The following is a 57,671-nucleotide window of genomic DNA, read 5'->3' as shown; positions in this document are numbered from 1 at the left end:
CTCCAGGGCGATGTGGTGCTCGTGGGTGTAGCGGCGGGCGTTGTCGAGGCTGGTGGCGGCGCGTCCGGCGAGGTCCTGCGCGGCGACGACGTCCTCGTCGGTGAAGCCGGGGGAGTCCCCGGCGCGGATCATGGTGGCGGTGCCGACCGGCTGGCCGCGGGCCGACAGCGGCACGACCAGGGCCGAGTGGATGCCTGCTGCCCGGTAGGCGGCGACCCGCTCCGGGTTGGGCGCGGCACGGCTGACGGACTCGTCGGTGAAGAGGTTCTCCTTGATCGGACGCCCGCTCGCCAGGCAGCGGGGGATGGCCGAGCCGGGCTGGTAGTCCACGTGCTCGCCGGGTCTGCCGAAGACCCGGACCCGGTCCCGCAGCTCCGGCCGGGCCTCCATCGCGGCGCGGCGCAGCCGCAGCACTCCTGGCGGCGCGGGGCGCATCCCGGCGGCGAGTTCGTGCGGGATCACCTCGACCGTGGCGACGTCGGCGAGGTCGGGGACCAGGAACCGGGCCAGTTCGACGCAGGTGGTATCCATGTCGAGGGTGGTGCCGATCATGGTCGTGGCCCGGTCCAGCATGGCCAGGCGCGCACGGGTCCGCTCAAGGGCCTGCCGCTGCTCCCACGCGTCGGTGATCTCGAGGACGATGCCGACGATGCCGAGGACGTGGCCGTCCTCCTCGAGCCGGTGGTAGGCGCCCTGCCAGTAGCGGCGCTCGTGGGAGGAGGTGGCCCGGGTGTGGCCGCTGGAGGTCACCTCGCGCGGGACGCCGTCGGCGAGGACCTGGCGGAGCACGTCCTCCCGGGCGTCGATTCCGGGCAGCATCTCGGCGATGGTGCGGCCGAGGTGTTCGGCGGCAGGGGCGCCGTTCATCCGGGCCAGGGTCGGGTTGACGTAGGTGTAGCGCAGGTCGCAGTCGAGGACGCCCACGCCGGCGGTGGTGCCGTCGAGTACCTGGTGCAGGATCTGACTGGCGCGCGGGGAAGAGGCGTCGCTGAACACCGGCGCCCTCCTCGCTCGTCACGTGTCGCGTTCGCAGGGCTGGCTCCCGGACCTGCCTCCATGATGTGGTCCGGAATCGGGCCCCGCACGCCGAGCTGCTCGCGCCGGGGAACCCACCCGTGGCCGCACGCGGGTGTGAGAAGCTGCGTGCAAAGACCCGGCTCTGGATGTGACGACGGCATATTCAGCAGCCCGGATCCCAACTACATTGAATTCTCAAGCAGTTGGGGAGGGGGCGGCGTGAGCGGTGACTTTCGCCTGGTGGTCCTCGTCCTCGGCCGGGGGAGTATGGCACAGATCCTGCTCGCGGGAGAGCTGGATCTGGACGCCGGCCCCGAGCTGGAGCTGAGCGTCGCGCAGCTGCTGGAGGACCCCCAGGTGCGGCGGATCGAGATCGATGTCGCCCTGGTCGAGTTCTGTGACGCAGGCGGGCTGAGCGCCCTGCTCACGGCGCGGAAGCAGGCGCACGACCGGCAGGTCCCCCTGTATCTGATCCAGATCCGCGCGGCGCTGCGGAAGGTGCTGGACGCGGCCGGGCTGGACCAGCTCCTGGGTCCACCGGACTGACCGCGCGCCGCTCCTGCCGCAGCGCGGGCGGATGCGTTGAGGGTGCTGGTGATTTGCACGTCAGGGCTTGGTACGGCCGCCGTGCTGGTGCTGTCGTTGCTGGGCGCGTGGGCAACCGAAAGCGGACCGTATCCACCGCTGCATGATGGCACCGCCGGTCGAAGCCCGACGGACCCGACAGACCCGACGGACCCGACGGATACGTGCGCCTGACAATCCGGACTCGGGATGCCGAGCTGCGCCGTTGCCGCCACCCTGAGAACATGAGCGACACGCAGCACCATCACGCGCATGTCGTCGTGCACCCCGTCGTCGACGCCAGCCCGCCGTTCCGGCGTGTGGAGATCCTGGGCACGCAGGTCGGCAAGGCGTACAGCCTGGTGGACGTGGTCGAGTTCTGCCGCCGCGCCGGCATAGAGGACCTCGACGTCGAAACGTCCGGCAACGTGCTGTGGATCGGCGGCGGCCCGCACCAGTGGGAAGCCGAGTAGCCCGTCCGGGCATGGCGAAGGCCCCGGCTCGCTGACCGGGGCCCTCTGCTGTCACGCCTTCGACGCGTGAACCGCAACCAGTCGATGAGCAACTGCTGCCACCACGGGCGGGTGCGCGCTTGTGATGTCACGGCGGTCATCGTGCACCATCCCTCCACCGCTGTGCCTGCATGCGTCGAGAGTTGCGGGGCATGAGTGTCGGGTCCGGGGCGGTCTGCGTTACTGGCGGCCACAGGCCGCCCCGGAAGAATCGTTACGGCTCGTGGCAGGGAGGGCGCCCGGCTTGGCCGAGTGCCCGATCTGGGGTATGCGAGGACCTTCTGCCGGTCGACGGTCAGCGCCCCGCTCGACTCGCGCGGCTCGACGCCGTTCAGAGCCCGGACCATTCCCCGGGCCGGTCAACCCAGTAGACCTGCGCGGGATCATGAAGGTCAGTGCCGGGCCGGTACTGCTCGACGAGTGCCTCGAACTGGGCCTGGGTGGCGCAGGGCTCGGTGAGCTCCACACCGTCATGCCGGACGATCCGGACCTGCCGGAACCGGCCCTCGGGGAAGAACTGCGAGATGTGGACGGGTGCTGCTGCGGCGTTCGGCGGTGAGGTCATGCCATCAGCCTCACTCCGGGATCGGTGCGCTGCACCTCCTGAGCCTGGGCGGGAGCAACCCAGCACCCGATGCCCTACGACACACCACGGTCAGCGCAAGATCCGCGGCACGCGTCAGGGCGGAACCTACCCTCGCTCTGACGTAGCCACGAAGGGGACCAACGTGAATCGCAGCATCAAGCGCGCGGCCGTTCTGCTCACCGTGCTCGGCATGTCCTGCCTGCCCGGAACTGCGATCGCAGACGCGCGCGGAGCCGGCACCACCGTCGTCGGCGACGGCAACCAGGTCGCCGGAGGGGACATCTTCAACGCCGGTCACGACAACATCGTCGGCTCGGGTGACGTGGGCGGCGGAGTCGGCGCAGGTGCCCCCTCGGCCGACAAGGTGGTGCTCATCCTGACCATTGAACCCAACTTCTTCGCCCGTCTGGTCAGTCACACGGGCGACGCCGTGTTCCCGGAACTTCTGGTCGGCGCGATCCCTGGCGTGGTCAGGTTCACCACCAGCGGCGCGGCGGCCATGTCGACCGCTGTCTATGACGGGGGCTCCGCCGCACCGCGCTATGCACTGACCCTGCTCGTTTCCGCAGACGGCACTCCCACAGTGTCGTGCACCCCCGTGGCCCGATGCCGAGTCAGTAACCAGGGTGACACGCCGATCGTGACCATGTCCTAGCCGAGAGAGCGGGGTTTGGTGCTAGGCAGGGCTGCTCGAGGATCCACGGGACGGGCGGTCACGGTGACCGGGACGCGCACCGTCGGGCGTGCCACGCGAGAACCGCAAGCAGGCCGAGGGATGACGACGGTCGAGGAGCGCGCTTCACAAGTTGAACACGGTACTGCATCTTGACGATCCATCAGACCGGATCGACACTGCCTTACGGATCCAGGAGCTCCTTGTTCTTGGAATGAGAGCGCTTCCAAAACGTTGATTCCCAGGCCGCGGTCAGCGCGAGCGCTTGTATTCCTCACTGAAGTGTCGTCAGACCCCTTGTCCTACCAACAAGGCGTTCACCTCACGAAGCAACACCAAGCAAAGGGAAGGGAACGACTCATGCGCAGATCCACCCGTCCGCGCCGACGCCTGCTCGCGTTGCTCACCGCCGTGATGCTGCTGCTGGCCGGAGTGATCGGACTGGCCGCCACCGCCAGCGCCGGGAGTGCCGCTGCGGCGGTGCCCCCCGCGCCCAGCGGCTGGACCACCGTCTTCAGCGACGACTTCAACGGTGCGGCCGGGACCGGCCTCAACACCGCGAACTGGCTCTACGACACCGGCACCAGCTACCCGGGAGGAGCCGGGAACTGGGGTACCGGCGAGGTGGAGACCGCCACCAACTCCACCGCGAACGTCTACCAGGACGGGGCGGGACATCTGATCATCAAGCCCATCCGTGACGCGGCGGGGAACTGGACCTCCGGACGCGTGGAGACGCAGCGGACCGACTTCGCTGCCCCCGCCGGAGGCGAGCTTGAGCTCAGCGCCTCCCTGCAGCAGCCCAACCCGGCTGCCGGCACCGGCTACTGGCCCGCGTTCTGGGCGCTGGGTGCGGCGGCCAGGCCGGTCGGGGCCACCAACTGGCCCGGGATCGGCGAGCTCGACATCATGGAGGACGTCAACGCCCTGAGCCAGCACTCCGCGACGCTGCACTGCGGGGTGGACCCGGGCGGGCCCTGCAACGAGACCACCGGCATCGGCAGCGGACTCCAGGCATGCGCGGGATGCCAGACCGGCTACCACACCTACTCGGTGATCCTCGACCGGACCAACACCGCGGCCGAGCAACTGCGCTTCTACCTCGACGGTGCGCAGACTTTCACGGTGAACGAGAGCCAGGTCCCCACGGCCACCTGGCAGGCGGCCGTGGACCACGGCTTCTTCGCCATCTTCAACGTGGCCATCGGCGGGGCGTACCCCAACGCCATCTGCGGATGCGGTTCGCCCACGGCGGCGACCAGTTCCGGCGCGGCGATGAGCGTGGACTGGTTCGCCGCGTACGAGAAGTCGCCCGGCGGCAGCACCGGCACGCCCACCCCGACGCCCACGCCGACCCCGACCCCGACGCCCACTCCCACGCCGACCCCGACCGGCACCGGCGGAGGTGGGGGCGCGTCCTGCACCACCACTGCTGTCGCCGACATATCCGCTGACTGCTTCAGCGCCGCGCACGGAACCGTGTCCGTGCAGGCGGCCACCGGAGACTCCAACCCGGCGGGCGTCGACGGCAACCAGGTGGCGCAGCTGTCCAACGGCACCTGGCTCAAGTACAGCGGTGTGAACTTCGACAGCGGCTCCAGCCAGTTCCACGCCAGGGTCGCGTCCGGGGCCGCGGGCGGGGTGAGCGGACTGGTCGAGGTGGTGCTCGACAATCCCGCGAACGCCCCGATCGGCAGCTTCGCCGTCGGCAACACCGGCGGCTGGTCGTCCTGGCAGACCGTTCCGGCCAACATCACGACCACCACGGGGACGCACGACGTGTATCTCGAGTTCGCCTCGCAGGCCGGAGGCAATCCGCCGTACGTGAGTCTGCACTACGTCAGCTTCCCCGCGCACTGAGCGAAGGCGCGGCGGTCTCTTAGACCGACCGGCGAATGGGGGGAGGCGTCGCGGGCAAGGGGGCACCTCCCGCCCGAAGGGTGGGGGAGGCTCTTGCCTGGCCGGGTTGTCGTCAGTCGCCAGTGCTCCGCAATGGCTCCCTCCTCCGCCCCGCCCAGACTCGGCCCTCGACCCGCTCCTCCCTCCACCCCCCATTTGCCGGTCGGTCTTAGCTGGAGGACCGGACGACGAGTTGGGCCGGGGTGACCACCGAGGTCAGCCCGGTCGAACCGGCGTCCGGGTCCAGCCGCCGCAGCAGCAGCCTGGCCATCAACCGGCCCATGTCCTCGATGTCCTGACGCACCGTCGTCAGCGGGGGAGCGGACCACGGGGCGACGCTCTCCTCGTCGTCGAAGCCCACCACGGCCACGTCCTCGGGCACCCGGAGGCCGCGCTCGGCCAGCGCGGCGAGTGCTCCCACGGCCATGAGGTCGGAGCCTGCGAACACGGCGTCGAGGTCCGGGCAGCGGGCGAGCAGTTCGTCCATCGCCCTTCGCCCTCCGGGCGCGGTGAAATCCCCCTCGGCGACCAGTCGGGGGTCGGTGTCCGGGAGGACGTCCCGGTACCCCTGGAGCCGGTCGGCCGCCGAGGTCTGGTCGAGCGGCCCGGTGATGACGGCGATCCGTCGGCGTCCCCGCTGCACCAGGTGCTCGACGGCCATCCGGGCGCCTCCGCGGTTGTCGGCGTCCACATAGAGCGGGTCCACGCAGAGCTGATCCACGTAGCGCGGGTCCACGTAGCGCGGGTCCACGTACGGTGGGTCCCCGTCCTGGGGCCCCGGCCCGGCCGGGTCCACCCAGCCGGGCCGGCCCCCGTAGACCGTGGGGAGGGCGAGACCGTCGACGATCGCGGGCAGCGGATCGTCGCGGTGCAGCGAGAAGATCAGCGCCCCGTCGACATGGCCGGCCGCGAGGTATCTGCCGACCTGGGCGTAGTCCCCGGCCTCGGTCACCAGTAGCAGAACCAACTGGACGGCGGAGGCTGACAGTTCGCGGCCGATGCCGCGCAACTGCCGCGCGAAGAAGGGGTCGGAGAAGATCCGGCTCTCCGGCTCCGCCACCACCACCGCGACGGCGTCGTGACGACGCGTCATCAGCGTCCGGGCCGCCGCATTGGGGATGTACCCGAGCTCGTCCACCGCCTGCCGCACCTTCACCTGCAGGCTCGCGCGGACCCCGGCCCCGCCGTTGACGACCCGGGACGCCGTCGCTCGCGACACCCCGGCCAGTGTCGCCACCTCCTGCAGGGTGGGACGTACGGCCGGGGGCGTCGCTCGCTGCCCGTTCGACAGAATGGACTCGCTCGATTGCGTCATCAGTGCACCAGGGTCTCCGCGCGCTGTGGTGCGCCACGACCGGGGTGGAACCGGCTCCGCCCCCGCTCACACCCTAGGTCAACTTCGGGCCTCAGCCCAGGGAGAAGGTGGCCTCGACCGGGTAGTGGTCGCTGGGCGCGTTGGTGTCCGTCTGGCCGGAGGCCCATCCCGCCTGCGGGTCGAAGTCGATCGCCACCGTGGGCAGCGCGAGCGGCACCGGACGGCCCGAGGCGTTGAGGTAGCCGATGTAGTCCAGGTCGTCGACGTAGGTGCTGGGGAAGCTCTCCACCCCGGCCATGTACTGGCACCAGGCGGAGACCGTGCAGTCCATGGTGCCGAGGGTCTGCGTGGGGTCGGTCGCCGGGGTGCCGAGGACGCCGCCGACAGCGGACTGGGCGTTGGCGTAGTCGCCGCGCGCAGCGCCGTGGCTGTACTCGACGTTGAGGTCGCCGCCGATCAGCACCGGTGCGCTGCTGCCGACGATGCCGTTCACCCAGCCCTGGATCTCTCCGAGCTGGGCCAGCCGGGTGGCCTGCGTGGTGTTGGTGGAGGTGTTGGACTGGTCGGCCTGCAGGTGCGTGCCCACCACCCAGGTCTTGCGGCCGTCCTTGTCGATCTCGGCCAGGGCGGCGCCCTTGTTGGAGTTGTAGTCCCAGGTCCCCGAGGTGGAGTTGGAGAAGATGTGCGCGTACTGGGCGTCGATCGGGTACTTGGAGAGGATCATCGTTCCGCCGTTGATCACGAACGGGGAGTTGGAGCAGTCCCCGCTGATCCCGTTCCAGCCGCCGCCCGAGCAGCTCTGCCCGACGACCGGGGTCCGGTACGGGTAGAGCGCGGCGAGCTTGCTGCTGATGTCGCTGGTGGAGCTGTGGTTGAAGAGCTCGTCCAGGATCACGACATCGGCGTTGTGGCTGCGGATGATCGCCTCCACGGTGGGCGTGCGCTGCGCGGCCTTCTCGTTCTCGACGCTGTCCACGACGGCCGTGCCGAGGTCCACGTTCCAGGCGAACACGGAGAGGGTCGCAGTCGACTGGGACGCGGCCGCCAGGGCCGAGGCGGACTGGGTGGCAGTGCCGGTGAGCAGCATGGCCGCGGTGGCGGCCAGTGCGACGGTCGTGGCGGAACGACGCGTGGTCAAGAGGGTCTCCTGGGGTGGCGGACGAACCTGGCCCGGGCCGGCAGAAGCTCGGCGGGGGCATGACAGACGCAGGTTAGCTACTCGTCGGTAAGAATGGGAGAACAGTGCATGATCAATGTCGATCGGGTTACTGAAGACCGAGCGGTTCTCGGCACCCCCTGGCGCCGCCGGGCCTGATTTCTGACCGTTCGCGATTTGTGCCGCTGTGCTAAACAGGCAGTAACCAAAGGGGCGCACGTGCACCAGCTCACACTCGGGGTCATAGCGCGGTCACGCAAAGAGAACGAGCGTCGACTGCCGATCCATCCGTCGCACTTCGAGCGCATCGACGCGGACCTCCGGGGGCGGATCTACCTCGAGCACGGCTACGCAGAGCGCTTCGGCGTCTCCGACGAGCAGCTCGCACCTCTCGTCGCGGGATTCCGCTCGCACGAGGAGCTCGTCGCCGAGTGCGATGTCATCCTGCTGGCCAAGCCCCTCGCGGAAGAGCTCGCGGAGCTGCGCGAGGGTCAGGTCCTGTGGGGCTGGCCGCACTGCGTCCAGGACGAGAACGTCACCCAGTTGGCGGTCGACCTGCGACTGACGCTGATCGCCTTCGAGGCGATGAACCACTGGACCAGCGACGGCTCCTTCAACCTGCACGTGTTCCACAAGAACAACGAGCTGGCGGGCTACTGCTCGGTGCTCCACGCCCTGCAGCTCGCCGGTTCGACGGGCGACTACGGCCGTCGGCTGCGCGCGGCGGTGTTGGGCTTCGGCGCGACCGCGCGCGGAGCGGTGACCGCCCTGAACGCCCATGGCGTGCACGACGTGGACGTCCTCACCCAGCGCGGTGTCACGGCGGTCAGCTCGCCGATCCACTCCGCGCGGATCGTGCAGTTCGACAACGACGACGCCGACCCCCGCCGCAGTACCGCACTCACCGACGACGGCCGGGTGCCGCTGGCCGAGTTCCTCGCCGACCACGACGTCATCGTCAACTGCGTCCTGCAGGACACGGCGGCGCCGCTGACGTTCCTGGTCGACGAGGATCTCGGCACGCTCGCGCCGGGCACCCTCGTCGTCGACGTCTCCTGTGACGAGGGCATGGGCTTCAGCTGGGCGCGACCCACCTCGTTCACGGAGCCGACGTTCGTCGTCGGCGACAACGTCGTCTACTACGGGGTGGACCACAGTCCGTCCTACCTCTGGAACTCTGCCACCTGGGAGAACAGCGAGGCCCTGCTGCCCTTCCTGCCGGCGGTGCTCGCCGGGCCCGACGGCTGGGAGTCCAACGAGACCATCCGGCGCGCCGTCGAGATCCGCGACGGGGTCGTTCAGAACCCCGCCATCCTCGCGTTCCAGCACCGTGCGAAGGAGTACCCGCACGCGCGGGAGTGAAGAGACCTGGTGCAGGGCCACCCGCCCGGGGTCTGCCGGTGGCACCCTGAGCCTTCCGCTTCTGCACCTTGTTGCAAAATGGGCTCGGTGCGCTCTACCTTGTGGCGACGACGTCGCCGCGAGGAGAAGCCCATGAGCGAGTACCCCCACCTGCTGAGCCCCCTCGACCTGGGCTTCACCACGCTGCCCAACCGGGTGCTGATGGGATCCATGCACGTCGGCCTGGAAGAGGCGGAGCGCGGCTTCGAGCGGATGGCCGAGTTCTACGCGACTCGGGCACGCGGCGGGGTGGGGCTCATGGTCACCGGCGGGATCGCGCCGAACGAGCAGGGCCGCCCGTGGTCCGGCGGCGCCAAGCTGACCACCGAGGCCGAGGCCGAGCAGCACGCCACGGTCACCGCCGCCGTGCACCGGGAGGGCGGCCGGATCGCGATGCAGATCCTGCACTTCGGCCGCTACGCGCACCACGCCGACCTGGTCGCCCCCAGCGCCCTGCAGGCTCCCATCAGCGGCTTCACCCCGCGCGCGCTGGAGGACGCGGAGGTCGAGCAGACCATCGAGGACTTCGTCCGGGCGGCGGCGCTGGCCCAGCTCGCCGGGTACGACGGTGTCGAGGTCATGGGCTCCGAGGGCTACCTGATCAACGAGTTCATCGCCGCGGCGACCAACCACCGCACCGACCGCTGGGGCGGTGACTACGGCAACCGGATCCGCCTCGCCGTGGAGATCGTCCGCCGGGTCCGCGAGCGCGTGGGCGCGAACTTCATCCTCATCTACCGCCTGTCCATGCTCGACCTGGTCGAGGGCGGCTCCACGCTCGACCAGGTGATCACCCTCGCCAAGGAGGTCGAGGCCGCGGGCGCGACCATCATCAACACCGGCATCGGTTGGCACGAGGCCCGCATTCCCACCATCGCGACCTCGGTGCCGCGCGGCGCGTACACCTGGGTCACCCGTGAGGTCATGGGTTCCGTCGGGATCCCGCTGATCACCACCAACCGCATCAACACCCCGGAACTGGCAGAGCAGTTGCTCGCGGACGGCGTCGCGGACATGGTCTCCATGGCCCGGCCCTTCCTGGCCGACCCCGACTTCGTCGTCAAGGCCGCCCGCGGGCGCGCCGACACCATCAACACCTGCATCGGCTGCAACCAGGCCTGCCTGGACCACGCCTTCAGCGGGAAGATCACCTCCTGCCTGGTCAACCCGCGGGCCTGCCACGAGACCGAGTTGGTGCTGACCCCGACCCGGCGGCGCAAGCGCGTCGCCGTGGTCGGCGCGGGGCCCGCCGGACTCGCGTTCTCCGTCGCGGCCGCCGAGCGCGGCCACTCGGTGACCCTGTTCGACTCCGCCGACCGGATCGGCGGTCAGCTCAACATCGCCCGCCAGGTCCCCGGCAAGGAGGAGTTCGACGAGACCCTGCGCTACTTCCGCGCGCAGCTCGCCCTGCACGGGGTCGAGGTCCGGCTCGGCACCACGGCCACCGTCGCCCTGCTCGACGGGTCCGACGGCTCCGACGGGTCCGGCGGCTTCGACGAGATCGTCGTCGCCGCCGGCGTCACCCCCAGGACCCCGGAGATCGAGGGGACGGATCACCCCAGCGTCCTCACCTACCTCGACGTGCTCCGCGACAAGGCCGAGGTCGGCGCGCGGGTCGCGATCCTCGGCGCGGGCGGCATCGGCTTCGACGTCGCGGAGTACCTGACCGACAACGGCGACGACTTCTACGAGCAGTGGGGCATTGACACCGACTACCGCAACCCCGGCGGCCTCCAGCCCTCCCGGCGCGGTCCCTCGCCCCGTACCGTCCACCTGCTCCAGCGCAAGACCGGCAAGGTCGGTGCGGGCTTGGGCAAGACCACCGGATGGATCCACCGCACCGAGCTGAAGCACCGCGGAGTCACCATGATCCCCGGCGTGACCTACCAGCGCATCGACGACCAGGGGCTGCACCTCCTCGTCGACGGCGAGCGGCGGCTCCTCGAAGTCGACACCGTGGTGCTGTGCACCGGCCAGGAACCGCGCCGCGACCTGTACCAGGAACTGTTGGCCGCCGGCCGCACCCCGCACCTCATCGGCGGCGCCGACGTCGCCGCCGAGCTCGACGCCAAGCGCGCCGTCCAGCAGGGCACCGAACTCGCGGCGGCCATCTGACACCGCCCAGGCGGGTGCTGGAGCACCCGCCTAGAATCTCCCTCCGACGGACCCTGGACGCCGACGAAACCTGAAGAGGCGCAGCACCACATGTCGCTACCGCATGCCATCCTCACCGCCCTGCTGGAGAAGCCGTCCTCGGGGCTGGAGTTGACGTGCCGGTTCGACAAGTCGATCGGCTTCTTCTGGTCCGCGACCCACCAGCAGATCTACCGCGAGCTCAGCAGACTCGAGCTGGGCGGACTGATCCGACCGGTGCCGCAGCCGCCCTCCCGAGGGCAGCGCAAGGAGTACGAGGTGCTGCAGGCGGGCCGGGACGAGCTGACCGCCTGGGTGGCCGAGGGCCAGGACCCGAAGCCGATCCGCGACGCGCTGCTGCTCCGCCTGCGGGCGGCAGCCGTCGTCGGCACGCACGGCCTGGATGCCGAACTGCGCCGCCACCTGGCGGTGCACCGGGGGCAGCTCGACGAGTACCTCGACATCGAGAAGCGGGACTTCCCTCCGGAGCGGTCGGCCGACGAGAACCGCCTGCACCATCTCGTACTCCGGGCCGGAATCAGCCTGGAGACGTTCTGGATCGAGTGGCTCGGTGAGGCCCTGCAGTCGTTCCCCGAGACGGATCCCCAGGTCAGCTGATCGTCTGCGGGATGGTTCCCGGCCAGACTCATCCCGTGCGCTTCCGGCAACCAGGACCATGCGCGGCAGGGCAGACTCAGGTCCATGCCGACTCTCCGGATGACCTCACGCAACGCACGCTTCCAGCAGTTGCAGGCGTTACTGACGAACCGCAACAAACGCCAGCGCGCACGGGAGTTCCTGGTGCACGGAGTGCGCCCGATCACGCTCGCGAACGAGCGCGGCTGGCCTGTGCGCACGCTCCTCTACGACGGTGAGCGCCCCCTTTCGCGCTGGGCGACCGAGCTACTCGGCAGCTCCCGCGCCGAGTGCGTCGCCACCGCCCCAGAACTGCTCGCCGAACTGGGCGAGAAGAACGACACCGCGCCCGAGATCATCGCCGTCATGGAGATCCCGGCTGACGACCTCGACCGGATCAGGGTCGCCGACGACTTCCTCGGTGTCCTGTTCGACCGGCCCACCAGTCCCGGCAACATCGGCTCGCTCATCCGCTCGGCCGACGCGTTCGGCGCCGACGGGCTGATCGTGACCGGCCACGCCGCCGATGTGTACGACCCCAGGTCGGTCCGCGCCAGCACCGGATCGCTGTTCGCCCTGCCCGCCGTCCGTGTCCCCTCCCAGCGTGAGGTGACCACATGGCTGGACGGCAAGCGGGCCAAGGGGCGTCCGGTGGTCGTCGTGGGTACGGACGAGCACGGTGAGGCCGACGTCTTCGACTTCGACCTCACCGGGCCGACCCTGCTGCTCGTCGGCAACGAGACCTCGGGTCTCAGCTCCGCCTGGCGCGAGCTGTGCGACCACACCGTGAGCATCCCGATGACCGGCAGCGCGAGCTCGCTGAACGCCGCCAACGCGGCGACGGCGGTGCTGTACGAAGCGTCCCGGCAGCGCATCGCCGCCGCGCGGCGGCCGCGCCGAACCGGTGTCTGAGCAGCAAGCGGTGACGCGACGTCAGTTCTTCTTCGCAGCCTTGCGCGGCTCGCCCCGGTAGGTGCCGAAGCTCCAGCGGTTGCCCTCGGGATCGCGGGCGGCGAAGTCGCGGGAGCCGTAGTCGGTCACATGGAGTTCGGTGGTGATCTCGGCTCCGGCGGCCTTGGCCCGGGCGCACACCGCGTCGGGGTCGTCGGTGACGACGTACGCGCCGAATTGGCCGGGGCGCAGCGCCCAGGTGTCGGCAGAATCCTCCGGGCGCACCGAGCCGAGCATGATCCCGCCGCCCGGCGGCCAGGCGAGCTGGGCGTGGTCCACGCGCTCGCCGTCGCCGTAGACGACGACCTCCTCGAAGCCGAAGGCGTCGACCAGGAAGCGGATCAGGGCTCTGGCGTCGTTGCTGCGCAGGGTGGGCCAGACCTGGGGTGCGGGTGTCATGTCGTCCATGGGGACCGGACCTCCTCAATGGCTGCCGGTTCGGGTGGTGCCGCCGGCGATGGGCCCAGTCTCGCCCGGTGGGGTGGCCGAAGGCTTGGACATTTCGGAACCGGGGTCGTCCGTGTCCCTCGGGTTCTCGGCCGCGAGCCAGTCGCTCGGGGAGCATCCGGCGAGGGCGTGGAACTCGCGGCTCAGATGTGCCTGGTCGTAGTAACCGCAGGTCGCGGCCACGTCGGCGAGACGCTGCCGTCCGGGCAGCATCCGCCGGGCGCGGTCGAAGCGGACCACCCGCGCGGCGGCCTTGGGCGTCAGCCCGATGTGCTCCTGGAAGCGGGCGGCCAGGTGCCGGCCGCTCCAGCCGACCTCGGCGGCCAGCGCGGCGGCCGGTGCGGTCCCGCCCGAGCTCAGCAGTACCCGCCAGGCCCGGGCCACCTCGGGGGTCGGCGTTCGCGCTGGCTCCCGCGCCAACTGGGCTTGACGGAGCAGCAGTTCGTCGAGGACTCGGAAGCGTCGATGCCAGGTCGGCGCGGCCTGGACGCGCTCCTGGATCTCCGCGGCGAGGCGGCCCAGCACGGCGTCGGCGGGGAGGTCGAGTCCCGCGAGCTCCCCGGCCGGCAATCCCAGCAGGGTACGGGCGCCCAGCGGGGCCAGCGCCACCTGGATGCCGGACTGGCTGCCCTCGTGGGCGATCAGTGCCGGTGTGGTGTGCAGCCCGCCGAGGAGGGTGGAGTAGTCGCCGGGGGCCTGCCGCGGGTCGGGGTGCCGCAGCAGGGTGAGCGGGTCGTCGAGAGTGAAGATCAGCGTCAGGTAGGGGGAGGGGAGCCCCCGATGCAGCGCCGGGGGCAGGCCCGCCTGCCGGTAGCCGGAGTACCAGGCGACGGACTCGCGCAGGGCCGGGCAGGCCCGCTGGTGGACGGACTCGTCGACGACGCCGGTGAGCCGTCCGGGGGCCGGTCCGGGGCCGTGCCCTTGCTGCTGCGGCGTACCGTCCACTCTGCCCAGTATGCCCCGGCTCGCTTCCGCCGGCGGGCCGTCGGGGCGATGGTACCGACCGGGCCGGTAGCAGCGTTCCCCGACGCTCGCCCCCGGTCAGCCAGTCCCCAGCGACCCACGATGAGCCGCGACCAGCTACCGGACGAGGGCGCCTGCGCTCAGCAACCCGAGAGCTCCCGAGTCACACCGCTGGAATACAGACCCGGTCCTGGCCCGGGTCAGGGCGTGCACCAAGTCCTCGGGCGGCGGCTCGGGTTCGGTCACCCGGCCGCCAGGTCTATCGTTGCCGAACCGTCGCGCCCCGGCGAGACGGGAACGCTGAACAGGTGCGTTGCCGGGTCGTAGGACACCGGGCCCACCGCTCCGTTGCGGGCGATCGCGGTCGGCGCGGACGGGGCATAGCCGTGCAGGGTCACCGCGCCCTCGCCGGGCGCGAAGGCCACGGTCGCGTGCACGGTGCCGTTGTCATCGAGCTGGGTGATGCGTTGCGCGCCCAGCGAGACGAACTTGCCGGCGTCACCGAGGAACGCGATGCCCGATCGGCCGACCGGCGCGATCACGTAGAAGAAGCCGGAGCCGACGGTGCCGGTGAAGCTGGTGCCGGCCGTCACCGGGGTGCCCTTCCCGGTGAAGTAGTCGTACACGTAGGCGTCACCCGAGACGCCGAACTCGGCCGGGCTGAACGTGACGGACTGACTCGGCTGCCCGTTGCGGGCATAGGCGAACACGTAGGCGTCGCGCAGTGCGCCGTGTTGGCTGTAGGTCCCGGCGACCATCGCGGGCTTGGTCCCTGCGGCCTCGCCCAGGTAGGTCTGGTCGTCCGGCACGATCGGCGCGTCCGGTTTGACGATCACGCCGTCCCGGCGGACCGACCGGGCCAGGTTGGCCCAGTTCTCCTTGCCGATCGGGTCGCCGACCCCGACCATGCCACCGGACAGTGTGGACAGCACCAGGTTGTCCGTCTCGGTGCTCATGAACACGTCCGACCACGGCGATTCACCCAGTGCGCTGGCCAGGCGCGAGTCGAACAGGTACTTGTCCCACGTCGCGCGCTTGAACCCGTCGTTACTGACTCGGGTGGTCACCAGATTCGGGTACAGCGTGCTCTGGAGGTAGTCGCGCGGGAGCGGCATGCAGTACTGGAGGGCGATGCCGTCGGCGGCGGCCGAACCGGCCATGCCGCTGAGGAAGGCGTTCGGATCGGTCAGGTTGTACTTCGGCTGCGCACCGTCCGACAGCCAGTCCTGCTCGTAGGCGACCACCCCCGCCGACTTCAGGTAGTCCATCGTGCTCGACCAGAAGCGCGGGTCGGTGATCACGTTGCCGGACATGCGGTACTGCTGACGGTACGGGCTGGCCGGGTCGATCCAGCGGGCGTGGGTGACCAGCGGCAGCCCGATCTGCTTCCCGAACGCGGCCAGCCCGTTGGGGAGCAGATCGGGAGCGGCTCGGTAGACGTATTCACCGCCCCGCAGGGTTCCGTTGCCCTGCCAGGTGTCCGAGGAGCCCTTCGGATACCACCAACTGTCCAGTTGTAGATAGCCGAGTGGTAAACCGTGCGCGGTGAAGTCGTCCTTGACCGCCTGGAGGGTTCCGGTGTAGCCCTTGCTCTTGTCGTAGTTGTAGTAGTAGGTCGCGAAGTTGTCGGTCCAGTAGCCGAGTTTGGCCATCGTCACGTCCGACGAGGTGCCGGCCGGGGTCTTCCCGGACTGCGCCAGTAGGGCCGCGCCCCAGACGCGATAGGTCGGATTGATCCCGTTGCCAAGCGCGAGCACAGTCCGCTGGGTGAACCCGGCGGGAAGCCGCGTGACACCGGGCATGATGCCGTCCGAGATTGAGCCGTCCGGGGCCGTGACCAGATCGGCGACCTGGAAGTTGTTGGCCGGGGACAGCAGGAAGCCGTGCGCGGCCTTGTCGAAGTACATCCGGGGGCTGTCCGGCGCGTCGGCGCCGTTGAACCGGTACGGGCTGAACGCGGAGTCCTGGTAGCTGAGGTGGTAGGGCAGCTTCGGGTAGCTGGTCAGGCTCGGGAAGGGCTCGGTGTTCGGCGATGCGGTCAGGTAGGTCGTGGTGAACAGCACGACCGGGCTGTCGGTGTAGGTGCGGATGCCGCCGCGCCGTTCGCCCGTGGCGCGGTAGCCGAAGTCGACCTCGCGGTAGGTGCCGAGCGAGTCGTGCCCGCTGGTGACCGTGACGTGGGTGAGCGGGTGCGCAAGGGTGCCCCCGAACCTCCAGGTCTGCAGTGGTGCCGCCGTGTTGATCAGGTACGAGCCGTCCGGATGGACCGCGACGGTCACGCCGGTCGGCTCGGTCACGGCGGCACCCGAGGTGTCGGCGTTCGCCGTTCCGGAACCAAGTCCGGCCGCCACCAGGCCGATCGCGAGCACGGTGGCGGCGAACGTTGATCGGCGAGGCCCGACCGGGCCTTCGGACCGGTCGGGCCCTTCCAGCGTGTGGGACATGGTTTCCTCCAAGGGGTAGTGGGGACTGCCTCGGTCCAGGGGTGCGGTGCCCGGCTCCGCGTCCTTGCGCGCCTCTTCACATGCCAGGGCCGGGTGGCCTGTCGGGGCGCGGGCCTGGGGTCGGCCGGACGTCACCCTCGGGCAGGACTGGCTGCCGGGTCAGCAGGCGCAGGTGCGTGGCGGTGGCGCGACCAGCGGATACACGGATAACAACGTTGGAATTTCAGCCAAGGGAATGACAGCACGACCCCACCGCACTGTCCACCCCTTGAGCGCGAACATTCACATCCCGTGCGCCGCACGCACCCTGCCGTACACCAGGCTCGGCCAGTCACCCGCGCCGTGCCTGCGAACCCAGGAGCGTCGGGAGCAGGCGAGGACCGTGAACGTCGGGCGACGGCCGGTATCGACGCCGGCGCGCAGAACTCCCAGCTGGAGGACATGATTGCGCAGAATGCGAGGCTCAGATCGCCGTCGGCGTCGTGGCGCCCGACCGGCGCCCTCGCAGGATCGAGAGACTCTGCCACGCCCTTGGCTCAGAATCCCGGCGACTGTGCCGCACGTAGAAAGCCACCGCGACGACGCATTCGCCGTCCACCGGGCTGTCGTCATCTGGCGTTGTCTGCCGGACTTATGGACAGCGGTCAGCGGGTGTGATGTCATGCCCATTGCCTACTTTACAACGATGTAACGGGCGGTATGGACGACCGGAACCCCCCCACCACGGGCCGACCAGGCCCGCTTCAGGACGGAGTCATCCGTGAGAAGAAGATCAACCTGGCGCGCGATGCGCTTCCCGCGACGACGCGCCCTCGCCCTCGCCCTCGCCGGCGGCGTGGCGGCCATGACGGTGGCCGGCGCCGGACAGGAGTCAGCGGGCGCGACGGCAGGCCACCGGATCGCGTCGGTGACCTCCGGCGACGCTCGCTTCCAAGTGCTGTCCCCGACCTTGATCCGCACGGAGTACGCGCAGGACGGGAAGTTCACCGACAGCGCGACGTTCAACGCGATCGGCCGCACCGCCTTCGCACCGACCGCGTACACCACGAGCACGTCCGCCGGCTGGCTGACCGTCAGGACGAGCGCGCTCACCCTGCGGTACCAGGTGGGTTCGGGAGCGTTCAACGCGCAGAACCTCACCGTGCAACTGCCGGCCGGTGGGGCGCCGGTGACCGCCACTCCATGGCAGCAGCTGACGTGCACCCTCGGCGCCCTCTGCGAGGCCGAGCACCTGTCGTACAGCGGGCTCAGCGTCGCCTCCGACCATTCCGGCTACACCGGCTCCGGCTTCCTGGCCGGCTTCCAGGGGACGGGCAACTCGCTGTCGGCCGACGTCGACGTCGCCACATCGGGGACCTACCAGTTCGACGCCCGCTACGCCAACTCCCTGGCGGGCGACGGCCAGTCCATCACGCGCACCCTGACCCTCTCGGTGGACGGCGGCGCGAACCGGACGGTGAGTCTGCCGGTCACCGCGAACTGGGACTCCTGGGGCCTGGTGGGCACCGCAGTGCAGCTCGGCGCGGGCCACCACACGATCACCCTGGCCAGGACCGCAGCGGACTCCGGCAACGTCAACATCGACAGCGTCGCCCTGGTGACCCCGGGCAGCGCCTATCCGCCGGCCTCCGCGACCGCGATCACCGACTGCCGGTTCGGCGTGAACTGCGAGGCGGAGGCCGACCGCATCGCGGGCTCGGCGATCGTGGCCACCAACCACGGCGACTACTCCGGCGGCGGCTTCGTCGCCGAGCTGAACCAGGGGGCGAGCGTATCGGCCCACGTCGTCGGCGTACCGGCCGACGGCACCTATGCGCTGCAGGTGCGCTACGCCAACGCCACCGGTGGTGACGGCCTCTACCAGACCCGCAGCGCCACGGTATCGTCCGGCGGAGCCGCACAGACTCTGTCCCTGCCCGTCACCGGCAGTTGGGATACCTGGCAGACCGCCTCGGTGCCGCTCGCGCTCAAGGCCGGTGCCGACGACGTCACCATCAGCTGCCCGGACGCCATGAGCTGCCATGTCAACCTCGACACGGTGGCCGTCACCGCAGCGGGCGCGTCCGCCCCGCAACCGCATCTGGCGCTCGGCGGCTACCGCCGCAGCCTCGACGGCGTCAACGGCGACAACGGAGCCCCGGCGACCACGCCCGGCCTGCTGTACAAGGACGGTTGGTACCTGCTCGACGACACCTCCTCCGCCCTGTACGACACCGGCACCCACCAGGTCACCCAACGCCCCGCCCACGGCGGCACGCCGTACCAGGACGGCTACGTCTTCGGCTACGGCCACGCCTACAAGCAAGGCCTGTCCGACCTGGCAACCCTGACCGGCCCGCCCGAACTGCTCCCCGAATGGGCGTACGGGGTGTGGTACTCGGAGTACATCGACCGCACCGCCGCCGACTACGAGAACACGATCCTGCCCGCCTTCCGGTCCGAGGGCGTGCCGTTGGACGTCCTGGTGACCGACACCGACTTCAAGTCCCCCAACACCTGGAGCGGCTGGGAGATCGACCCGGCCAAGTTCCCCGATCCGAAGGCCTTCTTCGACTGGGCCGCCTCCCAGGGCCTGCACAACACCCTCAACATCCACCCCAGCATCCTGAGTTCCGACCCTCAGTTCGCCCAGGCCCAAGCGACCGCCAAGGGCAAACTGCACAAGGGCGGCTGCGCACCGGCCGCAAGCAGCGGCGCCGGGGACTGCTACACCTTCGGCTTCGGCGACGCCGACCAGCTCAAGGCGTACCTGGACCTGCACCAGACCATGGAGCAGCAGGGCAACGACTTCTGGTGGCTGGACTGGTGCTGCGACGCCTCACAGTCCTCGCTGGCCGGCGTCACGCCCGACGCGTGGATCAACCAGCAGTACGCCACGGACGCCGACAAGACCATTGGCCGCGGATTCGTCATCTCCCGCGCCTACGGATCCCTGCAGTCCGGCGGCAACAGCCCCTTGCCCACCGGACCGTGGGCCGACAAGCGCACCACCATCCACTTCACCGGAGACACCTCCTCCACCTGGGGAACACTGAAGGCCGAGGTCGGCTACACGCCCGGCGAAGCGGCCGCGACCGGCATGTCGGCGATCAGCCACGACATCGGCGGCCACAACGACACCACGGGCCTGACCGGTTCGGAGACCTACACCTCCGGAGGGCAGACCCGCACCACCGCCAAACTCCCCGACGACATGTATGCCCGCTGGGTCCAACTCGGGACCTTCCAGCCGATCGACCGTCTGCACAGCAACCACAGCGACCGGCTGCCCTGGCAGTACGGGCCCGCCGCCCGTGCTTCGGCAGACAAGTTCCTCAACCTGCGCGAGAACCTCGTGCCCTACACCTACTCACTCGCCCAGCAGGCCAACACCACGGGTGTCCCGGTCACCCGCCCGACCTACCTGGAATACCCCGACGAGCCACAGGCATACGCCACGGCCGGCAGCGAGTACTTCTACGGCCCCGACATGCTGGTCGCGCCGGTCACCACGCCCGGCACCACGGCCACGACCTCGGTGTGGTTCCCCCCGGGCCAGTGGACCGACTACTTCACCGGACAGACCTACACCGGCGGCACCACCCAGAACATCACCGCCGGCCTCGACACCATGCCAGTGTTCGTCAGGGCCGGCGCCGTCATCCCCACCCGCTCCAACAATGTCACCAGCAACGACAAGGCCCCGCTGACCAAGGTCACGCTCACCGTCGCCGCAGGGGCCTCCGGCTCGTACACCCTCTACGAAGACGACGGAACCACCACCACACCCGGCCACAGCGCCACCACCAAGATCCGCTACCAGGAGACGGGATCCAGGCACACGGTGACGATCAGTCCGACAGTCGGGGCCTTCACCGGCCAGGTCAAGTCCCGGCAGTGGACCATCTCACTCATCGGCGTCACGGCACCGACCAGTGTCAGGGCCGACGGTTCCCGGCTGTCTCCCGACGACTACCACTTCGACAGCACGACCCACACACTCTCCATCACGCTCCCCCCGCGGAGCGTGCACACCCCTGTCACCGTCACCTACGGCTGACAGCCCCGCTGACAGCCCCGCGCGGCCAACAGGGCCCGCGCGCGTATCGCGCGCGGGCCCCCGAACCGTGCCCTCCACGCCGCCGCCGGGGAAGGGGAACGGAAGGCCCGGGCGCACAGTCCCGAAACTGCTTCTGAGCTGCGGGAGTTGTCAGTGCTGGGTGCCACAATCGAGGGTGTCAGGACAAGAAGCGACGCTGCTTGGCACACGCTGGGCGGCGCGAAGGTCCGTCCTGCCCGTAGGACCGGCACGCCGTCGTTCTCACTGCCCTCGGAGGCCATGATGAAGAGCTCCATCGGTACCGCCGTTACCTTCCTGCCCGCCGGTACTCCCGGGCCCGTCGCCATCGGATGGAACCGCAGCGCGCTCGCCGCGCAGATTGCTATCCGGGCCCGCGCACTGGGCCTGGACGCCAGCCTGACGGACGACCAGATGAACGGACTGGCCCAGGTGGTGCGCGACTCCGGCGACGGGCGGCCGCTGTCGGTCAGCACCCGGGCCGCCGTGCGGGCCGCCCTGCGGGAGCCCCTGACGACTGAGGATCCGGCCGCGTTCACAGCGGCGGTCTTCACCTCGCTGCCCGATACGCCCGTCCCAGTGCGCGCCACCGATGGCCGCCAGTACATGTTGGTCGCCGTCCCTGTCGCCTGAGCCCGCTCTCGTCCAACAGCCCTGCCCCGGTTCGGGGCAGGGCTGCTGGACGTCCCGGAGCGTGGTTCGGCAGGCTCAACAGGTGAAGTCGATGTCGTCGAAGCTGGCGTAGTGGTCCGGGGTGTAGTACTCCTCGCCGTCCGCGGCGGTGATGACCCGGCGGGCGCCACGGGTGCTCACGCCCGGGGTCTTGACCGTGTAGGAGTGGTAGTAGCCGGTGGACTCGGCCGGGAGCAGGGCCTCGTTGTTGTAGAAGACCTCGCCGTCCTTGCTGTAGGGGAAGGGACCGTCGGCGGCGATCAGGTCGATGGTGGTGATCGCCTGGCTGGGCAGGGTCGTCTCGCAGACCCAGGGGATCGTGGTGTCGGCCTGGGCTGCCGGCGCACTGAGGCCGACAGCTGCGCCGGACCCGAGGACGAGGGTGACGGCGACGAGGGAGCGGAAACCGAGGGCGCGCCTGGCGCGGGCGTGAGTTCGCATGCGCTCATCGTGACTTCTACGCGCGTCGCCGGAAATCCATGTCCATGACAATTCTTCGCCCGTTAACGTACGCGGCGATGCCTTCATCCCTGCTTCACCGCATCATTGACGGTTCGTCATCCGCGCGGCGCAGCAGGGTGCCCCTGAGGGCCCAACTGGCGGACCCAGGCGGCGCGGCCTGAGACGAAGACGCCGGCGGTCTCCGCCATGCGGGTCGTCCATGCGGAGATCGCCTGGGCCTGCCTCCCGGCGTGGGCCGTACCGTCATGTGGACGGACGCCCCGGGCCGGCCGTCGCCGACATCGACCTGGACCCCACCGACCCGGACATCGACGTCGCGGTCAGCACTCGCCGAACATCGACCGGAGGAACACCGACGGGAGGAACATCGACCGGAGGATCAGTGAGGACAGCCTGGCCGATCACCCGCCCGGCCCATCCGCGGTCGTGGTCGCGCACCTGATGGCGTTCGCTGGTGCGTATGGACCGGCGCTCCACGCCCGGCGGGTTCCGTGCGGCAGGCGTTGGGTGGCCCTCCTCGTCATCGCCTGGAGCCTGTTGAAGCTGGCAGTCGGCTGAACCGTGCGAGGAGGATTCCCTGATGGCGTACCAGACCATCGGCCGCGGGCAGGTACCCGTGACGCCGCGGGAGCGCGCCGACCGGGGGAGGGCCGCGCGACGGCACACGCCCCGCTCCGGCCAGGGCGATTTCGAGGCGCACTCCAGAGGGCAGGACCCGCTGGAGGTCATCGAACGCCAGTCGGCCTCCCGGGTGCCGGAGCTGGTGCCCCTGCGCTACGGCCGGATGGCCGAATCCCCCTTCCGTTTCTACCGCGGGGCAGCCGCCGTCATGGCCAGTGACCTCGCCGCCACCCCTGTCTCCGGCCTGCGCGTACAACTTTGCGGCGACGCACACCTGATGAACTTCCGGCTGCTCGGCTCACCGGAGCGCAACCTGCTCTTCGATATCAACGACTTCGACGAGACGCTGCCGGGCCCCTGGGAGTGGGACGTGAAGCGGCTCGCGGCCAGCTTCGTCATCGCCGGACGCGAGAACGGATTCACCGACCGCGAGAGCAGCGCCATCGTGCGCACCTGCGCGCGCTCCTACCGCGAGGCGATGCGTTCGTTCGCGGCGCTGAAGCACCTGGACGTCTGGTACACCAAAGCCGACGCCAGGCAGCTGGAGGCCACGATCGCGCCCAGCTTGACCCGGCCCGCCCGCAAGCGGCTGCACGCAGGCCTGTCCCGGGCCCGGACCCGGGACAGCCGCAAGGCATTCGACAAACTGACGCAACTGGTGGACGGCGAGCGCCGGATCACCTCCTCGCCCCCGCTCGTCACTCCCCTGGCCGAGCTGCTGCCACCGCCCGGGCGCGACCAGTTGCAGGACCAGCTCCGCGCCCTGATCACCGACTATGCACGCTCCCTGCCTTCCGAACGGCGGCATCTGCTCCAGCAGTTCACCGTGGTCGACATGGCCCGCAAAGTGGTGGGCGTCGGCAGCGTGGGCACCCGCTGCTGGATCATCCTGCTGCTGGGCCGCGACGGCGACGACCCGTTGTTCCTCCAGGCGAAGGAAGCCCAGCGGTCCGTGCTGGCCGACTTCGCCGGCGAGAGCGTGGACACCCATCAGGGCGAACGCGTCGTCGCAGGCCAGCGGCTCATGCAGGCCGCAAGCGACATCTTCCTCGGCTGGAAGCGGACCGAGGGCATCGACGGGAAGGAACGGGATTTCTACGTCCGGCAGCTGCGGGACTGGAAGGGCATCCCGCAGCCCTCCCTCATGGTCCCCCGCGACATGGACCTCTTCGCCCGCCTCTGCGGAGCGACCCTCGCCCGGGCACATGCGCGGTCCGGGGACCGCATCGCCATCGCGGCGTACCTGGGCCGCAGCGATGTCTTCGACCGAGCCGTGGCCCGCTTCGCCACGGCCTACGCCGACCAGAACGAGCGAGACCACCAAGCGCTCGTCAACGCCATCACCTCAGGCCACATCTCTGCCCGCACCGAGTGACGATCTGCCAGGAGATCGCGCGCCGGTGCTGCCGGTCTGCGAACTCACCGCCGGCGCGGGGATTTGACCAGATGCAGGGCGAGGCCTCGGGCCAGGGCCGTCACCGCCCACAGCGCCGCGCAAATCGGTGCCAGGGCGGTGAGGCCGCTCCGGGCCGTGGCCACGGTCATGGCCAGCGCGACGGCGGAGGTCACCGCGAGCGTCGTGTTGATCCGCCGTTTCCGAACCCGTGCACACCCCACCGGCCGCCGCCGTCGTGGTACATGCCGACAGGGTGCGGGCGTCGCCTGGTCCGCGGCAGCGGTGGGGGTAGGGCTATCCCCACTGTGGACAGGGTGACTGACCCCATGTCCCCCGATGCGTCCACTCCAGCAGGCTGAAGCTGCAAGGACGCACGCCCGTGTCGAGCTTCAGGAGAGCACAGTGACCATGTCCGTATCGAGTCCCCTGCCCCAGAGCAGTGGAGAACGCACAGCGGTTGCCGCCCGCGCGCGTGGACTCACCAAGGCGTACGGCAGCGGTGAGACCCGGGTGGTCGCACTCGACGCCGTGGATGTGGACATGCAGCGTGGCCGGTTCACCGCGATCATGGGTCCGTCCGGTTCCGGCAAGTCCACGCTGATGCACTGCCTGGCCGGTCTCGACACTGCCTCCAGCGGCCGGATCTGGGTCGGCGAGACCGAGATCACCAAGCTCAGGGACAAACGGCTCACCCGACTGCGTCGGGACAGCATCGGCTTCATCTTCCAGGCGTTCAACCTGCTGCCCACACTCACCGCGCTGGAGAACATCACGCTGCCGATGGACATCGCCGGCCGAACCCCCGACCGCGGGTGGCTGGAGCGCGTGGTGGAGACGGTGGGTCTGGCGGAACGCCTCAAGCACCGCCCGTCGCAGCTCTCCGGCGGTCAGCAGCAGCGTGTCGCCGTGGCCCGCGCCCTCGCCGCTCGCCCCGAGATCATCTTCGGCGACGAGCCGACCGGCAACCTCGACTCCCGCGCCGGAGCCGAGATCCTCGGCTTCCTGCGCCACTCGGTCGACGAACTCGGCCAGACCATCGTCATGGTGACGCACGATCCGGTGGCCGCGTCCTACGCCGACCGGGTGCTGTACCTCGCCGACGGCCGGATCGTCGACGAGATGCACGCCCCCACGGCCGACGCCGTCCTGGAACGGATGAAGTCCTTCGACTCCCGAGGCAGGACCTCATGACCGTGCTGCGGACCTCACTGCGCAACTTCCTCGCCCACAAGGGCCGGATGGCCCTGTCCGCGGTCGCCGTCCTGCTGTCCGTGGCATTCGTGTGCGGCACGCTCGTCTTCACCGACACGATGAACGCGACCTTCGACAAGCTCTTCGCAACCACATCCGCCGACGTCACCGTCAGCCCCCAGAAGGTCGACAACGCTCAGCAGACCGGGACGCCGGGCACCCTTCCGGCGTCGCTTCAGGCCCGACTGGCGCAGGTCCCCGGCGTGGCCGGTGTCGTCCCCGAGGTCAGCAGCCAGCAGGCCACCGTCGCCGACAGCCACAACCAGGACATCGGCTCCACCACCGGGGCGCCCACCATCGTCGCGAACTGGAACCCGACCCAGACCAAATCCGTCGCCATCACCTCGGGCCACACCCCGCGCGCGCCGGGCGAAGCCGTGCTCGACGCCGACACCGCGGCCAAGCACCACCTGGGCATCGGCGACACGCTCCGTGTCATCGCCGACCCCGGCGACGTCACCGTCACGATCAGGGGCATCGCCACGTTCAAGACCACCAACCCGGGCGCGGCCGTCGTCTACCTCGACACCCCCACCGCCCAGCGGGAACTTGTCGGTTCCCGCGACGCCTACACCGACTACGCCCTCGCCGCCGCGCCCGGCGTCAGCGACGACCAACTCAAGGCCCGGGTCGAGGCCGTCCTGGGCAGCGGGACGCACCAGGTGCAGACCGCCGCCGAGATGAAGGCCCAGAACCAGAAGGACATCGGCTCCTTCCTGGACCCGATGAAGTACGTGCTCCTCGGCTTCGCCGGAATCGCCGTCCTGGTGGGCATCTTCCTGATCGTCAACACCTTCTCCATGCTGGTCGCGCAGCGCACCCGCGAGATCGGGCTGATGCGGGCACTCGGCTCGAGCCGCGGACAGGTCAACCGCTCGGTACTGGTCGAGGCGGTGCTGCTCGGTGTCGTCGGCTCCCTCGCCGGCATCGGTGCGGGAATCGGCCTCGCCATCGGCCTGATCAAGATCATGGGCGTGCTGGGGATGCACCTGGACACCGCCAACCTGACGATCAAGGTCGCGACTCCGCTGATCGGCCTGGCAGTCGGGGTCGTGGTCACCGTCGTGTCGGCCATGCTGCCCGCCCGCCGCGCCGGCGCGATCTCCCCGATGGCCGCCATGCGCGACGCCGGAACTCCCGCCGACGCCCGCGCCGGACGCATCCGGGCGGCGATCGGTATCCTGCTCACCGCGGCAGGCGGGACCGCCCTCGCCCTGGCCGCCACCTCGGCTACGGCCTCGGCCGGCTCCGGCCCGCTCGCGATCGGCATCCTGCTGACGCTGGTCGGCTTCGTCGTCATCGGACCGCTGCTCGCGGGGCTGGTCGTGCGGGTTCTCGGCGCGGTCACCCTGCGGATCTTCGGCTCGGTGGGCCGCCTCGCGGAACGCAACGCGCTGCGCAACCCGCGCCGCACCGGTGCCACCGCCGCCGCACTCATGATCGGCCTGGCACTGGTCGCGGGCCTGTCGGTGGTCGGCGACTCCATGGTCGCCTCGGCCACCGCGCAGATGGACAAATCCGTCGGCGCCGACTTCATCATCCAGGCAGGCAACGGACGGCCGATCAGCCCCGCCGCAGCCAGGGCCATCCACGCCGTCGGCCACCTGGCCCACGTCACCGACCGCACGGACGTCGCCGCCACCGTTACCGCCCCCGACGGCAGGAAGGACAAGACGGTCATCGCGGCGGCCACCCCCTCCTACACCGACGACCTCCAGGCCGAAACCGTGCAGGGCCGACTCATCGACGCCTACGCACCCGGCGCGATGTCCGTCCCCGAAGGCTGGGCCAAGGACCACAAGATCACGCTCGGCGACCAGCTCGGCGTCACCTTCACCAACAGCGCCACGGCCCACCTCACGGTCAGGGCCGTCACCTCGGACAACACCGTCTTCGACAAGGGTGCGATGTACATGAACATCGCCGAGGCGCACAAGTACCTCCCGGCCGGCAGGTTCCCGCCCGACAACATGATGTTCGCCGCGGCGGCCCCCGGCCAACAGGCCCAGGCCGCAACGGCCCTCGACGCAGCCACGGCCGCGTACCCGCAGGTCAAGGTCCGCGACCAGGCCCAGTACAAGGACATGATCCAGCAACAGCTCGACCAGTTGCTGAACATGATCTACGCCCTGCTGGCCCTCGCCATCATCGTCGCCGTCCTCGGCGTGGTGAACACCCTCGCCCTCTCGGTCGTCGAACGCACCCGGGAGATCGGGCTCATCCGCGCCATCGGGATGTCCCGCCGCCAGCTGCGCCGGATGGTCCGCCTGGAGTCGGTGGTCATCGCCCTGTTCGGCGCGGTCCTGGGTGTGGCCCTGGGCATGAGCTGGGGCATCGCCGCCCAGAAGCTGCTGGCCCTGGCAGGACTGGGCGTGCTCAGCATCCCCTGGACCACGATCGGCGTCGTCTTCCTCGGCTCTGCGGCCGTGGGACTTCTGGCCGCTCTCTTCCCCGCCCTGCGAGCGGGACGGATGAACGTCCTGAAGGCCATCGCGACGGATTAGTGTCGGGTCGGCTTCGGGCGGAGCCCGAAGGCTCGTCAGTTTGGCCGGTACGGGATACTCAACGTCCGTTTACGGCAAGGCGAAGTGGGGCGGGCCACCGCGGCGCCGGAACATGCTGTCGGTGATGGACCGGGCCGTTGAGTCGGGCGCGCAAAGGTGGGGTCGGGCAGGCGGTGCGGTCGGCGAGTCAGCCCGACCCCACCTTTGCGCGGGAGTCAGCCCGGGGGTGGGCCGGATCGGCGGGTGAGGCGCTGAAGAAGGGCGGCGTGGCCCGATCGCGGTGGCGGCCGTGGCGGCCGTGGCGGCTCGTCAGGCGCGGCTCGGTGCCGGCTGCGGCTCGGAGGGAAGGGCTGCCGCGCGGCGGGGAAGCAGCAGCGGGGTCGCCAGCAGGAGCACGCCGGCCAGGCCGATGGCCGTGCGCGGGCCGAGCAGGGCGCCCAGGACGCCCCAGAGGGCCGTCAGGATCGCGGTCGAGGCCTTGGTCGTCACCGTCCAGGCGGACAGCGTGCGGGTGACCCGGTCGGTTGCGGTGCGCTCGAGGCGGTAGGTGGCGTAGACGGGGTTGAAGACCCCGCAGCAGAAGATGAGCCCGAGCTCGACGCCCATCACCAGGAGCAGCCCTCTGCTGCCCGGCCCCAGGAAGGCCAGGCCGACGGGCCAGAGCGCGCGCAGCGCCCCGACCGTGACCAGGACCTGGTGCTGCCCGAACCGGGTGACGAGTGGTCGCGCCAGCCGCGAACCGAGCAGCCCGCCGATCGAGGGCGCGGCGAAGGCGAGGCCGTACTGCCAGGGTGCGAACCCGAGTCGGCCGAGCATCAGGACGGCCAGCAGCGGCTCGGCGGCCATCACCAGGCCGTTGAACAAGGCGGTGTTGAAGAGCAGCGGACGCAGCGTCGCGTCGGCGAGGATGTACCGCCAACCCTCGAGCAGGTCCCCGGCCCGCATGCGCGCGGCCTCCCGGCGCTCGGGCCGCGGCTCGTGCCCGCCTGTTGCGTGGATGCCCAGGGCCGACAGCAGGTAGCTGGCCGCATCGGCCACCACCGTCGCCACGGGGCCGAGGAGCCCGATCGCCGCCCCGCCCAGCGGTGGTCCGATGATCGTGGTCGTCCAGGCGGTTGACTCGAATCGGGCGTTGGCGACGAGCAGGTCCTCGGCCGGCAGCAGCGCTTTCAGGTATGCGCCGGAGGCGGCGCGGAAGGTGATGTCGCCCGCCGCGACGACGACCGAGACAAGCAGGAGCTGAAGGAAGGTGAGCACGCCGAGCGCGAACGCGGTGGGGATCGTCAGCAGCGCCGCGAACCGAACCAGGTCCATCGCGATCAGCACCGGCCGCTTGCGGCGGAACTCCACCCACGGGCCGAGCGGTACCGCCACGGCCGCGCCCACCGCAGCCCCCACCGAGGAGAGCGCGGCGACCTCGGCCGGTCCGGCGTGCAGCACCCGGATGGCGATCAGCGGGAAGGCGCCGAAGGCGAGCCACGTGCCGAGCGCGCTGGTCCCGTACGCTCCCCACAGCCACCCGAACCGCCGCCCCAGCCGATGTCCCAGCAGATGTCTCAGCAGATGTCTCAGCCGGTGCCCGCTCCTCATGCCCGACGCCCTTCGCCACTCACCCGCACAACCGATCCGCGATCGGAAGCATCAAAGCGGGCGCCATACCGAGGGATCAAACAACCGCAGAGCCGCCGGCCACAACCAACGGTTGTTCCCCTAGGGTATCGGCATGGACCTCGACACCGTCCGGACCTTCGTCGCCGCCGCCGACGCGGGGCAGTTCCAGGAGGCCGCCGCCGAGCTGGCGGTCACCCAGCAGGCTGTCTCCAAGCGCATCGCCGCGCTGGAGCGCATCCTCGGCGTGCGACTGTTCACCCGCACCGCGCGCGGCGCCGAGCTCACCATCGATGGGCAGGCGTTCCTGCCCCACGCACGCGAGCTGCTGCGCGTCGCCGAGCGCGCGGTCGCGTCCGTGCGCACCGGCCGCCGTCCGCTGCGCGTCGACGTCATCGCCTCACGCACCGCGGCGTCGGGCCTGATGCGCGGCTTCCACCGCGCGCACCCCAAGATCGACCTCGACGTGGTGATGCTGTTCGACATCGAGACGGCCCTCGCCACCATCCGGTCCGGTGCGATCGACGCGTCTTTCCGCGCCGTCGCCGCGCCCGGCCGACCCCTGCCCGAGGACATCGAGTCCGTCCGGGTGCTCGACGAGCCGCTCCAGCTCCTCACCGGCCCCGCCCACGCGCTGGCGGGCGCCCGGTCGGTGACCCTCGCTCAGCTCACCGGGCACCGGATCTGGATGCCCGGCCTCGTCCCCGGAACCGAGTGGGCCGCCTACTACGACGACCTCGTCGCCGAGTTCGGCCTCACCATCGAGGCGACCGGCCCCAACTTCGGCTCCGACGCGCTCCTCGACACCATCGCCGACACCCCGGCCCTGGCCACCTTCATGGGCGAGCAGACCCGCCTCGTCTGGCCCACCGACCACGGACTGCGCCGCATCCCGGTGACCGACCCGACGCCCGTCTACCCGCACTCACTCCTCTGGCACCGCGACAACCCCCACCCAGCGCTGGCCACCCTCCGCGCCCACCTCGCCGCCACAGCAACCGGCCACGACGCCGCCGGGACCTGGACGCCGGGCTGGGTGGTTCCACGCTGAGTGAAAGCGTGCTGGTCAGCGGCGCGGAATGAGTTGGGTTCCTGTCTTGCTCGGGTGACGGGAAGGTGCCGGGTGGCGGTGAGGTGGTGAAAAGACTGGGGCCGCAGTGACAACCGGCACCCATCGCCGGCTCTCTATATGGGGTGAGGCCCCGTGTCGGGGCCAGACAGGGGGTGGCTGTAGTGGGTTACGACGATCGGCTGGCCGAATACATAGCCTGTCGACACGGGGCACTGCGACGGAGCGCGTATCTGCTGTGCGGAGATGTCCACCAGGCCGATGACCTGGTGCAGTCAACGCTGGTGAAGGTCATGCTCGCGCACCGTCGGCTCGAACGGATCGACAGTATCGATGCCTATGCGCGCCGCACGATGCACAGCACCTTCATCAGCTCCCGGCGTCGACTGTGGCACCGGGAGCGCCCGCATGCGCAGATGCCCGACACCAGCACACGGGTTCCGGACGTCGACCTGGGCCTGTCGGTACGGGCCGCGCTGCAACTGCTGCCAGCCCGTCAGCGGGCCGTGGTGGTCCTGCGCTTCTGGGAGGACCTGAGCGTCCAGGGCACCGCCGACGTACTGAGGATCAGTGAAGGAACCGTCAAGAGCCACACTTCGCGCGCCATGGCCACCCTGCGTACCGCGCTCGGCGAGGCGATCGTCGACCTGCCTGGCACCACAGAGCCGCAGATCGGAGCATTGACATGACACAGATCCAGCCGAGCATCTCCATCAGCCACGAACTGCTCGAGCGGGCCCTGGACGAGCTCCCGCCCCCGCAGGGAGACGTCGTCGCAGCCGTCCTGGCCGGGGTCCGGACACAACGGCGCCGACGCCGAAGCGGCTACACCCTGGCCTCCGCGGCCTGCGCCGCTGTCGCCGCGGGAGTGATCACCATCGCAGGGAGCACCGGCGCCGGACACGCGACCAGCGTCCCACAGCAGACCACGCAGGGCACCCGAAGCCAGATCCCCTACCCACTGGACAGGCTCCTGCCGGCCAACGTCACTGACGTCCGCAGGATCAGCGATTTCGCGCCGACCGGATCACCCACCGCGCCTGCGGTGAAGATGCCGGCTCTCCAAGGCGGCATCTTCAGCTTCACGCGTCACGGGCAGACGGGATACCTGCGTTTGATCTCCTACGACAAACCGCACGCCCCCGCCTCCGAGCCGCTGTTCGCGCTCGCCGGCGGTGCCTGCTCCAAGATCCTCCCGGTTGACTTCCAGCACGGCCTGACCTGCAGGATGACCGATCTCCCCCATGGGGCGACCCTTGAGGTCCTCACGCAGGGGCCGGTCGGCGACAAGGGCTGGACCACTCCGTCCTGGGAGGGTCCAAGCTATATCGCCTTCGTGATCTACCCCGACGGCAGGGAAGTGCTCGTGTCGGCCATGTCCTCCTTCGGCAGCTCGACCAAGGTCACACGCACGCCCCCGCTGACTGTCGCAGAAGTCGCCGCCATGGCCACTAGCCCCGATTGGTTCGCGCCCCTTCCCACACCTTCGGGCTGACCGGGAAGCCAGTTGATCACCCGGCACGCACCCGCCGCTGCCTTCTGGCTACCAGCCAACCGGTGTCCGGCAACGAACGACTCACCACCGTAGGTAGGAACCCGACGCTGCCATCGGCACCCCAAACCGCACCGAACCACCACAACCTGTAATCCGAGCAAGATGCGCACCCGAATGAGATCACTGGTGGTACAGGGCGAACAGGCCCGGCTCGGTCTCGGTGACCAGCCCGTGGCCGACCAGGCGCTTGAGCTTGGAGCGCAGCGTGGCCTCTAGCAGCTAGCAGCCTGTCCCCCGACAGGACCCAAACTGGCCCCAGAGCGGGGTGCGACCCCTGGCCAGGCTGCGAGGGCTAGCGGCACCTGTTACTGATCCAGCCGCGCAGGCTGATGACAGTCGGCGCGCCCTGGTGACTTGACCCAGTGATGATCGTTAAGGCGCGTGGCAGCAGGTCCCCGGGCCAGCCGAGGACCCGCGGTTCGGCCTCCGCGGTCAGGTCCCCGCGCGAACGCTGGTCAACGTGGCGACGATGCGGTCGATCCACGCGCAGATCTGAGCGTCGCTGTAGGTCGACAGGTGCAGGCGGGACATCGGGATGATGTTGACGACGCCGAAGACGGGATGCCCCGGACGCGCCCCGGGGCCCGCCCATGCGCACTCGTTGAGCCAGGACTCCTGCTGTCCGCACTCAAGGACGGCATGCTGTGCGCGCAGTGCCGGACCGGAGGGCTCGAGGCGGATGTTGGAGGAGTCGTCGGTCCAGGTCGATCCGTTGATGACGGCGTAGGCGAGTTGGTACCAGCAGTCGTCGGCCTTGGGTGTGCCGACGGCGATGAAGACGTCCGCCATCCCGCCCTGGTCGCCGAGTGCGAGATCGACGTACGAAGCGCTGGTGACATCGACGAGGGCTGGAGCCACCGTGTCGATAGCACTCACGTCGAAGTACGGCCCCATGACCACTTGGGACGACCGCAGAACGAGTTCGCCCTGCGATGGTGGGCCGGGATTGAGCTGCGCGGGAAGTTGCTGCACAGCCTGCGGTCCGGGCTGGGGCAGCGGCGGCCGCGCCAGGTACTTCTTGCTGCTCCTGACCGCCGCCGGTGCCGTACGGCAGCCGACTGCCTCGGTCGGGACGGGCATCAACGGGGCCGCGGGTGCGGACCTGGGCGTGGCAGTCGGCACCGGCGGCGCGGACGTGGCCGACGGATGCGCCTGCCGTGCGTCCGAGCTCGGGGCGTTGCTGTGGGCCGACAGGGCGAACACGAGCAGCATGATCCCCACCGCCCCCGCGACGAACGGGCCCACGAAGCGGCTGCGCCGAGTAAGCACGAGCATCGTGCTGGCAGCAGCGATGAGCAGCACGATTCCGGATGTGAGCAGAACGGTGTCCATGTGGGCCCCGGATTCCAGTGGATGCGCTCCAGGATGACCTGCCGAGGTCACGTCGCGGTCGCTGGGCCGTCTCGAACGATGACGATATGTCAGGACGGGTTCTCCGCACGCAGTGCGGCTCGACGGACTTCGGGATCGCGCGCAGGCCGTGCTCGATGCGCCGGCGCAGCACGACCTGCGCCGGGGTCCTGCCATAGGTCGCGGCGAGGGTGGTAGACGGCCGCTCGGGCAGCAGGGATCAGGCGAACAATGTCCGACGGCTGCTCAGGTCCGGTAGCCGCGGCGTCCGGAACAGGAGCGGCTGGCCGGGCTGTTGTGCGGGCGCAAGGCGGTGGAGGCCACTGTCCGCAAAACGGGCACTGAACGCCACCGCGTCTGCGATCATCGTGGCCGGATCGACGGACGGCGGCTCGGGGGCGCTGGGTGGCTGGGTGTATGCGGTCTGCGGACGGCGGTCAGCCGTCCAGGAACTCCACGTCGAACGCCGCGAGCCTGGCGGGATCGGCGTGGACGTCGATGCCGGTGATCCGGCCCTCCGCGATGGTGAACTGGAGCACGACGCGCAGCCTGCCGGCCTCGGCCCAGACGCCGGCGATGAAGTCGTCCACGAGCGCGGGCCGCACCGCCTGGGCCCGGCCGAGGTAGATACCCGCCACGGCCTTCGCGCCGCGCGCCTCGCCGTTCGCGCCCATCCGCACGGCTGTGCCGTCTGCCCGGAACACGACGTCAGGGTCCAGCACCGACAGCAGGGCCTCGAAGTCTCCACCGCGCGCGGCCGACAGGAAGGCCTCGACGACCTCCTTCTGCCGCCGCAGGTTCGCTTCGGGGTCGGGTTCGGCGCCTTGCACCCGGCGCCGTGCCCGGCTGGCCAGCTGCCGCGCCGCCGCTGTCGACCGGCCGACGATCGGAGCGATCTCGTCGAACGGCACGGCGAACATGTCGTGCAGAACGAAGGCGAGGCGCTCGGCCGGTTCCAGCGTGTCCAGCACCACCAGCAGAGCCAGCCCGATCGAGTCGGCGAGCAGCGCCTCGTCTTCAGGGTTGGCCCGGTCGGCGGCGCTCGGCTCGCCCCGTCCGAACGCCTCGATGCCCTCGATCGTGTCCGGGACGTGGACCTCCCAGGACTCCTCGCGCCGGGATCCACGTGAGCGCAGCATGTCCAGACAGACGCGGCCGACCACGGTCGTCAGCCAGCCGCCCAGGTTGTCGATCCCGGCGGCGTCCGAGCGGCTCAGCCGCAGCCACGCCTCCTGGACCGCGTCCTCGGCCTCGTTCGTCGACCCGAGCATGCGGTAGGCCACGGCCCTCAGTCGCGTCCGGTTCTCCTCGAAGCGCTCGGCCAAACCGTCGTTGACGTCCTCGTTCACGGAACCTGTCACATTCTCTCGTCGGGCTTCGTCACCACTATGACGACCGAGTCGCGGTCGCTGTGACAAGGAGATCAACGGACATGCAGTCTCGTATCAAGAACCCCGCCGTGATCCTGCCGGGCGCCATGCAGCCGATCCTGGAGCTCTTCAAGCAGACCCACAAGGGCGGCGTCCCGGAGCTGACGCTGGAGCTGGTCCACCTGCGGGTCAGCCAGATCAACGGGTGCAGCGCCTGTGTCGACGCTGGGGTGAAGGGCGCCCGCAAGGCCGGGGAGACCGAGGAGCGCCTGGGCACCGTCGCCGCCTGGCGCGAGACCCCGTACTTCACGGGCGCCGAGCGTGCGGCCCTGGAACTCGCGGAGCACGCGACGCGCCTTGCGGACAAGTCCGACCCGGTGCCGGACCGCATCTGGGATGCTGCCGCCGAGCACTACAACGAGGAGCAGCTCGCCGCCCTGGTGCTGATGATCGGGGTGACCAATTTGTTCAACCGGCTCAACGCGACCACCAAGCAGATCGCGGGCGAGTGGGGATGATCGGCATGAGTGCGGCGGCCGCCGCGCGCAGCCCGCGGCGGCCGCCGCCCCGTTCGTTGCGGGGTCGAGGAACCGCGTGACCACGGAGGAGACGAACGGTGCAGCAGACAACCTTCACAGTGCGGCCGGTCGCGACGATCGAGTCGCCGCTCGGCCCCGGGGCGCAGACGCCGCGCCAGGGTGACGAGGGCGCGCCACAAGCCTGGGTCGCCTTCAACGCGGAGGTGGCCGACGCGGTGCGGGACCTGCGGGCAGGCCAGGACGTCCTCCTGCTGACCTGGCTCGAAAGGGCAGACCGCACGGTCCTGACGGTCCATCCGCGCAGTGATCCCGAACGGCCGCTGACCGGCGTGTTCAGCACCCGCTCGCCGGCCCGGCCCAATCCCGTCGGCCTGCACCGGGTGACGATCCTGGAGATCGCCGACGGGCCGCGGATGCGGGTCAGTGGCCTGGAAGCATGGGACGGCACACCTGTGATCGACGTGAAGCCGGTCCTCGACCCCCACACGGAGCGTTAGCCCGACCGCCCACGTCGCCCTGGCCGGCGCGGTAGGCGGGTTCCTGCTCGGCGTCGTACGGGTTGCGCATGGCGCAGCTCCAGATGGGTCAGGAGTGACTGGGGCTCTGGCATCATCACCGGGCTACAGGGCGGGCGCTACGCGTCGTACCAACGCGCGGGAAGAGGGTCGTTCCACGTGCGGAAGTCGGGATATTCCTGGCGGAACCGGAGCTCGTGGGCCCGCCAGCCCTCGAACACCGGCGGGTCGGGAGCGGTGAAGCCGGGGAAATGCTCGACGCGCCCGGTCAGCACGGCCAGCAGGAAGTCGGCCATTCCCATCTCGTAGTCGCGGTAGGTCTCCTCGGTATCGTCCTCATCCAGTTTGCCCACCACGATGGTCCAGCTGTCCGGGTCGGGGGCTGCGCACCGCCAGTAGAACCGGCGGTCGTAGTCGTCGCCGCCCCATGGGTGAGGCCGTTGCCGGGCCGGCGCGGGGCGCGCCTGTCGACCCGGTGTGCGACGCCGATCGGATGTGGCGAGGTGACGTGCAAGCCCTGGCCCGGGAGGCATCCTTCGTCGGAGAAGGTCGTGTGCCGCACGCCGCAGATCTTGCCGCCCGCGCCGTAGGCCTCGATGAATTGGCGGTAGTCGGTCGGGTAGCGCCAGCTTGTGCTCTCGGCGATCTCGTCCCAGTCGAACCGGTCCGTGCCGGAGTCCGGCAGCGGCGGCGGAACCATGTCGCGATAGCGGCCGTCGATGTCGGGGGCCGGCGGCGGCATCAGGTCGATCAGGGCGGCAACACTTGCGTGGACCATGATCGGAGCGTAGTCGTGCAGGTGGTAACAGAGGGTTGTCCGAGGGCGCGCTCCCGGACGGTTCCGCCACGGTTCACGCTGTGTTCCGTGGAGCCTCGTGTCCCGCCCGGCCCCGAGGTTCACGACCTGCTGGCGGATGCGCTGGGGCCTGCGCGGATTCGAGGTCCGCCATCGTCGCGGCGGCTGCGACGAGGAGTTGGGGCTGGGTCAGCGCGAGCGGATCTCTGTGGACGTCCAAGGGTGAGATCCCCTCGGGCTACCCGACCGTCAGGAGCTGTAGGTCGTGGTCGGCTCGACGTAGGTGACGGGGTGGGTGGCGCCGCTCTGGTCCAGGACGGACTGGTAGCCCCAGGTCATGCTGTAGGAGTGGGTCTCGTTCGGCGGGGTGATCAGCATCGACTTGGCCTTGAACTCCATGCCGCTGCCGCTGGAGTAGGGCATGTAGTCGATCACGAAGGCCGCGGTGGCGCCGGGAGCCAGTGTCACCGTGGAGACGGAGGCCGTCTTGCGCTGCAGCGGCCAGCGGTTGCCGTTGCTCGCGACCAGATCCACCCCAGGGTAGCCGCGCAGATCGCAGGAGGCGGAGCCCTTGTTCGTGAGCACTATCGTGACGGCGCCAGGGCTTCCGACGACCTGGGCACCGCTGTCGTGGCCCGTCGAGAAGCCGAGATTGGCAGTGTGGCAGGCGTTGGTGAGGGCGACGGTGGTGCCCGTACCGCCGCTGCCCGTCGAGCCGCCTGTGCTTGCCGTACCGCCCGTGCTGCCAGAGGTCGTGGTCGTACCGGACGGCGTGCTACCGGAGCTGATGGTGGTGCTTGGGCTGCTGCCGGTGGCGCCGGTCGTGCTGGCGTTGGCGCCGCAGGCGGTCAGCGCGAGACCCGCCGCGAGGGCGGCGGCGGACATCATCGAGATCCGGGTGATATGCATGGGGTGCTCCTGGGTGAAGTGCTGCAGCCTGCTTTACAAATCAACATCACGCAGGATCACGCCGCCCAGTTCGCACACCTGTGTCACAGGCGTGTCACACGGGATCACACGGGATCCATGCCCTCGCGGCCCAGGAGGAGGACTTCCTGTCCGCCGCCGACGGAGGGGGCCGCTTGGTCGCTCTGGCGAGCCTGCAGCCACTCGACCAGCCCGACCAACCGCACAATCCCCTCACGTGCGGTCGTTGGCACATCCCCGGACTGATACCCCTTCATGAGTGCATTCTGGCTCCCACATTGAGTTGGAACGCGGGTCCCAGGACCAGCGCCAGGACCCAGCCGAGGCCGGCCTGGTCTCGATCAGCTGCCCCGAACTCCTCCGGTTGCTACGACAGTTGATCCTCCTGGCCCCGCGACGCGACCTTCCGCACCTCCTGTACCAGGGCCCGTCTGGAGTGGTGATCACGTGGCGGGGAAAAGGGTTGGGCGGGATGATGCTCGGGCTGGTAGCTTGCCGTTTGACCGTGACACCGCCCGAGGAGGTGAGACCCATGAACGCTGTATCGATGTGGGTGCTCCCCCTTCCCGTCACGGCCGGGCGGTTGACGTAGGTGTCGCCGGGAGCGCCTCGACAACAAGGCCCTCCCGAAAGGCAACACCTATGGACTCTCTACAGTTCACAGCCGAGTCGTCGTCGAACGGCATGGTCGAACGCGACTTCACCGTGGGCGACGTCCCCGGCGTACTCTGGTCGCCGGCTTCCGGCGCCGATCGCGCGCCCGTGGTCCTGCTGGGCCACGGCGGCGGCAACCACAAGAAGTCACCCGCGATGGCGGGCCGGGCACAGCGCCTCGTGACCGGATGTGGCTTCCACGTCGCCGTCATCGACGCGCCCGGTCACGGCGACCGGCCGCGCACGGCGCACGACGAGCAGGAAATCGCCGTGATGCAGCGGGCGATGGCGGCGGGCGAGCCGGTCGGCCCGATCGTCGTCCGTTACAACGCCCACCTGGCGGAGCTCGCCGTGCCCGAGTGGCAGGCGACGCTGGACGCCCTCCAGGAGCTTCCGGAGATCGGCGCCGATGGGCCGGTCGGCTACTTCGGCATCAATATGGGCACCGCAATCGGGGTTCCGCTTGTGGCGATCGAACCCCGGATCACGGCCGCGGTCTTCGGTCAGCACTGGCCCGATGTCCTGGCCGAGAAGGCGAAGCAGATCACCATCCCGATCGAGTTCGCCATGCAGTGGGACGACGAGCACATCCCGCGCGAGGCGGGTCTCGCGCTGTTCGACGCCTTCGCCTCGAAGGAGAAGACGTTGCATGCCAACGCGGGCAGGCACAAGGATCTGCCCAGGTTCGAGGCCGACAGCGCGGTCCGGTTCTTCGCCCGACACCTCGGCCGAGGGGTCACCTCGCCGGCCTGACGTGCGCGGTTGCGGCGTCCGGCCGGCCGGCCGGGCGCCGCGACCGCGGCTCCAATGGCCTGTGGTGGCGCCGGCTCCGTGGCGTCGGGGCATCCGGCACGCGATCCCGTAGGCTCGGCGGATGGCGAAGTACTTCGACGTGCACCCTGTGAATCCTCAGCGACGCACCATCGGCAACGTGGCTGACATCGTCCGGTCCGGCGCGCTCGTCGCGTATCCGACGGACTCGTGTTTCGCGCTGGGGTGCCAGCTGGGCAATCGTGACGGTATCGACCGGATCCGGTCGATCCGGAACCTCGATGATCGTCACCACTTCACCCTGGTGTGCCAGAACTTCGCGCAACTGGGTCAGTTCGTGCATGTTGACAACAGAGTGTTCCGCGCGATCAAGGCAGCAACGCCCGGCAGCTACACCTTCATCCTCCCTGCGACGACAGAGGTGCCGCGACAACTGCTGCACCCGAAGAAGAAGACGGTAGGGGTCCGAATTCCTGACCACGTTGTCACTCAGGCCCTGCTCGCCGAGCTCGGTGAGCCGCTGCTCTCCAGCACCCTGCTCATGCCCGGCGAGGACGAGCCGATGACGCACGGCTGGGAGATCAAGGAGCGGCTCGACCATGTGGTGGACGCAGTGCTCGACTCGGGTGACTGCGGCACCGAGCCGACGACGGTCATCGACTTCTCCAGTGGCGAAGCCGAAATCGTACGCCGAGGGGCGGGCGACACGGCGCGGTTCGAGTAGGGCCTGCCGGCCGATCAGGTGATCACTTCATGTCCCAGTCGTCAATGTGGGCAAGGAAGTGATCTGAGAGCTGCCGAAGGAGGACGGCCGTAGCCGTTCCTCCTACTCGGTCGGCACGACGACAGCGATGCGGTGCCTGCCGACAACCTCATCCTGTGCCCCGTGCAGGTTGCCGGCCCCGTATGCCGGATGATGGGAATCGGCTGGACAGCGGATGTGAGGGGCAGCGCAGTGACTGACAACGAATCCCACTGGTCGGAGCCGGTCGCGCGGTCGTCCCGCGTGGGCGGACCGGAAACCGTCGTGCTCGGACACTCGTCCGAGGCCGATCTTTCGGTCGACACCCAGGCCGGCATCCCGGTCGACGCCAGGTCGTCCTCGGTGACGAACGGCGGAGGCGCCGTGCGGGCCCTGCGCCGGTCGCTGGGCGGGTTCGTCGTCCTCGCCGTGCTCGTCTCCCTGTTCTTCCTGCCCTGGTGGACGCTGTTCTCCTCCAACACCGACTGGCCGTTCCCGGTGTCGCTGGTCGGCACGGTGCTCTTCGCCGCTGCCCTGCTCGCCTTCCCGGTGCTGATGGTCATGGGGCACGGGCGCAGGCGGCTGGACCGGGCGGCGCGCATCGCCGACACCACCCTCGGGGTGGCCTGGGTGTTGTTTGCCTGGTCGGCCCTGAGCGGCCTGCTGCGGCTGGTCCTGATCGCTCTCGGCGTCGGCGACCCGGCTCGGTCCAGGATCGTGGCGGTCGTGGTCGCGCTGGTCGCGGCCGGACTGCTGGCCTGGGGACACAGGGAGGCCATGCGCCTGCCCCGGGTGGCGCGGTTGGACGTCACCGTCCCGCGGCTCGGACGCGGCCTGGACGGGACGCGGGTCGTCGTGCTGGCCGACACCCACTACGGACCGATCGACCGGGCCGGATGGTCGGCGCGGGTCGCCGAGGCGGTCAACGAACTGGACGCCGACGTCGTCTGCCACGCGGGCGACATCGCCGACGGTACCCTGGACCAGCGCCGAGGGCAGGCCGCGCCGCTCGGGACGATGCGGTCACGGCTGGCGAAGGTGTACGTCACCGGGAACCACGAGTACTTCGGCGAAGCCCAGGGGTGGCTGGACCACATGGCGGAGCTGGGGTGGGAGCCGCTGCACAACCGTCACGTCGTGGTCGACCGGGGCGGGGACAGTCTCGTGCTCGCAGGTGTGGATGACGTGACGGCGGCGTCCTCCGGGCTGGCCGGACACCGTGCGAACCTGGTCGGCGCGCTGGCGGGGGCCGACCCGGATCTGCCGGTCCTGCTCGTCGCCCACCAGCCCAAGTACGTCGCACAGGCCGCGAGCGCCGGGATCGACCTGCAGATCTCCGGACACACCCACGGTGGGCAGATCTGGCCGTTCAACTACCTCGTCCGGATCGATCAGCCGGTGGTGCACGGCCTGAGCCGGCACGGAGAGCGGACCCAGCTCTACACGAGCCGGGGCACCGGCTTCTGGGGTCCTCCCTTCCGGATCTTCGCGCCGAGCGAGATCACGCTGCTCACCCTGCGGTCGGCGTAGCGGACGGCCGACCGTGTGTGTGTCGAGAACCGGCTGTTCCGGTGGGATGGCCGTGGTGGTGTCCAGGTCGGGTGGTGCGGGCTCGGTGCCGTCAACGACGCTCACCACAGTGCGGCGTGCCCTCGGCCACGAGCTATTTCACGGCGCCACCGGTGATGCCGGAGGCGATGAAGCGTTGGGCCAGGACGAGCAGGACGGTGGAGGGGAGGCAGGCCAGGACTGCGCTGGCCATGACCGGGCTCCACTGCTCGGTCTGGGAACCGAGGTACTGGTAGATGCCCAGCGTGATCGGGGTGACCGAGCCGGAGGACGTCAGCGTCAGGGCGAACAGGAAGTCGCTCCAGGCGAACAGGAAGCTGAACAGGGCAGCGGTGATGATGCCGTTGCGGCAGATCGGTATGACCACCGACCAGAAGGTGCGCAGTGTTCCTGCCCCGTCGACGCGTGCGGCCTCGATGATCTCGCTGGGGACGTTGGCCATGAAGGAGCGCATCAGCAGGATGGAGAAGGGAATGCCGAGGGATGCGTCGGCGAGGATCAGTCCGGGCAGCGAGTTGAGCAGGTGAAGGGTGTTGTAGGTGCCGTAGAGGGCGTTGGCGATGACGATGCCGGGGATCATCTGCGTGACCAGTGTCGCGATGATGATCCATCCCCGTCCCGGGAGCCGGAACTTCGCCAGCGCGTAGGCCGCAGGGGTGGCGACCGCGACGGCGACAGCGGTGGCGCCCAGCGCCAGGAGCAGGCTGACCAGCAGGTGCCCGCCCTGGTCCGTCAGCGCCTGACGGTAGCCGGACAGGCTCGGGCGCCAGGGGAACCAGGTGGTGGTGAACGACGTCGCGTCGCTCTGTAGGGACGCGTTGACCATCCAGTACACCGGGAACAGGAGCACGGCGAGGATCAGCAGCGCCAGGACCGTGGAGCACCGGCCACGCGTGGTCGACGGGGTGTTCATCACTCTCCCTCCGTGAGGATCGCCTGGCGGTTGAAGCGCAGGTAGACCAGTGCGAACACCAGGGAGACCAGGATCAGGACGTTGCCCATGGCCGCACCTTGGCCGAACAGGAATGTCTTGAACGACAGCTGGTAGGACTCCACGGCCAGGGTCTGGCTGGAGTTCGCAGGCCCGCCTCCGGTGACGACCAGGATGATGTCGATGACCTTGACGGTGTAGATGAATCCGAGGACCACCACCACGGTGACCACGGGCCGCAGCAGCGGCCAGGTGATGTAGCGGAAGCGGCTCCACGGGCCCACGCCGTCCAGGGCGGCGGCTTCGTAGAGTTCGGGCGGGATCTCCTTGAGGCCGCTGTAGAGGATCACCAGATTGAACGGGATGCCGACCCAGATGTTGACCAGGGTGACCGAGAACAGTGCGACGCTGACGCTGGACAACCAGGGCACCCCGCCTGCAGGGGCCACGTGCAGGCCCTCCAGGATCTTGTTGACGACGCCGGTGTCCTGACCGAGCATCCACCGCCATACGGTGGCGGAGGCGACCATCGGCAGCAACCAGGGCAACAGCAGCAGCGCGCGGACCAGGCCGTTCAGCGGGAAGCGGCGGTTGAAGAACAGCGCCAGTGCCATCCCGATCACGAACTGCCCCAGCATCGAGGCGACCGTGAACAGTGCGGTGTTGAGCACCAGCTTCCCGAACAGCCCGGAGGTGAAGATCGCCTGGTAGTTGGACCATCCGGCGAAGGGGGCCTGCCCGGTGAACAGGCTGGCGGTGCTGTAGTCCTGGAAGCCCATCACCAGGTTCTTGACGATCGGGAAGCCGAAGAACGCGACCAGGTACAGCATGGCGGGCGCCAGGAACAGCCACTGCGCCAGCCGCTCGCGGCGGCGGTGTCGGCGAGGACCGTCGGCCGGCCCTCTGGCCCGCGTGGACGCGGCCGGCTTGGCGCCGGGAATCGACGAGACCTGGGTCATCCTGCTGTTCCTCCGCCGTCGTGGGGTGCGCGAGCCGGGCCGGTGGCTTGTGCGCGCTGCGCGAAGCTCCCGGGCCGGCCCCGAGCCGGGTGGGGCGTCGAGCTGTGTCAGCCCTTGGTCGCCGAGGCCTGAGCGGTGGTCAGCGCTTGCTGCGGACTGGCCGCGCCGGTCAGCGCCGACTGCATCGCGGTCTCAAGCGCGGTAGCGATGGTCGGGTACTTCGTGCCCACCTCCGACGTACGCGACAGGGCGGTGGAGACCTCGGCCACGAACGGCGCCAGTGCTGGATTGTCCTTCGCGACCTGGGCAGCGGCCGACTGCAACGACGGCACGTAGCCGGCCGCCTTGGCGAGCGCGACCTGGTTGGCGCTGGTGTTCATGCACGCCAGCACCTTCGCGGCGGCCTTCTCCTTCGCCGAGGTGGTCACCGGTACGGTCCACACCTCCCCGCCCAGCGGCACCTTGACGCTGGTGCCCGTCGTGGGAACGGGGATCGAGGCGACTCCGTAGTGCAGAGTCTTCGCGGCGTCCAGGGTCGGGAACTGCCACGGCCCGTTGATCATCATGGCGGTCTTGCCGGCGATGAACTGGTCGTTCACATCGCTCTGCGCCCACGTCACCACCGACTTGGACATCGAACCGCTCTTGACCAGGCCACTGACCAGTTGCAGCGACTGGACCGAGGGCGCCGCGTCCAGGTGCTGCAGGTCCCCGCCGTTGGACCAGAAGAAGGGAAGGTACTGCCAGGCCCCCTCGCCGTCGTTGTCCGCCGACATCGCGAAGCCGTAGTGCCGAGGGGTCGTCAGCTTCGCCGCGTCCGCGGTCAGTTCGGCCCACGTGGCGGGAGGCGTGATGCCCGCTGCGCCCAGGATGTCCTTGTTGTAGAACAGGGCGATCGAGTTCACTCCCGGGGCCAGGCCGTACACCTTGCTCTGGTAGCTGCCGGCGGACAGGATCGAGGGGTAGAAGCCGGACAGGTCCACTCCCGCGGTGTCGAGCGGGACCAGCGCACCGGTCTGGGCGATCTGCTGCAGGTTCGGGTTGTCCAGCATCAACAGGTCCGACAGCGTGTGCGAGGACAACTGCTGGAGCACCTTGGGCATCAGCTGGGGGTTGGCCACGCTCACGTGCGTGACCTTCACCCCGCTGTCGGCCGCGCAGCTCGCCAGGATCGATCCCACCGCGCTGTGCATCGGCTCGGAGGTGTAGTAGTCCGTCGCGGTGAGCGTGAGCGGACCGGCGGGCGCGCTGCTGGTGGCCGGGCCGGAGCCGCAGGCACTGGCCGTCAGGGCCACGCCGGCGGCCATGGTCAGCGCCAGGCTTCGGCGCGGAGATCTTGTGGCACTCCTGGTGTTCATAACTGCCTTCCCTTGCATGTGGGGCACTGCTGGAGGGTTCGAACAGGTCGCGAGCGGTTCGCGCTGAGCCGGTGCCGATGGGGGATCCGGTTGCGCGCGGCCCTGGGGCGGCCGGTTCGGCTCCTGCCCTGGCGGTTCGGGGTTGCTCGCTCAACTCTTCGCGGAAACGTTTCGACGTATCGAAGCGCGAGCCGGGAGGGTTGTCAATGGGAGGTTTCGTTTCCGTGACTCGCTCGTAACCGCACTTCGTCTATCTCCACTTGCTGAAGAGCGCACTTGACGTGATGGCCGGCGGTGAGGGAGGGTCCGGTGCTCAGGCCCGACTAGCTCTAGCGATCATCGAAACAATTCGATTACCATCCGGGCGGGCGGAACTGTGGCATCTCGGTGCCCGGGTCCATGAACAGGGAGGACGGGGCATGAGTGCGTTTCGGGAAGTCGACGGCGGTCTCGAGTGGCGCAACAGCGAGCAGTTCGTTCGGATCGAGCCCTGGGGCGCCGACAGCGTGCGGGTCCGCTCGGGGGTCGGCGTCCTGCTGGAGGACCTGCCCGGTGCGCTGCTGGCACCGCCGCCCGGTGCGCGCCCGGTCGTCGAGCTGCCGCCCCCTGGTTCGGTGATCCGTTCGGCCGAGGCGTCCATCGGCGCCGCCGTCGGGATCCAGGGGCCGCCCGCGCTGCTGCGGCATGGCGACCTGCGGGTCGAGGTCACCCCGGCCGGTGTGATCCGGTTCCTGGACGCGCAGGGAGAGGAGCTCCTCGCCGAGCGCCCCGCTCACTTCTGGTGGCCGGGCGCACGCAACTTCAGCCCGCTGGGCGCCGGCCGCTACCGCATCGAGCAACTCTTCGCGGCCTACGAGGACGAGCGGATCTACGGACTGGGGCAACACCAGCACGGGCTGCTCGATCAGAAGGGCGCCGTGATCGACCTGGTCCAGCGCAACACCGAAGTCAGCATTCCGTTCCTGCTCTCCAGCCGTGGCTACGGCCTGCTGTGGAACAATCCCGCCGTAGGAGCCGTCGAACTGGCCACCAGCGGCACCCGCTGGATCGCGCACCAGGCCCGGCAGATCGACTACTGGTTCACCACCGCACCCACCCCGGCCCGGATCCTGGGCCACTACGCCGACGCGACCGGCCACAGTCCGGTCCTGCCCGAGTGGGCCACCGGATTCTGGCAGTCCAAACTGCGTTACCGCACCCAGGAGGAACTGCTCACCGTCGCCCGCGAGCACCACCGCCGCGGCCTCCCGCTGTCGGTGATCGTGGCCGACTTCTACCACTGGCCCAGCCTCGGGGACTGGCGCTTCGACGAAACAGACTGGCCCGACCCCAAGCAGATGGTCGCCGAACTCGACGCCATGGGCGTCAAACTGATGGTCTCGGTATGGCCCTCGGTCAACCCCGCCAGCGAGAACTGGGCGGAACTGAGCGAACGAGGGCTCCTCATAGGCACTGAGTCCGGGCTGCCCACCCACACCCGGTTCATCGACAAACCCTCACCGGCCCCCATCCCGGTGGCCTTCTACGACGCGACCAACCCGCAGGCACGCGAGTTCCTCTGGGACACGATCAAGCGCAACTACGCCGACCTGGGCATCAACGTCTTCTGGCTGGACGCCTGCGAACCCGAGATGGTGCCCCTGCACCACGCCAACCTGCGCTTCTGGGCCGGAAACGGCGCCGAGGTCGCCAACCTCTACCCCCGCGAGCACGCCCGTGCCTTCTGGGAGGGCCTGACCGCCGACGCGGACCCGGACCACGACGGAATGAGCTTCTCGCGATCGGCCTGGGCCGGCAGCCAGCGCTACGGCGCCGCACTGTGGTCCGGCGACATCGGCGTGGATTTCGCCACCCTGCGCCACCAGATCACCGCAGGACTCAACACCGCCCTGTCCGGACTGCCCTGGTGGTGTGCCGACATCGGCGGCTTCCACGGCGGCGACCCCGCGGACCCCGCCTACCAGGAGGTGATGATCCGCTGGTTCCAGTTCGGCGCGTTCAGCCCCCTGTTCCGCATGCACGGCGACCGCGCTCCGCGCACACCGCTCGGTCGCGACATCACCGGGGGGCCCAACGAGGTCTGGTCCTACGGCGAGCGCGCCTACGACATCATGACCAGCTACCTCGCCCTGCGCGAACGGCTGCGCCCCTACCTGCAGCAGCAGATGGAAACCGCCGCCCGCACCGGCCTCGCACCCATGCGCGCCCTGTTCCTGGAGTTCCCGCAGGACCCCCGGGCCTGGGAGATCACCGACCAGTTCCTGTTGGGACCCGACCTTCTGGTCGCCCCGGTGCTGGAGGCGGGCGCTGACAGCCGCCAGGTCTATCTGCCGGAGGGCGCCGGCTGGACCTGTGCCTGGACCGGCCGGCCTCTCGCCGGCGGCCGGACCCACCAGTGCCCGGCTCCGCTGGAGCGCATCCCGTTGTTCCTGCGCGACGACGCCAGGCTCCCGATCCTGGCCGCCGAACCCAGGTAGACGGGTAAAGTCAATGGTCACTCACACGATGGAGGCGCAGTGCCGGTAAGGCTGGTCGATGTGGCGCGGCGGGCCGGGGTCTCGCCCAGCACGGTGTCCTACGTGCTGAGCGGCAACCGGCCCATTTCCGCCGAGACACGCCGCCGAGTCGAGGAGAGCATCGCCGAACTCGGCTTCCGCCCGCACGCCGGTGCCCGCTCGATCCGACGGCAGAGCACCAACGTCGTCGCCATGGTGCTGCCGATGCTCGCCGACGGGCAGAGCAGCGTCCAGATGCAGTTCGTCTTCGCCGTCCTGCACGCGGCCCGTGCACAAGGGTTCAACCTGCTGCTGCTGACCGCCGAGGACGGCGTCGCCGAAATCAACAACGTCGTCAACAGCGCCATGGTCGACGGCGTCATCGTCATGGAGATCCAGGTCAACGACCCCCGGGTTCCGGTGCTACGGGCCCTGGACCGGCCCGCGGTCCTCATCGGCACGCCGGACGACGCCGAAGACCTGGTCCACGTCGACTTCGACTTCGCCGCCGCCGGTGCCATGTGCGTACAGCACCTTCACGACCTGGGCCACCGCCACATCGGCATGCTCGCCCAACCCGCCGACACCTTCACCCGTCAGGCCGGCTTCGCACTGCGCGCCCGCGACGGCGTCCTGCAGGAGCTGACGGAACGGGGGCTGAAGCCGACCTGGATCCCGGCGCAGCCCAACCCAGCCGGGGTGGCCGAGGCCATCGAGGAACTCTTCGGGCAGGACCCGGAGCTGTCGGCTCTGATCGTCTACAACGAGCTCGCCCTGCCCTTCGTCCTGGACCGCCTGCGCCAGCTCGGCCGACGCGTGCCCGGTGACATGTCCGTCGTCGCGATCTGCCCCGACGACCAGGCCCAACACCTGGTCCCTGCCGTCTCGGACGTCGCCCTGCCCACCACCGAGCTCGGACGCCTCGCCTTCGAACGTCTCGTCGGACTCATCACCGGTACGGACCAGCCCGTGTCCACCCTGCTGGAACCGCACCTCAACCGACGCGGCAGCGCAGGCCCGCCGCTGCGCCGCTAGGCTCTGTCCGGCTGTCGCCGGAGGCGTTGACGCCACAGCAAGGCGCTGGGCCGGTGAGTGTGCTGATCCGCACCCTGACCGGCCCTGCTCCGGGGCACGGTCTGGTATCAAGCAACCTTTGCCCGTTGTGATGTGACGGGCCGTCCGGGTGGTGCCCCAGTCCTCAGTCCGCGGTCTTGGTCTTGATGAGCGGCGCGTCCCGCGAGAGCTCCCGGAACCCGAGGCTGTAGTACAGCCCGCGCGCCTGGGGATGCCCCGGCGCACCCAGGCAGACGACCGTCGCATGAGTGGCCCCGGCCGCCCGCGCCAGATGCATCCCGTGCAGAAGCATCGCCCTTCCCAGCCCGAGCCGCCGGTAGTCCGGATGCGTTCCGACCGGCTCGAACTCGACGGTCTTGTTCGCTTCGTCGAGCCACATGATCGTCGAGGCTGCCATCGTTCCGTCCGGCGCCTCCACCAGGACGTGCAGGTCGCCGCGGTAGGCCGCCGTTTGTCGGACGCCCTGGTAGCTTTCGGCCGTGTACGCAGAGGGAGCCCAGGCGTCCACATGGGCCCGGACCGCGGCCTCCGGTCCGGCCTCGTCGGCGGTGCGGAACCGGAAACCGTCCGGCAGTACCGGCTGTTCCACATCGGTGAGGTCCCGCTGGTTGAGCTGGGTCCAGTCGCCGGTGTCGCCGAGTGACTCCACGTCGGTCTCATAGCCGTGGGCCGCCCATCGCTTCAGTGCGAACTCATCGGCGGCCGACGGCAACACAGTGCGCTCGAGGCCGGCCGCCACACCGTCGTACCAGTCGATCACTTCGTCGACCAGTTCGGCGCAGTCGGGATGGACCTGATACGCCAGAAAGGCGCCGGTGACGTCCTTCACCGACCCGTCACTGCGCCTCACCTGGCGCGGAAGACAGGCCCAGCCCCACGCCACCACATCGTCACCGGAGAACCACAGCCGACGCGGCCAGGCTGTGCCGTAGGCGGCGTGCCCATGGCCCCAGATCCAGGCCAGCTCCCCGTATGACGCGTCGGCGCTGACCAGGTCTGGGCGGGTGGCAGTGACGCGCTGTGCCAGACCCTGCATGAGCTCCACGTCCGCGGCGGTCACTAGCTCGAAGTCCGTCATGGTGCGCCACTGTGCCAGGACTCCGCAAAGCCGTCGAACCGTTTTCCGGCGCCGCCGATCGCGGTAACCAACAGCGCAACGAAGCGCGTGGTCGTGGCGGCGGAGCCGATGGCAGTCCGGGCAGCCAGGTCCGTCGACGACGCCGGCCGACTGCGGACATCGACCGACGCGTGTCACGATCTAGAGGGCGAACGACGCCTCCTGCGAAGCTAGTTGGTGGTGACGTCGGCGCTGTCGAGTGCGGCGTTGAAGCCGCTGCTGCTGGGGTTGTGGTTCCCGGTGACCCTGATGTGCAGGGTGTGCGTGCCCGAGGCAAGACTTGAGCTGGTCCAAACGGTGCCCGAGGCGTTGCGGGTGGGGCTGTAGTCGTCGACGACTGTCTCGGTACCGCCGTCCAGGGAGACTGCGATCATCTCCTGGTCGACGTCGCGCACGGCATGCAGCGCGACCTTGTTCCCGGTGAAGGTGAAGGTCGCGGTGGATCCGGCGGTCTGGCTCCAGTTGGCAGTGCCCGCGTACATGTCGGAGATGCCGGTGGCCAGGCCCCATCCCGTGCTGTAGGAGAACTGGTTGACTCCGGTGCCGGTGGTGTTGGCGTCGACGGTCACAGTCGTGCCCGAGGGCTGCGCCTGCAGAATGTCCGCGCTGTCGAGGGCAATGGTGCTGCCGCTGCTGTTCGCATTGCGGTTGCCGGTGGCGGTGACGGTCAGGGTGTGCGAGCCACTCGCCAGGACCGGGCTGGTCCACACGATCCCCGAGGCGTTGCGGGTGGCCGCGTAGTCGTCGAGGGTCACCGGGGCGGAGCCGTCCACCGAGACGGTCATCGTGCCCTGGTCGGTGTCGCGCACCGCGTGCAGTGCGACCTGGCTGCCCTGGAACTGGAACTGCGCGGTGGAACCGGCGGTCTGGGTCCAGTTAGCGGTGCCGGCGTACATGTCGCTGATGCCGTTGGCCACGCCCCAGCCCGAGCTGTAGGAGAACTGATCGGTGCCGGCGCCGGTGCTGTTGGCATCGACGGTGGTGGTGGCGACCGGGGGAGGGGTGGGGGCAACTCCGTTGGGCGACAGGGTGATGGTGTAGGCGTCGGTCCCGGAGACCACGTTCACCGGGACGCTGATGCTGCCGTTGCTCGGGGTCAGTGCCGTGTCCGTCACTGTGATGGGAGTGACCAGTTGGCTCTGGTCGGGGATGCGCTGGACCGTGACGTGCACGGTGCCGCCGGACAACAGCCAGGGCGTGGCGGACAGCCCGTTGACGGTGACAGTGGTCGTGCCGCTCTGCCCCGAGTTGTTGCCGAGCAGGGCAGCGGCCCGCCCCCTGCTTTGGTCCTTCGTCGCGAAGACGGCCATGGCGCCGCTGTTGGTGGCGGCCACCCGGTTACCGGTGAGCTGGGCATAGGCCTGGTAGACCCACCACTGCCCGGAGGGCTGCTGGCTGCTGCCGGTGCCGGTCAGCAGGGAGTCCAGCGTGCCGGCACCGCAGCAGTCGCTCCAGATGGCATGGGCGGCGGCGGAGACCCCGGAGACGGCGAGGCGGTCCAGGAACCAGGCGGAGTAGGCGGAGTTCTGCTGCTGGGAGAACAGGTACTCGTTGATCGTCAGCGGGATCGCCGGGATGCTGTGTGCGGCCATCAGGCTGTTCGCGTCTGCGGCGTCGGCGGCCGGGTCGGTGCCGAAGTGCCAGTTGAGGACATTGGGCAGGGTGCCGTCGGCCTTGGTCTGGGCGAGCCAGGAGTCCAGCCAGCTGTGGTTGTAGCCACTGTAGGAGGGGCCCACGACCGAGGCCGACGGAACCAGGCGGCGGATCTCACGCACCGCGGCGTCCCACATCTGGTAGTACTGCGCACTGTTGACGCCGCGTTGCCAGAAGCCGGTGCCATCGGGCTCGTTCCAGATGTCGTAGCTCACCTTGACGCCCGACACCTGGACGTCGCTGACGACCTGGTCGATGAAGGCGGTCCAGTTGGCGCAGTTCCCGTTGTCGCACGGGTAGGCGGTGTTGGCCGGCTGGGTCGTGTCCGCGCCGAACAGGTCCGACACCAGCAGGTGGTAGGACGCGCCGTACGGAGCCGCCGTCACCCTCTTCGCCTGGGACAGCGCCGCACTGATGCGGGCACGGTAGCCCGCACCCGCTGTGTAGCCGTCGCCGATCCACCCGCCACCGGAGATGCGGGCACCACCGCCCCGGAACAGGGCCGGCTGCAATGGCTGCAGCAGGGAGTCCGCCGGACCCGAACCATCCTGAGTCAGGCCGTACAGGAAACCGGCTCCGGCGTGCGTGGGAGCCGCGCCGGACTGGGACAGGTCGATGGCGACGGTGGTGTCCGCCGCGCTGGCGTGCGCCGGTGCGGCCAGGAAGGTGCACGCCAGCGCGGAGACGGCGAGCAAGGAGAGCACGGCGGAGCGAAGGCGTCCGGCACGGCGGCAGGGCTGCGTCGTGAGCGGGGGCGCGGGTGGGGCGCTGGAGCGATTCATCATTCCCTCCCAGGGGTGGGTAGGCGGGGATGGGGCGACTCTGCGACTTGGCGTGGCGAGGGTGGCGAGGGTTGCGAAAAGAGCACCCCGTCTGTCAGCCCATCGTAGAAACGTTTCGACGAATCAAAGCGCGAGCCCATGCGGCTGTCAATCGTGCAGGCTGTAACAAATGCTGGCCTGCTCAGCTATCCTCATCCTGGTTTCGGCGGGGCAAGTGGGCTGGCCTGGAGCAAGCTGGTCAAAGGCTTTCCAGTCTGTCGGTTCCCAGCTGGGTCATGCTTTGGTCATCGAATTGTCGAAATGATTCGACGAGTGGGCTCGAAGGCGTCCCTGCCGCACTTCTTGCCCGCGAGCTCGTCGACCAGCAGGTTCGGGCCGGTGCCCTGCCCGGCTGGTCCGCATTGCCCCTGCTGCGCCAGATCGCCGACCTGGTCGGCGGTCAGATCCCGTGTGCGGATGCCGAAGAGCCGGCCGCCGCGTTCTCCCGCGCCGCCCTGCCGTCCCGCGCCAAGGCGTGATGCCGCGGATTGGTAGCCCCAGCCCGCCAAGTACCCCCACCACGTAGTGGTCCCCGCGGGCTGCGCGCCCGCCGGGCGGCCCCACCCCGCGTCGATGGGTCGACCGGGGCGCAGATGCGGCGTGTGCGGGGCAGCCGGACTCTCCGGCTGCCCCGCACCGTGGGGTGTCGCTACGCGGTCACCGGCTGTGGGGTGAGCAGGTCGGCGAGGTCGACGCGGGTGAGGAACTCGCGGCGGATGCGGTCGGCGACGTTGGAGACCTCCTCCGAGCCGTCGTTGGCCGGGTCGATGTGTACCCGGTAGGGGCGCTGCCCCGAGGGGAGGGCGACGATGCGGGTGATCTCGTCGGAGACCAAGGACGCGTCCGCACCCTCAGGTGCCAGTGCGGCGAGCTTCTCGGCGACCTGGTCCATCAGGCCGGTGTACTTCTTCTCGTATTCCGCCTCGACCGCGTGGTCGGCGGGCCGGCCGGAGTGAGCGAAGTGGTTGGTGCCGCTGGTGAACGAGCCGGGCACCACGATGGAGGTCTCCACGCCCCAGCGGGCGAGCTCGGCGGCGTAGCTGACGGCCAGGGAGTCCATCGCGGCCTTGGCAGCGAAGTAGGGGGCCAGGTACGGCGGGGTTCCGCCCTTGACGCTCGTGCTGGACACCCAGATCACCAGGCCGTTGCCTGCCGTGCGCATGTGGTGCAGCGCGGCACGGTTGACCCGCTGGGTGGAGAGGACGTTCACGTCGTACAGCTCGGCGAGTTGTTCAGGGGTGAACGCCTCGGCGGGGCCGGTGACCATGTGGCCGGCGTTGTGGATGAGGACGTCGATGCGGCCGTGCTCGGCGATGACGTGGCTGATCGCGGTGTCGACGGAGTCCTGGGAGTTGACATCGAGTTCGATCGAGCGCAGGTCGACGCCGTGGTCCTTGCTGTAGTCGGCGGCGGCCTGGACCTGGGGCGCGTTGCGGGTGGTGGTGTGGCGCATACCGGCGTAGACGGTGTTGCCCGCGTCTGCCAGGGCGCGGGCGGTGAGAGCGCCGAAGCCGCTGGAGGCGCCGGTGATCACGACGATGTTGTTCATGGTCTTCTCCTTGCACATGGTGTGGTTGCCCGTGGGTTCCGGGGCGTCGGCGATGGCTCGGAACGGGGAAGGGGTGCTCAGGCGAGACCGCCGTTGGCGAACAGGACCTGGCCGTTGATCCATCGGGCCGGACCGGCGAGGAAGGCGACGGTTTCGGAGATGTCCTGCGGCGTTCCCAGGCGCTCGAGCGGTGCGGCCTTGGACAGGTTGTCGATCGTGGTCTGGTCCTTGCCCTCGAGGAACAACGGCGTGGCGGTCGGGCCGGGGGCCACCGCGTTGACGGTGATGTCCTTGCCCCGCAGCTCACGGGCCAGCACCAGGGTCATGCCCTCGACTGCGCTCTTGCTGGCCGCGTAGGCGCCGTAGGTCGGGAACTGGAGGCGGGTGACCGAGGTGGAGAAGTTGATGATCGCGCCGCCGGGGCGGACCCGTCGGGCGGCCTGCTGGGAGACCACGAAGGTGCCGCGGATGTTGGTGCGGTGCATCCGGTCGAGGTCGTCCAAGTTCAGCGTCGCGATGGGCGAGAGCACCATGATGCCGGCGGTGTTCACGACCACGTCGACGCCGCCGAACTGCTGCTCGACCGTCTCGAACGCTGCGGACATCTCGTTTTCGTCGGCGACGTCGCCGGCGACGGCGATCGCCTTGCCGCCCGCTGCGGTGATCGCGGCGACGGTCTCCTCGGCCTTGGCCTTGTTCCCGGCGTAGTGCACGCCGATCGCCATGCCGTCCTTGGCCAGGCGCTCTGCGACTGCGCGGCCGATGCCGCCGGAGCCGCCGGTGATCAGGGCCACGCGGGTGAAGTTGTGCGTCATGTCATGTCCTTCGGGTGAGTTTCAGAAGTGGGTGCTGCGTTGTGGAGCGCCCTGTTCGGGCCGCCCGTGTGCCAGGGGCATGGATGCCCCTGGCACACCAGAGAAAAGGCATCAGTGCGATGCGGCGGACGCGATGATCTGCGTCAGCCACTGCCCGAGCAGTGCTGCTTCGGGAGGCGTGAAGGTCTGAGGAGTGAGCTCGTCCAGTGAGGACAGCAGCGTGGTGGCGGCTATGGCGCGCGGGGCGTGCACTGCGGTGCCCGTTGCGGGGTCGACCAGGATCGCCTGGTGGATGGCATCCCTGACCAGGGTGGACAGGCTGGTGTCCGGATAGAGCCTGGGGCGGGTGATCAACGCGAGTGCGACGCCCGTGTTGGCCGTCATGACCATGCGCGCTGCCACGTCGGGCGTGACCCGCAGTCGCCCCTGGACGGCGAGGCGTTCAAGGACGTCCCGCAGGATGCGCAGGGCCTCCTCGGCGGCCTCCGGCATCGAGCGCAGCGCCGGCGCGAACATCAGCTTGTAGGCGTTGGGGTGCTCCAGTGCGAATGCCGTGTGGCTGTCCCAGCCTGTCCGGAGATCCTCCAGTGGGTCCTCGGATTTTTCGGCAGCCCTCTTGCTGCCCAGGTACTGGTCCCAGACGTAGTCGACTGTGGCCGCCAGCAGGCCATCCTTGTCGCCGAACAGCCGGTAGAGCACCGGCTGCTGCACGCCGGCCGCCTCGCACACGGCGCGGGTGGACACGTCGCCGCTCGGTGACTGCGCGATCAGGGCCGCCGTCGCCTCGATTATCCGCGATCTCGTATTCATGACATCAACGATAACACCGCTTCGTAGCGATGACAACATCTTCATGTTACTGACGAAAACAGCGGGAGGCCCGCCTGTGCAGCCTCAGGCCTCGACCTCTGGGAGCGGGGGGGTGAAGCAGATCGAGGGGGATCGCGTTCCAGCCCGTCGCCGAGACCTCTGGCTGCCCGCAGGTGGCCGATCGGCCGGGTCGGGACTGTGCGGGCAGGACAAGGCCCGCTCGGCGGGCGCCAACGCACCCGCCTTCCCCACCCACCGCGACACCTTCGACCTAGCTGCCGGTCGAGAGCCCCCGGCGGCTCACGTGGCCTCGGGTTCAACGAGCGCCGCCACCGCCGCCGCCGCGTGGCGGCTGGCGGCGAGCCGGGCATCGTGATGACCGTTCAGGCTAGATGCACCAGACATGCGAGCCCTGGACCCGGAAGACCCGAGCCGCAGTTCTCGTCCTGGGTATGGCCACGGCTTTCACTCCCCGGCTGGGGCCCGGAGTTGGCCGCTGCGGCTGCGAAAGGTCACACCGGACTCCGCCAACAGCATGTGGGCCGCTCCGTAGCTGCGCCCGATCTCGGTGGCGACCGTGCGCACGGACGCGCCGCCCTCGTAGGAATTCCGTGCGCGGGCGGCAAGTTCGGCTCGTGCGCTGCCGCTGACTTTGGACCTCTTCGGAACCGGCTGGTTCATGACGCGTTTCTCCCCCGGTGCGGGACGGTGATGACTGCCGATCATGACGCAGCAGCGCGCCCCGGACCACCCCTATCTCCCCACCATCGTCGATGCCCTGGCCGCCGCCTGTACACCCCCAGTTACTGGAGCGCGGACTGCGACCCCCTTGGCTACCTGGGCACCCCGCGGGACCGTCGACGACGTGCAACGGATGGGTCAGGGGCGGCCTTGATCCGCCGCTTTCGGTTTTTTCGCGAGATTTACGTTGTCGGGCGACTCCACCACCGTCTCCGATCCAGGGACGCCGACAGTGGCGAGTACCAGGAAGGCACGTCATGGCACGAAGGCAGCATCGGGCAAGGTCCGCACGAGGATGGTTGGCAGCCCTCACAGCAGCCGCGACGGCGTTCGTGATCATCTACTGGGCGACCTCTCCCGCTGGGTCCGTCAGCCCGCAGTCAGCGGCCCAGGCGGCCGGCGCCACTGGTTCTGCCCGCTCTGCCTCAGCCGGTCCCGCGGCGTCTGGTCCCGCCGCGTCGCCTGTTGCGACCGCGACGCCCAAGCCACGGCCTTCCATCCCCTCAAGCCCCACGGCTGCCGCGGGCAAGCAGAAGTCCGGGACGGCAGCCGGTGGCGCGGCGGGGGCGTCCGGGCAGGCGGCGCTGACAGGCAGCCAGCGAAGGATCACGCTGGTCAACCGCACCCAGCAAACGATCTGGGCCATTGTCACCAATACCTCGGCGTATCCCAGCGGCCGGAAACTCCTGCCCGGGCAGAGCACCTCGCTCGCCGTGGCCAATACCTGGGGCGGACGTATCTGGGGCCGTACCGGCTGCAGCACCGACGGTCAGGGGCAGTGCCTGACCGGAGACTGCACCACCCAGTGCTCAGGGCCGGTGACCCCCACGACGCTGGGCGAGTTCACCTTCAACGCCTTCGACAACATGGACTTCTACGATGTCAGCATGGTAGACGGCGCCAACCTGCCGATGTACATCAACGTCTCCCACACCGTCACCTCCGACCCCGTGAGCGCATCGGGCTGCTACAAGGGCAGCTGCACCGCACCGGTCAACTGCCCCAGTGCCATGCAGGCCGTGTCCGGCGGCCAGACCATCGGCTGCAAGCCGCCCTGCGCCGCATTCGGAGGGGACACCTACTGCTGCCGCGGCACCTGGGCCGGGCGGAACAACTGCGTACCGTCGAAGTGGCCGGTCGACTACACCCAGGTCTTCAAGAAGGCCGAGCCGTACGCCTACTCCTACGCATTCGACGACTCGGCGACGATGGCCTGCAAGGCGCAGTGCTACTACAAGGTCACCTTCGGAACCACCGGGTAGTCCTGCACTGGAAAGCCCCTTCAGCAAGCCGGCATCGGTTCGCACGACTTTGCTTTGAGTGCGTTCCGATGGTGTTGATGCTGAGACGGGCACGGCTCGGTCGTCCGAACTCAACCGGCCAAAGTGGGTCACCTTCAACCGCTGCCGACACGCGTTCCCGGGATACCCGATAGACCAAATCGGGTATCCCATTCGTGCCCGCCAGTCCCCACTCTTTATCATCCGCTTGACGGATTTAACCTGCTCGCCACTTTGTCTCGATAAGGTACGGCGTAGCGGGAAGGAATGCCGACCACGGCGCTACGGAGTGGAAGGTACGGGTGGGTGGCGTCAAGCCTCGCGGTGGGTTTCCGACGCGGTCTGATCTGGCTTATGACCGCATTTTCCGTGATCATCCGCTGTGAGGCATGCATTCTGCTGCGGCAAGAGGACGGAACCATTTTCCCGGGGGAATCCTCCGTATTTTGGCGTCGTCCTCGTCCTATCGGAAGCGGCGTGGGTGGAATCCATGGCCCGAAGCGAGGAGTACACCCTATGACGGCCCGAACCGATCTCGTCGAGCGTGACGAGGAATTGCTTCGGTTGGCCCAGCTCACGGCCGGCTCCCTGCGTAGTGCGGGTGCTGTTGGTTTGGTCATCGGCCCGGTGGCGAGCGGGAAGTCGGAACTGTTGCGTGTCCTGTGCGAGGACGCGGGCAAGGCCGGTGTGACCGTGTTGCGGGCGGTGGGATCGCAGGCCGAGCACCGGACGCCGTTGAGCATCGTGGGCCAGTTGCTGCAGCAGGCGCCCTTCGCAGCTGCGCGTCACCGGGAGGTCCAGCGCCTGGTCGAGCACGGGGTCCGGACCGCCCAGCAGACCGCGGTGATCGCCGCACCCGGACAAGAACCGTGGCCACTGCCCACCGACCTGGTCGGCGCCCTGTGCGCGACCGTGTTCGAACTCGCCGAGGGCCAACCGCTGC

General features: G+C 69.4%; 50 protein-coding genes (1 of these 50 running past the window's edge). 26 read left to right on the top strand and 24 right to left on the bottom strand.

From position 1 onward, the window contains the following. Positions 1-996, bottom strand: the 5' portion of a protein-coding gene (locus ABIA33_RS33795) for a SpoIIE family protein phosphatase (RefSeq protein ID WP_370087177.1). Its footprint begins 693 nt before the window's first position; the window shows 996 of its 1,689 coding nt (coding positions 1-996); it begins with the start codon at positions 994-996; its stop codon lies beyond the left edge, outside the window. A 240-nt stretch (positions 997-1,236) separates the two neighbouring features. Here ABIA33_RS33795 and ABIA33_RS33790 point away from each other — a divergent pair, with 240 nt between their 5' ends. Beyond that, positions 1,237-1,563 (top strand): STAS domain-containing protein, encoded by a 327-nt coding sequence (locus ABIA33_RS33790; protein WP_370087175.1) that lies wholly within the window; start codon positions 1,237-1,239, stop codon positions 1,561-1,563. Positions 1,564-1,826: 263 nt separating this feature from the next. Next, positions 1,827-2,054 (top strand): hypothetical protein, encoded by a 228-nt coding sequence (locus ABIA33_RS33785; protein ID WP_370087173.1) that lies wholly within the window; start codon positions 1,827-1,829, stop codon positions 2,052-2,054. 370 nt (positions 2,055-2,424) lie between these two features. On the opposite strand, the gene ABIA33_RS33780 is transcribed toward ABIA33_RS33785, so the two are convergent. Continuing rightward, positions 2,425-2,658 (bottom strand): hypothetical protein, encoded by a 234-nt coding sequence (locus ABIA33_RS33780; RefSeq protein ID WP_370087171.1) that lies wholly within the window; start codon positions 2,656-2,658, stop codon positions 2,425-2,427. 163 nt (positions 2,659-2,821) lie between these two features. Between ABIA33_RS33780 and ABIA33_RS33775 the strand changes: the two genes are divergently transcribed. Both ABIA33_RS33775 and ABIA33_RS33770 read left to right on the top strand, forming a co-directional pair. After that, a complete protein-coding gene (locus ABIA33_RS33775) occupies positions 2,822-3,334 on the top strand; it encodes a hypothetical protein (RefSeq protein ID WP_370087169.1) in 513 nt (170 codons plus the stop codon). 378 nt (positions 3,335-3,712) lie between these two features. Then, the gene (locus ABIA33_RS33770) at positions 3,713-5,212 is read left to right on the top strand and encodes a carbohydrate-binding protein (protein ID WP_370087167.1); all 1,500 of its coding nucleotides are present in this window, start codon (positions 3,713-3,715) and stop codon (positions 5,210-5,212) included. Between the two features lie 208 nt (positions 5,213-5,420). On the opposite strand, the gene ABIA33_RS33765 is transcribed toward ABIA33_RS33770, so the two are convergent. Next, on the bottom strand, positions 5,421-6,566 hold the full coding sequence (locus ABIA33_RS33765; RefSeq protein ID WP_370087165.1) for a LacI family DNA-binding transcriptional regulator: 1,146 nt from the start codon (positions 6,564-6,566) through the stop codon (positions 5,421-5,423). Between the two features lie 91 nt (positions 6,567-6,657). Next, positions 6,658-7,704: a sphingomyelin phosphodiesterase gene (locus ABIA33_RS33760; RefSeq protein ID WP_370087163.1), complete on the bottom strand. Its 1,047-nt coding sequence runs from the start codon at positions 7,702-7,704 to the stop codon at positions 6,658-6,660. 237 nt (positions 7,705-7,941) lie between these two features. Between ABIA33_RS33760 and ABIA33_RS33755 the strand changes: the two genes are divergently transcribed. The 4 genes from ABIA33_RS33755 to ABIA33_RS33740 all read left to right on the top strand — a co-directional run bounded on the left by ABIA33_RS33755 (position 7,942) and on the right by ABIA33_RS33740 (position 12,804). After that, positions 7,942-9,084: a N(5)-(carboxyethyl)ornithine synthase gene (locus tag ABIA33_RS33755; protein ID WP_370087161.1), complete on the top strand. Its 1,143-nt coding sequence runs from the start codon at positions 7,942-7,944 to the stop codon at positions 9,082-9,084. Between the two features lie 132 nt (positions 9,085-9,216). Beyond that, the gene (locus ABIA33_RS33750; protein ID WP_370087159.1) at positions 9,217-11,238 is read left to right on the top strand and encodes an FAD-dependent oxidoreductase; all 2,022 of its coding nucleotides are present in this window, start codon (positions 9,217-9,219) and stop codon (positions 11,236-11,238) included. A 90-nt stretch (positions 11,239-11,328) separates the two neighbouring features. Then, positions 11,329-11,874 carry a PadR family transcriptional regulator gene (locus ABIA33_RS33745; RefSeq protein ID WP_370087157.1) on the top strand — a complete coding sequence of 182 codons (546 nt, stop codon included), beginning with the start codon at positions 11,329-11,331 and terminating at the stop codon, positions 11,872-11,874. Positions 11,875-11,958: 84 nt separating this feature from the next. Then, the gene (locus ABIA33_RS33740; RefSeq protein ID WP_370087155.1) at positions 11,959-12,804 is read left to right on the top strand and encodes a TrmH family RNA methyltransferase; all 846 of its coding nucleotides are present in this window, start codon (positions 11,959-11,961) and stop codon (positions 12,802-12,804) included. Between the two features lie 21 nt (positions 12,805-12,825). Here the strand turns inward: ABIA33_RS33740 and ABIA33_RS33735 are convergent, their stop codons facing one another. The 3 genes from ABIA33_RS33735 to ABIA33_RS33725 form a co-directional block, all read right to left on the bottom strand. Next, entirely contained in the window at positions 12,826-13,251 is a 426-nt protein-coding gene (locus ABIA33_RS33735) for a VOC family protein (protein ID WP_370087153.1), read from the bottom strand. Between the two features lie 15 nt (positions 13,252-13,266). Beyond that, the gene (locus tag ABIA33_RS33730) at positions 13,267-14,235 is read right to left on the bottom strand and encodes a helix-turn-helix domain-containing protein (protein ID WP_370087151.1); all 969 of its coding nucleotides are present in this window, start codon (positions 14,233-14,235) and stop codon (positions 13,267-13,269) included. A 260-nt stretch (positions 14,236-14,495) separates the two neighbouring features. Continuing rightward, a complete protein-coding gene (locus ABIA33_RS33725) occupies positions 14,496-16,697 on the bottom strand; it encodes a hypothetical protein (RefSeq protein WP_370087149.1) in 2,202 nt (733 codons plus the stop codon). Between the two features lie 844 nt (positions 16,698-17,541). Here ABIA33_RS33725 and ABIA33_RS33720 point away from each other — a divergent pair. Continuing rightward, a complete protein-coding gene (locus ABIA33_RS33720) occupies positions 17,542-20,736 on the top strand; it encodes a TIM-barrel domain-containing protein (RefSeq protein WP_370087224.1) in 3,195 nt (1,064 codons plus the stop codon). A 279-nt stretch (positions 20,737-21,015) separates the two neighbouring features. Continuing rightward, positions 21,016-21,387: a hypothetical protein gene (locus ABIA33_RS33715; RefSeq protein WP_370087147.1), complete on the top strand. Its 372-nt coding sequence runs from the start codon at positions 21,016-21,018 to the stop codon at positions 21,385-21,387. A gap of 75 nt (positions 21,388-21,462) precedes the next feature. On the opposite strand, the gene ABIA33_RS33710 is transcribed toward ABIA33_RS33715, so the two are convergent. Beyond that, positions 21,463-21,867: a ribonuclease domain-containing protein gene (locus tag ABIA33_RS33710; RefSeq protein WP_370087145.1), complete on the bottom strand. Its 405-nt coding sequence runs from the start codon at positions 21,865-21,867 to the stop codon at positions 21,463-21,465. A gap of 601 nt (positions 21,868-22,468) precedes the next feature. Between ABIA33_RS33710 and ABIA33_RS33705 the strand changes: the two genes are divergently transcribed. Further along, positions 22,469-23,884, top strand: a complete 1,416-nt coding sequence (locus ABIA33_RS33705) for a DUF2252 domain-containing protein (protein ID WP_370087143.1) — start codon at positions 22,469-22,471, stop codon at positions 23,882-23,884. Positions 23,885-23,928: 44 nt separating this feature from the next. On the opposite strand, the gene ABIA33_RS33700 is transcribed toward ABIA33_RS33705, so the two are convergent. Then, complete coding sequence (locus tag ABIA33_RS33700) at positions 23,929-24,078, bottom strand: hypothetical protein (protein WP_370087141.1); 150 nt, start codon at positions 24,076-24,078, stop codon at positions 23,929-23,931. Positions 24,079-24,307: 229 nt separating this feature from the next. Between ABIA33_RS33700 and ABIA33_RS33695 the strand changes: the two genes are divergently transcribed. Together ABIA33_RS33695 and ABIA33_RS33690 are read left to right on the top strand one after the other, a co-directional pair. Beyond that, complete coding sequence (locus ABIA33_RS33695; RefSeq protein WP_370087139.1) at positions 24,308-25,096, top strand: ABC transporter ATP-binding protein; 789 nt, start codon at positions 24,308-24,310, stop codon at positions 25,094-25,096. After that, the gene (locus tag ABIA33_RS33690; protein ID WP_370087137.1) at positions 25,093-27,660 is read left to right on the top strand and encodes an ABC transporter permease; all 2,568 of its coding nucleotides are present in this window, start codon (positions 25,093-25,095) and stop codon (positions 27,658-27,660) included. The genes ABIA33_RS33695 and ABIA33_RS33690 overlap by 4 nt, the downstream gene beginning before the upstream one ends. Positions 27,661-27,969: 309 nt before the next feature. On the opposite strand, the gene ABIA33_RS33685 is transcribed toward ABIA33_RS33690, so the two are convergent. Beyond that, positions 27,970-29,250 carry an MFS transporter gene (locus tag ABIA33_RS33685; protein ID WP_370087136.1) on the bottom strand — a complete coding sequence of 427 codons (1,281 nt, stop codon included), beginning with the start codon at positions 29,248-29,250 and terminating at the stop codon, positions 27,970-27,972. 133 nt (positions 29,251-29,383) lie between these two features. Between ABIA33_RS33685 and ABIA33_RS33680 the strand changes: the two genes are divergently transcribed. The 3 genes from ABIA33_RS33680 (at position 29,384) to ABIA33_RS33670 (ending at position 31,832) form a co-directional block, all read left to right on the top strand. After that, complete coding sequence (locus tag ABIA33_RS33680) at positions 29,384-30,319, top strand: LysR family transcriptional regulator (RefSeq protein ID WP_370087134.1); 936 nt, start codon at positions 29,384-29,386, stop codon at positions 30,317-30,319. A 182-nt stretch (positions 30,320-30,501) separates the two neighbouring features. Next, positions 30,502-31,026, top strand: a complete 525-nt coding sequence (locus ABIA33_RS33675; RefSeq protein WP_370087132.1) for a SigE family RNA polymerase sigma factor — start codon at positions 30,502-30,504, stop codon at positions 31,024-31,026. After that, positions 31,023-31,832: a hypothetical protein gene (locus ABIA33_RS33670; protein WP_370087130.1), complete on the top strand. Its 810-nt coding sequence runs from the start codon at positions 31,023-31,025 to the stop codon at positions 31,830-31,832. The genes ABIA33_RS33675 and ABIA33_RS33670 overlap by 4 nt, the downstream gene beginning before the upstream one ends. Positions 31,833-32,324: 492 nt before the next feature. Here ABIA33_RS33670 and ABIA33_RS33665 read toward each other — a convergent pair whose 3' ends face one another. Next, on the bottom strand, positions 32,325-33,224 hold the full coding sequence (locus ABIA33_RS33665; RefSeq protein ID WP_370087128.1) for a hypothetical protein: 900 nt from the start codon (positions 33,222-33,224) through the stop codon (positions 32,325-32,327). A gap of 455 nt (positions 33,225-33,679) precedes the next feature. Next, a complete protein-coding gene (locus ABIA33_RS33660) occupies positions 33,680-34,603 on the bottom strand; it encodes a sigma-70 family RNA polymerase sigma factor (RefSeq protein ID WP_370087126.1) in 924 nt (307 codons plus the stop codon). Between the two features lie 71 nt (positions 34,604-34,674). On the opposite strand from ABIA33_RS33660, the gene ABIA33_RS33655 reads away from it, so the two are divergent. Both ABIA33_RS33655 and tsaA read left to right on the top strand, forming a co-directional pair. Further along, complete coding sequence (locus ABIA33_RS33655; protein WP_370087124.1) at positions 34,675-35,130, top strand: carboxymuconolactone decarboxylase family protein; 456 nt, start codon at positions 34,675-34,677, stop codon at positions 35,128-35,130. 98 nt (positions 35,131-35,228) lie between these two features. After that, complete coding sequence (gene tsaA / locus ABIA33_RS33650; RefSeq protein ID WP_370087121.1) at positions 35,229-35,648, top strand: tRNA (N6-threonylcarbamoyladenosine(37)-N6)-methyltransferase TrmO; 420 nt, start codon at positions 35,229-35,231, stop codon at positions 35,646-35,648. 137 nt (positions 35,649-35,785) lie between these two features. On the opposite strand, the gene ABIA33_RS33645 is transcribed toward tsaA, so the two are convergent. After that, a complete protein-coding gene (locus ABIA33_RS33645) occupies positions 35,786-36,019 on the bottom strand; it encodes a hypothetical protein (protein WP_370087119.1) in 234 nt (77 codons plus the stop codon). A gap of 522 nt (positions 36,020-36,541) precedes the next feature. Between ABIA33_RS33645 and ABIA33_RS33640 the strand changes: the two genes are divergently transcribed. Further along, entirely contained in the window at positions 36,542-36,688 is a 147-nt protein-coding gene (locus ABIA33_RS33640; protein WP_370087117.1) for a hypothetical protein, read from the top strand. A gap of 23 nt (positions 36,689-36,711) precedes the next feature. Here the strand turns inward: ABIA33_RS33640 and ABIA33_RS33635 are convergent, their stop codons facing one another. After that, on the bottom strand, positions 36,712-37,371 hold the full coding sequence (locus ABIA33_RS33635; RefSeq protein WP_370087115.1) for a DUF4232 domain-containing protein: 660 nt from the start codon (positions 37,369-37,371) through the stop codon (positions 36,712-36,714). Between the two features lie 660 nt (positions 37,372-38,031). On the opposite strand from ABIA33_RS33635, the gene ABIA33_RS33630 reads away from it, so the two are divergent. The 3 genes from ABIA33_RS33630 to ABIA33_RS33620 all read left to right on the top strand — a co-directional run bounded on the left by ABIA33_RS33630 (position 38,032) and on the right by ABIA33_RS33620 (position 41,086). Continuing rightward, positions 38,032-38,796: an alpha/beta hydrolase gene (locus ABIA33_RS33630; RefSeq protein WP_370087113.1), complete on the top strand. Its 765-nt coding sequence runs from the start codon at positions 38,032-38,034 to the stop codon at positions 38,794-38,796. 121 nt (positions 38,797-38,917) lie between these two features. Next, positions 38,918-39,538, top strand: a complete 621-nt coding sequence (locus ABIA33_RS33625; protein WP_370087111.1) for an L-threonylcarbamoyladenylate synthase — start codon at positions 38,918-38,920, stop codon at positions 39,536-39,538. Positions 39,539-39,892: 354 nt separating this feature from the next. Beyond that, entirely contained in the window at positions 39,893-41,086 is a 1,194-nt protein-coding gene (locus ABIA33_RS33620) for a metallophosphoesterase (protein ID WP_370087222.1), read from the top strand. Positions 41,087-41,219: 133 nt separating this feature from the next. Here ABIA33_RS33620 and ABIA33_RS33615 read toward each other — a convergent pair whose 3' ends face one another. The 3 genes from ABIA33_RS33615 to ABIA33_RS33605 form a co-directional block, all read right to left on the bottom strand. Beyond that, the gene (locus ABIA33_RS33615) at positions 41,220-42,038 is read right to left on the bottom strand and encodes a carbohydrate ABC transporter permease (RefSeq protein ID WP_370087109.1); all 819 of its coding nucleotides are present in this window, start codon (positions 42,036-42,038) and stop codon (positions 41,220-41,222) included. Then, complete coding sequence (locus ABIA33_RS33610; protein ID WP_370087106.1) at positions 42,038-43,015, bottom strand: carbohydrate ABC transporter permease; 978 nt, start codon at positions 43,013-43,015, stop codon at positions 42,038-42,040. The genes ABIA33_RS33615 and ABIA33_RS33610 overlap by 1 nt, the downstream gene beginning before the upstream one ends. A 107-nt stretch (positions 43,016-43,122) precedes the next feature. Next, positions 43,123-44,373 (bottom strand): extracellular solute-binding protein, encoded by a 1,251-nt coding sequence (locus ABIA33_RS33605; protein WP_370087103.1) that lies wholly within the window; start codon positions 44,371-44,373, stop codon positions 43,123-43,125. Positions 44,374-44,792: 419 nt separating this feature from the next. Here ABIA33_RS33605 and ABIA33_RS33600 point away from each other — a divergent pair, with 419 nt between their 5' ends. Continuing rightward, positions 44,793-46,850, top strand: a complete 2,058-nt coding sequence (locus tag ABIA33_RS33600) for a TIM-barrel domain-containing protein (protein ID WP_370087101.1) — start codon at positions 44,793-44,795, stop codon at positions 46,848-46,850. 39 nt (positions 46,851-46,889) lie between these two features. Further along, positions 46,890-47,903: a LacI family DNA-binding transcriptional regulator gene (locus ABIA33_RS33595; RefSeq protein ID WP_370087099.1), complete on the top strand. Its 1,014-nt coding sequence runs from the start codon at positions 46,890-46,892 to the stop codon at positions 47,901-47,903. Positions 47,904-48,066: 163 nt separating this feature from the next. Here ABIA33_RS33595 and ABIA33_RS33590 read toward each other — a convergent pair whose 3' ends face one another. The 7 genes from ABIA33_RS33590 to ABIA33_RS33560 form a co-directional block, all read right to left on the bottom strand. Continuing rightward, complete coding sequence (locus ABIA33_RS33590; protein WP_370087096.1) at positions 48,067-49,020, bottom strand: GNAT family N-acetyltransferase; 954 nt, start codon at positions 49,018-49,020, stop codon at positions 48,067-48,069. A 209-nt stretch (positions 49,021-49,229) separates the two neighbouring features. After that, positions 49,230-51,497 (bottom strand): hypothetical protein, encoded by a 2,268-nt coding sequence (locus tag ABIA33_RS33585; RefSeq protein ID WP_370087094.1) that lies wholly within the window; start codon positions 51,495-51,497, stop codon positions 49,230-49,232. Between the two features lie 281 nt (positions 51,498-51,778). Next, the gene (locus ABIA33_RS33580) at positions 51,779-52,042 is read right to left on the bottom strand and encodes a hypothetical protein (RefSeq protein ID WP_370087092.1); all 264 of its coding nucleotides are present in this window, start codon (positions 52,040-52,042) and stop codon (positions 51,779-51,781) included. A gap of 140 nt (positions 52,043-52,182) precedes the next feature. Beyond that, positions 52,183-53,082: an SDR family oxidoreductase gene (locus ABIA33_RS33575; protein WP_370087090.1), complete on the bottom strand. Its 900-nt coding sequence runs from the start codon at positions 53,080-53,082 to the stop codon at positions 52,183-52,185. A gap of 77 nt (positions 53,083-53,159) precedes the next feature. Beyond that, positions 53,160-53,897, bottom strand: coding sequence for an SDR family oxidoreductase (locus ABIA33_RS33570; RefSeq protein ID WP_370087088.1), 738 nt, complete (start codon positions 53,895-53,897; stop codon positions 53,160-53,162). A gap of 111 nt (positions 53,898-54,008) precedes the next feature. Continuing rightward, on the bottom strand, positions 54,009-54,707 hold the full coding sequence (locus ABIA33_RS33565; protein ID WP_370087086.1) for a TetR/AcrR family transcriptional regulator: 699 nt from the start codon (positions 54,705-54,707) through the stop codon (positions 54,009-54,011). A gap of 465 nt (positions 54,708-55,172) precedes the next feature. Continuing rightward, positions 55,173-55,388: a helix-turn-helix domain-containing protein gene (locus tag ABIA33_RS33560; protein WP_370087083.1), complete on the bottom strand. Its 216-nt coding sequence runs from the start codon at positions 55,386-55,388 to the stop codon at positions 55,173-55,175. Positions 55,389-55,747: 359 nt separating this feature from the next. On the opposite strand from ABIA33_RS33560, the gene ABIA33_RS33555 reads away from it, so the two are divergent. Together ABIA33_RS33555 and ABIA33_RS33550 are read left to right on the top strand one after the other, a co-directional pair. After that, entirely contained in the window at positions 55,748-56,710 is a 963-nt protein-coding gene (locus tag ABIA33_RS33555; protein WP_370087081.1) for a thaumatin family protein, read from the top strand. A gap of 534 nt (positions 56,711-57,244) precedes the next feature. Continuing rightward, positions 57,245-57,671: ATP-binding protein (locus ABIA33_RS33550; RefSeq protein ID WP_370087079.1), on the top strand; the 427-nt coding region annotated here is incomplete at its 3' end.

Origin of the sequence: Streptacidiphilus sp. MAP12-16 (assembly GCF_041262165.1) — a bacterium.
Classification (GTDB): domain Bacteria; phylum Actinomycetota; class Actinomycetes; order Streptomycetales; family Streptomycetaceae; genus Streptacidiphilus.
This window is presented reverse-complemented; position numbering and strand designations above follow the sequence as displayed.

Coding starts and splice junctions, on each gene's coding strand:
- ABIA33_RS33715 (WP_370087147.1), top strand. CDS start 21,016: ATGATGAAGAGCTCCATCGGTACCGCCGTTACCTTCCTGCCCGCCGGT.
- ABIA33_RS33605 (WP_370087103.1), bottom strand. CDS start 44,373: ATGAACACCAGGAGTGCCACAAGATCTCCGCGCCGAAGCCTGGCGCTG.
- ABIA33_RS33750 (WP_370087159.1), top strand. CDS start 9,217: ATGAGCGAGTACCCCCACCTGCTGAGCCCCCTCGACCTGGGCTTCACC.
- ABIA33_RS33745 (WP_370087157.1), top strand. CDS start 11,329: ATGTCGCTACCGCATGCCATCCTCACCGCCCTGCTGGAGAAGCCGTCC.
- ABIA33_RS33670 (WP_370087130.1), top strand. CDS start 31,023: ATGACACAGATCCAGCCGAGCATCTCCATCAGCCACGAACTGCTCGAG.
- ABIA33_RS33560 (WP_370087083.1), bottom strand. CDS start 55,388: ATGAACCAGCCGGTTCCGAAGAGGTCCAAAGTCAGCGGCAGCGCACGA.
- ABIA33_RS33785 (WP_370087173.1), top strand. CDS start 1,827: ATGAGCGACACGCAGCACCATCACGCGCATGTCGTCGTGCACCCCGTC.
- ABIA33_RS33610 (WP_370087106.1), bottom strand. CDS start 43,015: ATGACCCAGGTCTCGTCGATTCCCGGCGCCAAGCCGGCCGCGTCCACG.
- ABIA33_RS33655 (WP_370087124.1), top strand. CDS start 34,675: ATGCAGTCTCGTATCAAGAACCCCGCCGTGATCCTGCCGGGCGCCATG.
- ABIA33_RS33615 (WP_370087109.1), bottom strand. CDS start 42,038: ATGAACACCCCGTCGACCACGCGTGGCCGGTGCTCCACGGTCCTGGCG.
- ABIA33_RS33590 (WP_370087096.1), bottom strand. CDS start 49,020: ATGACGGACTTCGAGCTAGTGACCGCCGCGGACGTGGAGCTCATGCAG.
- ABIA33_RS33735 (WP_370087153.1), bottom strand. CDS start 13,251: ATGGACGACATGACACCCGCACCCCAGGTCTGGCCCACCCTGCGCAGC.
- ABIA33_RS33690 (WP_370087137.1), top strand. CDS start 25,093: ATGACCGTGCTGCGGACCTCACTGCGCAACTTCCTCGCCCACAAGGGC.
- ABIA33_RS33705 (WP_370087143.1), top strand. CDS start 22,469: ATGGCGTACCAGACCATCGGCCGCGGGCAGGTACCCGTGACGCCGCGG.
- ABIA33_RS33625 (WP_370087111.1), top strand. CDS start 38,918: ATGGCGAAGTACTTCGACGTGCACCCTGTGAATCCTCAGCGACGCACC.
- ABIA33_RS33570 (WP_370087088.1), bottom strand. CDS start 53,897: ATGACGCACAACTTCACCCGCGTGGCCCTGATCACCGGCGGCTCCGGC.
- ABIA33_RS33585 (WP_370087094.1), bottom strand. CDS start 51,497: ATGATGAATCGCTCCAGCGCCCCACCCGCGCCCCCGCTCACGACGCAG.
- ABIA33_RS33680 (WP_370087134.1), top strand. CDS start 29,384: ATGGACCTCGACACCGTCCGGACCTTCGTCGCCGCCGCCGACGCGGGG.
- ABIA33_RS33685 (WP_370087136.1), bottom strand. CDS start 29,250: ATGAGGAGCGGGCACCGGCTGAGACATCTGCTGAGACATCTGCTGGGA.
- ABIA33_RS33635 (WP_370087115.1), bottom strand. CDS start 37,371: ATGCATATCACCCGGATCTCGATGATGTCCGCCGCCGCCCTCGCGGCG.
- ABIA33_RS33630 (WP_370087113.1), top strand. CDS start 38,032: ATGGACTCTCTACAGTTCACAGCCGAGTCGTCGTCGAACGGCATGGTC.
- ABIA33_RS33665 (WP_370087128.1), bottom strand. CDS start 33,224: ATGGACACCGTTCTGCTCACATCCGGAATCGTGCTGCTCATCGCTGCT.
- ABIA33_RS33600 (WP_370087101.1), top strand. CDS start 44,793: ATGAGTGCGTTTCGGGAAGTCGACGGCGGTCTCGAGTGGCGCAACAGC.
- ABIA33_RS33765 (WP_370087165.1), bottom strand. CDS start 6,566: ATGACGCAATCGAGCGAGTCCATTCTGTCGAACGGGCAGCGAGCGACG.
- ABIA33_RS33740 (WP_370087155.1), top strand. CDS start 11,959: ATGCCGACTCTCCGGATGACCTCACGCAACGCACGCTTCCAGCAGTTG.
- ABIA33_RS33565 (WP_370087086.1), bottom strand. CDS start 54,707: ATGAATACGAGATCGCGGATAATCGAGGCGACGGCGGCCCTGATCGCG.
- ABIA33_RS33780 (WP_370087171.1), bottom strand. CDS start 2,658: ATGACCTCACCGCCGAACGCCGCAGCAGCACCCGTCCACATCTCGCAG.
- ABIA33_RS33710 (WP_370087145.1), bottom strand. CDS start 21,867: ATGCGAACTCACGCCCGCGCCAGGCGCGCCCTCGGTTTCCGCTCCCTC.
- ABIA33_RS33575 (WP_370087090.1), bottom strand. CDS start 53,082: ATGAACAACATCGTCGTGATCACCGGCGCCTCCAGCGGCTTCGGCGCT.
- ABIA33_RS33725 (WP_370087149.1), bottom strand. CDS start 16,697: ATGTCCCACACGCTGGAAGGGCCCGACCGGTCCGAAGGCCCGGTCGGG.
- ABIA33_RS33770 (WP_370087167.1), top strand. CDS start 3,713: ATGCGCAGATCCACCCGTCCGCGCCGACGCCTGCTCGCGTTGCTCACC.
- ABIA33_RS33720 (WP_370087224.1), top strand. CDS start 17,542: ATGACGGTGGCCGGCGCCGGACAGGAGTCAGCGGGCGCGACGGCAGGC.